The 57,671-nt window shown below is 39.5% G+C and carries 42 protein-coding genes, 1 other RNA gene and 7 pseudogenes (2 of these 50 cut by a window edge); 31 read left to right on the top strand and 19 right to left on the bottom strand.

Annotated elements, in window-relative coordinates; translation table 11 throughout:
- The 6 genes and pseudogenes from F985_RS17735 to F985_RS17710 all read left to right on the top strand — a co-directional run.
- On the top strand, positions 1–2,905 hold the 3' portion of the coding sequence (locus F985_RS17735; protein WP_004703274.1) for an ATP-binding protein. 182 nt of this gene lie to the left of the window's left edge; 2,905 of the gene's 3,087 nt are visible here — the last part of the coding sequence; the start codon falls outside the window, past its left edge; its stop codon occupies positions 2,903–2,905.
- A gap of 58 nt (positions 2,906–2,963) precedes the next feature.
- Positions 2,964–3,665 carry an IS1-like element ISPa14 family transposase gene (locus F985_RS17730; RefSeq protein WP_001223318.1) on the top strand — a complete coding sequence of 234 codons (702 nt, stop codon included), beginning with the start codon at positions 2,964–2,966 and terminating at the stop codon, positions 3,663–3,665.
- Between the two features lie 27 nt (positions 3,666–3,692).
- Positions 3,693–3,992, top strand: a pseudogene (locus tag F985_RS17725) (hypothetical protein); the annotation flags it as partial.
- A complete protein-coding gene (locus F985_RS17720; RefSeq protein ID WP_004703270.1) occupies positions 3,985–5,187 on the top strand; it encodes a Wadjet anti-phage system protein JetD domain-containing protein in 1,203 nt (400 codons plus the stop codon). The pseudogene F985_RS17725 and the gene F985_RS17720, both read left to right, overlap by 8 nt.
- Positions 5,188–5,480: 293 nt before the next feature.
- Positions 5,481–5,933 carry an ABZJ_00895 family protein gene (locus F985_RS17715; RefSeq protein WP_004703268.1) on the top strand — a complete coding sequence of 151 codons (453 nt, stop codon included), beginning with the start codon at positions 5,481–5,483 and terminating at the stop codon, positions 5,931–5,933.
- An 83-nt stretch (positions 5,934–6,016) separates the two neighbouring features.
- Positions 6,017–6,922: a TIGR01777 family oxidoreductase gene (locus F985_RS17710; RefSeq protein WP_004703267.1), complete on the top strand. Its 906-nt coding sequence runs from the start codon at positions 6,017–6,019 to the stop codon at positions 6,920–6,922.
- On the opposite strand, the gene F985_RS17705 is transcribed toward F985_RS17710, so the two are convergent.
- Together F985_RS17705 and hemB are read right to left on the bottom strand one after the other, a co-directional pair.
- On the bottom strand, positions 6,914–8,029 hold the full coding sequence (locus F985_RS17705; protein WP_004703264.1) for an NAD(P)/FAD-dependent oxidoreductase: 1,116 nt from the start codon (positions 8,027–8,029) through the stop codon (positions 6,914–6,916). The two genes, F985_RS17710 and F985_RS17705, sit on opposite strands and share 9 nt — an antisense overlap.
- A gap of 25 nt (positions 8,030–8,054) precedes the next feature.
- Positions 8,055–9,068, bottom strand: coding sequence for a porphobilinogen synthase (gene hemB, locus F985_RS17700; RefSeq protein ID WP_025469186.1), 1,014 nt, complete (start codon positions 9,066–9,068; stop codon positions 8,055–8,057).
- A 142-nt stretch (positions 9,069–9,210) separates the two neighbouring features.
- Here hemB and F985_RS17695 point away from each other — a divergent pair, with 142 nt between their 5' ends.
- The 6 genes and pseudogenes from F985_RS17695 to F985_RS17675 form a co-directional block, all read left to right on the top strand.
- Entirely contained in the window at positions 9,211–9,708 is a 498-nt protein-coding gene (locus F985_RS17695) for a thioesterase family protein (RefSeq protein WP_004703260.1), read from the top strand.
- A gap of 267 nt (positions 9,709–9,975) precedes the next feature.
- Positions 9,976–11,127: an EmrA/EmrK family multidrug efflux transporter periplasmic adaptor subunit gene (locus F985_RS17690; RefSeq protein WP_004703258.1), complete on the top strand. Its 1,152-nt coding sequence runs from the start codon at positions 9,976–9,978 to the stop codon at positions 11,125–11,127.
- A 6-nt stretch (positions 11,128–11,133) separates the two neighbouring features.
- Positions 11,134–12,657 (top strand): DHA2 family efflux MFS transporter permease subunit, encoded by a 1,524-nt coding sequence (locus tag F985_RS17685; protein WP_004703256.1) that lies wholly within the window; start codon positions 11,134–11,136, stop codon positions 12,655–12,657.
- A 304-nt stretch (positions 12,658–12,961) separates the two neighbouring features.
- Positions 12,962–14,947, top strand: a complete 1,986-nt coding sequence (gene ggt / locus F985_RS17680; protein ID WP_004703254.1) for a gamma-glutamyltransferase — start codon at positions 12,962–12,964, stop codon at positions 14,945–14,947.
- Positions 14,948–15,107: 160 nt separating this feature from the next.
- Positions 15,108–15,466: a transfer-messenger RNA gene (gene ssrA, locus F985_RS25335) on the top strand.
- Between the two features lie 196 nt (positions 15,467–15,662).
- Positions 15,663–16,385: pseudogene (locus tag F985_RS17675) on the top strand (DUF6035 family protein); the annotation flags it as partial.
- 43 nt (positions 16,386–16,428) lie between these two features.
- On the opposite strand, the gene F985_RS17670 reads toward F985_RS17675, so the two are convergent.
- Positions 16,429–17,594 (bottom strand): IS3-like element ISAba22 family transposase gene (locus F985_RS17670; RefSeq protein WP_085945708.1). Its coding sequence is split into 2 segments (ribosomal slippage): positions 16,429–17,336 and positions 17,336–17,594, totalling 1,167 coding nucleotides; the frame shifts between segments, so codons are not numbered across the junction.
- Positions 17,595–17,656: 62 nt separating this feature from the next.
- On the opposite strand from F985_RS17670, the pseudogene F985_RS0104570 reads away from it, so the two are divergent.
- The 5 genes and pseudogenes from F985_RS0104570 to qatD all read left to right on the top strand — a co-directional run.
- Positions 17,657–18,361 (top strand): annotated as a pseudogene (locus F985_RS0104570) (DUF6035 family protein); the annotation flags it as partial.
- A gap of 102 nt (positions 18,362–18,463) precedes the next feature.
- A complete protein-coding gene (locus tag F985_RS17660) occupies positions 18,464–20,257 on the top strand; it encodes a KAP family P-loop NTPase fold protein (protein WP_004703246.1) in 1,794 nt (597 codons plus the stop codon).
- 26 nt (positions 20,258–20,283) lie between these two features.
- The gene (locus F985_RS17655) at positions 20,284–21,048 is read left to right on the top strand and encodes a hypothetical protein (RefSeq protein WP_004703244.1); all 765 of its coding nucleotides are present in this window, start codon (positions 20,284–20,286) and stop codon (positions 21,046–21,048) included.
- Positions 21,041–22,369 carry a Qat anti-phage system QueC-like protein QatC gene (gene qatC / locus F985_RS17650; RefSeq protein WP_004703235.1) on the top strand — a complete coding sequence of 443 codons (1,329 nt, stop codon included), beginning with the start codon at positions 21,041–21,043 and terminating at the stop codon, positions 22,367–22,369. Before F985_RS17655 ends, qatC begins: the two co-directional genes overlap by 8 nt.
- Entirely contained in the window at positions 22,369–23,109 is a 741-nt protein-coding gene (qatD, locus tag F985_RS17645; RefSeq protein WP_004703234.1) for a Qat anti-phage system TatD family nuclease QatD, read from the top strand. Before qatC ends, qatD begins: the two co-directional genes overlap by 1 nt.
- 28 nt (positions 23,110–23,137) lie before the next feature.
- Here the strand turns inward: qatD and F985_RS17640 are convergent, their stop codons facing one another.
- From F985_RS17640 to F985_RS17615, 6 genes and pseudogenes are all read right to left on the bottom strand, one after another.
- Positions 23,138–23,416 (bottom strand): DUF6953 family protein, encoded by a 279-nt coding sequence (locus F985_RS17640; protein WP_004703233.1) that lies wholly within the window; start codon positions 23,414–23,416, stop codon positions 23,138–23,140.
- Positions 23,417–23,706: 290 nt separating this feature from the next.
- On the bottom strand, positions 23,707–24,141 hold the full coding sequence (locus F985_RS17635; RefSeq protein WP_081401321.1) for a hypothetical protein: 435 nt from the start codon (positions 24,139–24,141) through the stop codon (positions 23,707–23,709).
- Between the two features lie 189 nt (positions 24,142–24,330).
- Positions 24,331–24,516 (bottom strand): annotated as a pseudogene (locus F985_RS25925) (hypothetical protein); the annotation flags it as partial.
- A gap of 106 nt (positions 24,517–24,622) precedes the next feature.
- Complete coding sequence (locus F985_RS17625; protein ID WP_004703229.1) at positions 24,623–25,969, bottom strand: OprD family outer membrane porin; 1,347 nt, start codon at positions 25,967–25,969, stop codon at positions 24,623–24,625.
- A 78-nt stretch (positions 25,970–26,047) separates the two neighbouring features.
- Positions 26,048–27,433 (bottom strand): MFS transporter, encoded by a 1,386-nt coding sequence (locus tag F985_RS17620; protein ID WP_004703227.1) that lies wholly within the window; start codon positions 27,431–27,433, stop codon positions 26,048–26,050.
- Positions 27,434–27,606: 173 nt separating this feature from the next.
- Complete coding sequence (locus F985_RS17615) at positions 27,607–28,551, bottom strand: dihydrodipicolinate synthase family protein (RefSeq protein ID WP_004703225.1); 945 nt, start codon at positions 28,549–28,551, stop codon at positions 27,607–27,609.
- Between the two features lie 185 nt (positions 28,552–28,736).
- Between F985_RS17615 and F985_RS17610 the strand changes: the two are divergent.
- The 5 genes and pseudogenes from F985_RS17610 to F985_RS17595 all read left to right on the top strand — a co-directional run.
- Positions 28,737–29,486: pseudogene (locus F985_RS17610) on the top strand (LysR family transcriptional regulator); the annotation flags it as partial.
- A 93-nt stretch (positions 29,487–29,579) separates the two neighbouring features.
- Positions 29,580–30,914, top strand: coding sequence for an ISNCY family transposase (locus tag F985_RS17605; RefSeq protein WP_004699130.1), 1,335 nt, complete (start codon positions 29,580–29,582; stop codon positions 30,912–30,914).
- A gap of 55 nt (positions 30,915–30,969) precedes the next feature.
- Positions 30,970–31,113, top strand: a pseudogene (locus F985_RS25780) (LysR family transcriptional regulator); the annotation flags it as partial.
- 203 nt (positions 31,114–31,316) lie between these two features.
- Positions 31,317–32,024: a YoaK family protein gene (locus F985_RS17600; protein WP_004703220.1), complete on the top strand. Its 708-nt coding sequence runs from the start codon at positions 31,317–31,319 to the stop codon at positions 32,022–32,024.
- 148 nt (positions 32,025–32,172) lie between these two features.
- Positions 32,173–34,086 (top strand): alpha/beta hydrolase, encoded by a 1,914-nt coding sequence (locus tag F985_RS17595; RefSeq protein WP_004703217.1) that lies wholly within the window; start codon positions 32,173–32,175, stop codon positions 34,084–34,086.
- A 52-nt stretch (positions 34,087–34,138) separates the two neighbouring features.
- Here the strand turns inward: F985_RS17595 and F985_RS17590 are convergent, their stop codons facing one another.
- The 7 genes from F985_RS17590 to betI all read right to left on the bottom strand — a co-directional run bounded on the left by F985_RS17590 (position 34,139) and on the right by betI (position 43,128).
- Positions 34,139–35,473: a basic amino acid/polyamine antiporter gene (locus F985_RS17590; protein ID WP_004703216.1), complete on the bottom strand. Its 1,335-nt coding sequence runs from the start codon at positions 35,471–35,473 to the stop codon at positions 34,139–34,141.
- A 5-nt stretch (positions 35,474–35,478) separates the two neighbouring features.
- Positions 35,479–36,357: a homocysteine S-methyltransferase family protein gene (locus F985_RS17585; protein WP_004703215.1), complete on the bottom strand. Its 879-nt coding sequence runs from the start codon at positions 36,355–36,357 to the stop codon at positions 35,479–35,481.
- 216 nt (positions 36,358–36,573) lie between these two features.
- On the bottom strand, positions 36,574–37,044 hold the full coding sequence (locus F985_RS17580) for a hypothetical protein (RefSeq protein WP_004703214.1): 471 nt from the start codon (positions 37,042–37,044) through the stop codon (positions 36,574–36,576).
- A 90-nt stretch (positions 37,045–37,134) separates the two neighbouring features.
- On the bottom strand, positions 37,135–38,775 hold the full coding sequence (gene mqo, locus F985_RS17575; protein ID WP_004703213.1) for a malate dehydrogenase (quinone): 1,641 nt from the start codon (positions 38,773–38,775) through the stop codon (positions 37,135–37,137).
- Between the two features lie 510 nt (positions 38,776–39,285).
- Positions 39,286–40,944 carry a choline dehydrogenase gene (gene betA, locus F985_RS17570; protein ID WP_004703206.1) on the bottom strand — a complete coding sequence of 553 codons (1,659 nt, stop codon included), beginning with the start codon at positions 40,942–40,944 and terminating at the stop codon, positions 39,286–39,288.
- 95 nt (positions 40,945–41,039) lie between these two features.
- On the bottom strand, positions 41,040–42,512 hold the full coding sequence (gene betB, locus F985_RS17565) for a betaine-aldehyde dehydrogenase (RefSeq protein WP_004703205.1): 1,473 nt from the start codon (positions 42,510–42,512) through the stop codon (positions 41,040–41,042).
- Positions 42,505–43,128, bottom strand: a complete 624-nt coding sequence (gene betI, locus F985_RS17560; protein WP_004703204.1) for a transcriptional regulator BetI — start codon at positions 43,126–43,128, stop codon at positions 42,505–42,507. The genes betB and betI overlap by 8 nt, the downstream gene beginning before the upstream one ends.
- Before the next feature lie 265 nt (positions 43,129–43,393).
- On the opposite strand from betI, the gene F985_RS17555 reads away from it, so the two are divergent.
- The 4 genes from F985_RS17555 (at position 43,394) to F985_RS17540 (ending at position 48,600) form a co-directional block, all read left to right on the top strand.
- The gene (locus F985_RS17555; protein WP_004703203.1) at positions 43,394–45,016 is read left to right on the top strand and encodes a BCCT family transporter; all 1,623 of its coding nucleotides are present in this window, start codon (positions 43,394–43,396) and stop codon (positions 45,014–45,016) included.
- Between the two features lie 116 nt (positions 45,017–45,132).
- On the top strand, positions 45,133–47,199 hold the full coding sequence (locus F985_RS17550; protein WP_004703202.1) for a choline transporter: 2,067 nt from the start codon (positions 45,133–45,135) through the stop codon (positions 47,197–47,199).
- 11 nt (positions 47,200–47,210) lie between these two features.
- Positions 47,211–47,825, top strand: a complete 615-nt coding sequence (locus F985_RS17545) for a MarC family protein (RefSeq protein ID WP_004703201.1) — start codon at positions 47,211–47,213, stop codon at positions 47,823–47,825.
- Positions 47,826–48,084: 259 nt separating this feature from the next.
- Complete coding sequence (locus tag F985_RS17540) at positions 48,085–48,600, top strand: acyl-CoA thioesterase (protein WP_004703199.1); 516 nt, start codon at positions 48,085–48,087, stop codon at positions 48,598–48,600.
- Positions 48,601–48,728: 128 nt separating this feature from the next.
- Here F985_RS17540 and F985_RS17535 read toward each other — a convergent pair whose 3' ends face one another.
- The gene (locus F985_RS17535) at positions 48,729–48,923 is read right to left on the bottom strand and encodes a hypothetical protein (RefSeq protein ID WP_004703197.1); all 195 of its coding nucleotides are present in this window, start codon (positions 48,921–48,923) and stop codon (positions 48,729–48,731) included.
- Positions 48,924–49,423: 500 nt separating this feature from the next.
- Here F985_RS17535 and F985_RS17530 point away from each other — a divergent pair, with 500 nt between their 5' ends.
- The gene (locus tag F985_RS17530; RefSeq protein ID WP_004703195.1) at positions 49,424–50,422 is read left to right on the top strand and encodes a CobW family GTP-binding protein; all 999 of its coding nucleotides are present in this window, start codon (positions 49,424–49,426) and stop codon (positions 50,420–50,422) included.
- A 52-nt stretch (positions 50,423–50,474) separates the two neighbouring features.
- Here F985_RS17530 and F985_RS17525 read toward each other — a convergent pair whose 3' ends face one another.
- Together F985_RS17525 and dctA are read right to left on the bottom strand one after the other, a co-directional pair.
- The gene (locus tag F985_RS17525; protein ID WP_000343018.1) at positions 50,475–51,683 is read right to left on the bottom strand and encodes an IS256-like element ISAba26 family transposase; all 1,209 of its coding nucleotides are present in this window, start codon (positions 51,681–51,683) and stop codon (positions 50,475–50,477) included.
- Between the two features lie 107 nt (positions 51,684–51,790).
- A pseudogene (dctA, locus tag F985_RS0104565) lies at positions 51,791–53,053 on the bottom strand (C4-dicarboxylate transporter DctA).
- 190 nt (positions 53,054–53,243) lie between these two features.
- Here dctA and F985_RS17520 point away from each other — a divergent pair.
- From F985_RS17520 to pgaC, 4 genes are all read left to right on the top strand, one after another.
- Positions 53,244–53,774 carry a YaeQ family protein gene (locus F985_RS17520; protein ID WP_004703190.1) on the top strand — a complete coding sequence of 177 codons (531 nt, stop codon included), beginning with the start codon at positions 53,244–53,246 and terminating at the stop codon, positions 53,772–53,774.
- 87 nt (positions 53,775–53,861) lie between these two features.
- On the top strand, positions 53,862–54,203 hold the full coding sequence (locus F985_RS17515; RefSeq protein WP_004703189.1) for an FKBP-type peptidyl-prolyl cis-trans isomerase: 342 nt from the start codon (positions 53,862–53,864) through the stop codon (positions 54,201–54,203).
- Between the two features lie 236 nt (positions 54,204–54,439).
- Positions 54,440–56,434, top strand: coding sequence for a poly-beta-1,6-N-acetyl-D-glucosamine N-deacetylase PgaB (gene pgaB, locus F985_RS17510; protein ID WP_004703187.1), 1,995 nt, complete (start codon positions 54,440–54,442; stop codon positions 56,432–56,434).
- 13 nt (positions 56,435–56,447) lie between these two features.
- Positions 56,448–57,671: the 5' portion of a poly-beta-1,6-N-acetyl-D-glucosamine synthase gene (pgaC, locus tag F985_RS17505; RefSeq protein WP_004703185.1), read on the top strand. 33 nt of this gene lie beyond the right edge of the window; 1,224 of the gene's 1,257 nt are visible here — the first part of the coding sequence; it begins with the start codon at positions 56,448–56,450; the stop codon falls past the right edge of the window.

Raw genomic sequence — 57,671 nt, 5'->3', positions numbered from 1 at the left:
ATTACAACCTGCCAACAAAGCCAGTTTTAACGTGGCAGCAGCACAGGGCGACAGTTCTGATCGTTCACTTGTGACTTATATGCGAGGCAGTTACGGCTCTGAGCATGATGGTTCAAGTACTAAAGTCAAAAGCAAGCGGGAAAAAGCCGTGACTACGGCACTTCGAGCCTTGTATACCGCAGAGGATGGTTCGCAGATTACCCTGATTGGACTCTTCTGGATTGGACAGGGCAAAAATTCGCTCAGTGATGTCAATCGTTTATATATGATTGCCAGTCGCAATGTGTTGCTTACTGAAGTATTGGATATTTTTGCCGATGGTAATACTCGCCAACTGAAACAGCATTTTAATCCGAAAACTGATCAACGCATTCATTATTTTGATAATGATTTTAAAAGCTATCAGGACATGTATCGTAAATATTTATTTATGGATAATCAGAATGCACCTGCATTGCTTGCTCGGGCATTAGGGTTAAAGAAAATTGATGATTTGACCAAGCTGATTCGGGAACTGGTGTTGGAACCCAGCAATTTAAGGGAAACTGCTCAGACGGCTGTCAATGAATTTGCTGATTTAGAGGCAAATTATAAGCATCTGGTAGATACTCGGGAACAAGTCGAACATCTACAACGTTTGCCACAATGTGCTGAACAGATTGCCGAATTGACACAGCATTTGGCGCAGCTTCATCTGGAAAAACAATCTATTAATGCTTATTTGGGTGAATTGTTTGCTGCATTATGGACAGAGAAATTACAGCAACTTGAGCAGGAATTGCTACAGCTCAATCAACAGTTTCAGCAGATTGAACAGCAGGAACAGGATGCAGAAACACGGCAAGAACGTTGTCATGAAGAATATTTGCAACTCGGGGGAAACCAGATTGAAAACTTGCGTAAAGAGCTAGGCTTTATCGCCGATAAGCTCAAAAGTTTGGTCTTGGAGGCATCTCGGTATCAGGATGATGCCCGACAATTACAGCTTTCTGATGATTTAACTGAACATCGTTTGCTGGAAAACCATGAGATAGCGACTGAAAAACTGGTCAATATTGAACAGAATACCAAGCAACGCCAAGATGAATTTGCCGAAGTCAGTGGTAAATACGCACAAACTCAGCAACAACTCAAGGATATTCAGGAAGATATTCAGGAAATAGAAGCCAGACCTGACAGTAATATCCATGATGTGCATTTACTGCGTTTACGTGATGAATTAAAACAGCATCTATCTTTTGATGAACATGAACTGATGTTTATTGGAGAGTTGATTGATGTTAAAGATTGCGAAAAAGCATGGCAGGGAGCCATTGAACGAGCACTAGGCGGACTCAAAACCACTTTACTTGTGCCACAGGACCGCTATTCCATGGTGACTAAATGGGTCAATGCTCGTAATAATAAAACCCATGTGCGTTTACAAGTGGTCAATACAGAGCAATTAGGGCATGTCCCTTTTAAGGACAATGGTTTTCTGGGTAAATTACTTTGGCGAGAACACGCCTATCGTGACTGGTTAAAACAGCATTTACAGCGTTTCGATTTAAATTGTGTGAGTGATACCCAAACACTGGATCATACACCATTTTCCATGACCCAACAGGGCTTGATTCATTTGGAAAGAGGGCGCTTCGAGAAAAAAGATCAACAACGTATTGATGAGCGTAAAGCATGGTGTCTGGGTTTTTCTAATACTTCTCGTCTAAACTTACTCAAACATGAATATAGTCAGTTAGAACAACAGCTTAAACAGCAATACCAACAGATTGAACAGGCTCGGCAGTTACTCAATAATATTAATCAGCAAAAAGGCTTATGGGAAAGGTTGCAGCGTTATCAATGGGATGCCATTAATTTACCATATTGGCAACAGCGCCAGCAGCAGACGCACCAGGATTTGCAGCGTTTACAACAGACAGATTCCGATGCTGAACAGGCTCACCAGCGTTGGGAAGCGGCAAAAAATGAATTAAAACAGATTCGCTTACAAAAAGGTGAGTTGCAAAAAATCCGAGGTCAATTAGAACAGCAACATGGTGATATCCAGTTAAAACAGCAAAAAGCTCAACAAGCAGCCGAGCAGGTAATGAATGATGATGCGCGACAGTTATTGAAACAACGGATCGGTGAAGTCAAACAACTGGATGATGCGTTGCAGGCAGAAATCGAACGAAAACTTGAGCGTTTAATTGGGCAGACAAATGACCAAAAAACGACGATCAGCAATACCGCCAATGGTATTATGGTGTCATTCCGCAGTAAAGATAAATGGACACATATCCCATTACAACGAGAATGGGCAACAGGTTTGGTAGCGCTGGATGACTATGTCGCTTATTTACAGGAGTTACAGCAGGAGGGTTTGCCGAATTTGGTTGAACAATTTCAACAACGTCTACATAAACATACTACCCAATCTTTAAGTGTGATTCAGGATAAATTGAATGTCAATCGGGAAGAAATTATTGACCGAATTGACATGATTAATCAGGTATTACAACGCACGGAGTTTAAGCTCGGTAGCTATTTAAGACTTGGCTATAAGAAAGAAAAATATCCACATGTACAGGATTTCGAACAACGTTTAAAACAGGTTCTGTCTGGTGTAAATAGTGAAGAATATGAACGTCGTTTTAAACAGTTGGCGGAGTTGATGGCGATTTTGGACAAGGCCAGCAGCTCGGCAACCGCCAATAATCAGGAAAGTCTACGTTTGCTTGATCCTCGTTATCAAATGTCATTTCATGCAGAAGAAGTGGATGCACAAACAGGGGTAATACGAGATGTGCTTGAGTCTTCCAGCGGTAAATCGGGAGGTGAAAAAGAATCCTTTGCAGGCACGATTGTCGCAGCAAGTCTAGCTTATGTACTGACACCTGATGGCTATGATTATCCAATTTAGGTGGTGTTTCAAAAAGTATGCTGAAACAAAGCAGGTTGAATTTTGATAAAATAGAGAAATGCGAATAACTCTAGAAATCAAATGTCCAACCTGCCTCAGTGACAGTATAAAGAAAAATGGCATCAAAGTAGATGGGAAACAAAACTATCAGTGCAAAGACTGTAAACGTCAGTTTATTGGTGACCATGCTCTGAGCTATCTAGGATGTAATTCAGGCATTACTCGAAAAATATTACAGTTGATGGTCAGAGGTAGTGGTATACGAGATATCGCTGAAGTTGAGCGAATCAGTATCGGTAAAGTTTTACGTACTTTAACCGAATCGACCTACCAAATTCAGCCTAAACAAAGTCATTATGAGTCTCTTGAAGTTGATGAGTTTTGGACTTTTGTGGGAAATAAAAATAATAAACAATGGCTTATTTACGCCTACCATCGAGAAACAGGTGAGATTGTTGCTTATGTTTGGGGTAAAAGAGACTTAGCTACAGTTCAACGATTGAAAACAAAGCTTAAACAATTAGGTATTCACTACACCCGAATTGCAAGTGATCATTGGGACAGTTTCATAACTGCTTTTAAAAACTGCAAGCAAAGTATTGGTAAATTTTTTACTGTAGGTATTGAAGGTAATAATTGCAAAATAAGGCATCGAATTAGGCGTGGTTTTAGAAGGAGTTGTAATTTTTCAAAAAAGATTGAAAACCATTTTAAAGCTTTCGACTTAACCTTTTTTTACATCAATAATGGCTTCATTTAATGTCAGCATACTTTTTGAAACACCACCCCAATTTATAGTACTGTGTTTTTAGATGAGGCCTTTTCCAACACTGCCGAAGCGGTCAGCCGCCGTGTACTAAAGGTATTTAAGGCACTCAAAATTCATGTCAATCTAATTACGCCTTATAAAAACCTGAATCTGGCGCGTGAATCAGCTCGATCATTATTAATTGCTGAGCGTGATATTGATCAACATGAAAGTCATTTATGTGAAGTCACATGGCAAGAGATTGATGAACGGATGCAGCAACACAAACAGACAGTAGCAGCAGAAGCTGAACAACTTGGAATTCAGCTTTATGGCTAGAACAGCAGCATGGGGACTTTTGCCTGATGATGCCATTGCCCAATTACGCAAGAAAGAATGGGATCATCAAAGGCATTTAAAACAACGCTTGCGTCATCAACGTCCATTCCCGATTGTACTTTCACTCAAAGCCCCGACAGGCCAGCAGGCAATGAGCAATCTGGATCATTTCCATACATTTTTTAAGGCATGGAAAAATTTTGTCTATCCTGATCTGGTGGAATGGCAACAACGTCAATTCAAACAGTTGGCAACACAACAAGTCCCTGTTAAGTTGATAATTCCTACATTGGAGGTCATGGTGGATGTGCTAGGACAGCAACAGCGATTTAAAAAAATTTCAGATAAAATTTCCTATTTGTTACTGCAGCCATTTGTACAGCCACAAGTGGAATATGCTTTGTTCTGTACATTAATTGAATATTTGGAACTGCTTGAACAATATCGTGAGGCAGACTGGCAATTGCTGATCCAGTTGATCTCTCAGCTTAAAGCAAATATGGGGGCAGGAAATTATTTAAGAGCATTACCTTTGCAGCATGTTGATACCAAGTTTTTAGAAAGAAATGTGCTGTTGGTCGAAGCCATTTGTGATGTCTTATACCATGGAGAAGTACAGGCAGCAGGTGGATTACTAAATTGGCTCAATTGCCTGGATCATCCGAAAGGCTGGCTGATGATCAAACCTTTATGTACCCTGGTGCAACAGTCATTGGGAGGACTGCCAGTTTTTCAGCTTTCTACCGATGTATTGATACAATTTGAATTGCCTGCTCAACATATTATTGTGATTGAAAATGTTCAGTCAGGTTTAGCTTTACCTGTGATCGAAAATACGATTGTTGTCTGTGGCGGTGGTAAAAATATTAAATGGCTAGATGCACTTTGGCTACAAAATAAACAAGTATATTACTGGGGTGATATTGATTCCGAAGGATTAAATATCCTGAGCATGGTACGACACAAAGTTCCGGATGTTATTCCTTTGATGATGAATGAAGCCACTCTATTACAATTTCAGGATAAAATGGTGGATGAGCCTGATTCAGTTTTTCTTGAACCTAAATATTTAACAGACGAAGAATTAATATTATTTCATCAATTAAGAAGTAAGGCTTATATCCATAAACGTCTAGAACAAGAAAGAATCACTAATGATTGGATCAGAGAAAATTTAAAAAGACAAATTAAATAATACTATTATATTTGATTAAAAAATAAAAACCGACGATTCGAGTGATGAGAGAATCGTCGGTCAAAGACTTCATCAAGGGTTTGGCTGCTAACAAAACCTAATCCGAAGGAAGAAAGAGTCGTAATGAAAGGTCACCGAAACAATTTTGCGGATGCCGTGCAAAGGAAGTATTCGGTTGCTGCGACCTTGTTACTCTATATAACGTCAAGAGATTCGGATTGGTTGACAGAAAAATGAAAAAAAAATGAAAAAAATTTATAATTATTTTTTGAACCCATAAATTAGGCAAAAATATGACCAAATTACGTTCTTACTTTCTCTGGTTTTTTGCTATATGCATCATACTTACCTTAATTGTAGGCGTTGTTGCAGCACTATTGCCAGCGAGTGTAGGTGGTATTTTAACAGCCGTTCCATATTTAGGTGCAATGATTTTTGTCTTATTCAGATTTTTAAAGAAAGAACGCCGTGCTCCGACTGTACCAGAAAAAAAGAAATTTACTTTAGGGTTTACCCTCATATTCTGGGGCTATAACTTATGCGGTGTTTTATTTGGTTTGTTTTTATTTTCAAGACAAGACCCTGAAATTTTGCAAAACTTTATGCTTTACCTCAAGCAGCCTCAGTTCTTAAGTATTATGGTCATTATGATTTTAATGCTGGCTATTCCGCTTTATTTAATTACCTACTGGTTTTATGGCAAACAGGCACAACGCATGGCTGACAAAATGTTGAATGTACAATAGATCACTACAAAAACAGCTACGATTAAATATAAATGAGTTTTATATAATGAAATAAAACAATTGTCCTCAGCTTAGGAGGAAATATGAATAAGAATGTATTAATCACGGGTGCTAGTGGTTTTATCGGAACGCACTTAATTAAGTTCCTATTACAAAAAAATTATAATGTGATTGCTGTTACACGGCAGGCTGGAAAGGAATCTGACCATCCTGCCTTACAGTGGGTACAAAAGTTTGAAGATATTACGACCCGTCAAATTGACTATGTGGTGAATTTGGCTGGTGCAAATATTGGTGAGAAACGCTGGACCGAGTCACGTAAAAAACAACTAATCGAAAGCCGTGTAAATACGACCCGAAAATTGTATGCGTGGCTCAAACAATCTGAAATTTTTCCAGAAGTGATTGTTTCTGGCTCGGCCATTGGCTATTACGGTATAGACGATCAAGAAAAGTGGGTAGAGGCGTGCACTGAACAAAGCTCGCCACAGCCTATTTTTATGTCTCTACTTTGCCAAGAGTGGGAACAAGCAGCTTTAGCAGATACTCAGCAAAACACTAAAATTATTCGTTTAGGTGTGGTGTTTGGGAAGGGCGGTGGCATTTTGCCTAAAATGTTATTTCCTATTCGACTCAATTTAGTCGGTCAAATTGGTCATGGTCGTCAGCCTGTGGTGTGGGTGCACATTGAAGACGTATTAAACGCCATCGAGTTTATATTTAAACATCCTCAATCTGCTCAAATTCATAATGTGGTGGCACCAGAAAACGTGACTCAAAAGGTATTTGTTGAGCAAGCTGCTGCGGTACTTAATAAGAAACCAATGTTGTCAGCACCAAGCACGGTTTTTCGCTGTTTGTTAGCAGAACAGTCGCAATTGATTTTAAATGGTCAATACGTTAAACCTGCTGCCTTACAAGCTGAAGGATTTGAGTTTACTTATCCTCAGTTAAAAATGGCTTTAGAGAATATATTGGCGTCAGGCTAAGATTTTATTTTGCAAACGCTCTGGTGAATATGCTTTGGCATCAACTAAGGTCGGTTGATTCAGCATAAGCTGACGGAGCAATTGCGCAGAACCTGCGCCCATACATAAACCATTTCTAAAATGACCAAAGTTTGCCCATAGGTTATCCATTTCAGGCATTTTGCCAATATAGGGAACGCCATTTGGTGAACTTGGTCTTAGGCCTGCCCAGCGCTGTACGACCGGGAAATCGGCCAGTTCAGGCACCATTTCTAAACACGCTTCTAAAATATTGTGCTGAGTCGTTTCGTCGGTAGAAGTGTCAAAGCCACGATGTGCCATGCTAGACCCACACACAATATGCCCGTCCATACGTGGAATCAAATACATGACTCGATTCATACACATGGTCGGTAGCCAGTGAGCAGGGGTTTTAAATAGCAGCATTTGACCTTGAACAGGTTCGACTGGAATGTCGAGTTGCAATTGAGAGTTCCAGTAATGGCTCCAAGCGCCCGAAGTTATTACAAAATGGTCTGCTGTATGTTTGCGACCATCTTCGGTTTGGAGCGCTTGTATAACATCGCCATGTTGAATCAGTTTTTTAACAGCAGTGTGTTCAAAAAACTCAACTTTTGGATGTTGTTTTAAATAACTAATCAGGGACTGTAATACGCGAGGGTTACGAATATTAGACAGTTCAGGAAAATAAATCGCTTCTTGAAACTGAACGGAAATATGCGGATTGACTTGCTCTAGCGCATCTCGCTGTAAATATTCACAGCGCTGCATCGGTTCTTGATGTTGCTCGGCATAGGATAGTCCAACGTCAAAATCTTCTTCATCAAAAATCAGCATGCCTGTGTCATGTATTTCAAAATCAATCCCTGTAATAGGGTAGAGCTTTTGGTTCCATGCTTGATAAGAGGCTTTACCAAATTGGGCAAGTTGGTTCACTGCATGCACATAGCGCCACGGGTACATCGCAGAGAGAATGCCTCCGCCAGCCCAAGAGGCTGCTTGTCCCGCTTGTTGTTGATCAAAAATGCTGACTTTACAGCCTTGTTCAACCAACTCCAGCGCAGACATTAATCCACTTATGCCCGCGCCAATGATTGCAATATGCATGCAGTGTTATCCTTTCTCTGCGAACTTAGTTCATTTCCTTGAGTTTTTCAGCAGCGGTTTCTGCAAAGTAAGTCCAGATTCCGTCTGCACCAGCGCGGCGGCAGCACATGAGTGATTCTAAAATCACTGAATCTGATAACCAGCCATTTTGAATTGCACCAGCTAACATTGCGTATTCGCCACTCACTTGATAAATGAATGTCGGAACACCAAAGGTATCTTTCACTTCACGTACCACATCCAGATATGGCATGCCCGGTTTTACAATCACCATGTCTGCGCCTTCTTGAATATCAAGCGCGATTTCATGTAACGCTTCGGCACGGTTGGCAAAGTCCATCTGGTAGTTATACTTATTACCACCTTTTAGGTTGGATGCAGAGCCAACAGCATCACGGAATGGACCATAGAAGCTAGATGCATATTTTGCAGAGTAGGCCATGATGTTGGTGTAGATATGGCCATTGGCTTCTAAAGCCTGACGAATTGCGCCAATACGGCCATCCATCATGTCACTTGGTGCAACGACATCAGCACCTGCTTCTGCGTGACTTAAGGCTTGTTTAATCAAGCATTCTACAGTCTCGTCATTGAGCACATAGCCTGTTTCATCAATAATGCCGTCTTGACCATGCGTGGTGTATGGGTCGAGCGCACCATCAGTAATTAGTACCATTTCTGGTAATTCTTTTTTAAGCAAACGGCAAGTAGTTTGTACTAAACCATCTTCATGCCATGCAGCTTCTGCGGTGAGGCTTTTATCTTCTTGTGGGGTAACTGGAAAAAGAGCCAGTTTTGATACGCCTAATTCCAGAAGTCTTTCAGCTTTTTTCAGTAACAAATCTGCCGATAAACGCTGAATGTTTGGCATACTTGGAATATCTTGGGTCTGATTTTGTCCTGGTAATACAAATACTGGATAAATCAAGTGATTGGTAGTGAGCTGTGTTTCGCTGACCATCGCACGCAACTGCTCATTTTTACGGATACGGCGCATGCGAGTGGCTGGAAATGCAGGACGATTGAACGTATAAGTCATAACAATCTCGATGTTCGGTATTACACTAGGATAGGTTGGCGGATATTCCATTACTGTCAACCGACTGCTGTATTGTAGCCCCATAATGCTAGATTTGTACAAAATTATGGGTGTTTATCATGCTTTTAAATTTAGGCAATGTATGAGTGATGAAAAGAAAAATTGGACTGGGAACATCCATTTAGGTGCAAAAACTGATCTGACTGTGGTGCTCAACCAATTATGTAAGGCGTTTAATAGCTCTCCTTTTTTTAAGCATAGTGGAATGATTATGCGTGTGGTGGACGGGCACATTGAAGGCTATATCGAGATGCAACCCAACCTGATTGGTAATCTGGCATTTCAGATTTTGCATGGCGGCGTTGCTGCAACTTTGCTCGATAGTATTGGTGGAATTGTGGCCATGGAACATCTCTATCGCCGTTCGACCCCAGAAACTTTAACTGAAACCATTAAGCAAGTGTCGCGTTTGGCAACTGTCGATATGCGGGTAGATTATTTGGCTCCGGGACGTGGTAAGTATTTTATTGCACGTGCGGAAGTGTTACGTTTAGGTCGTAAGGGCTGCACTATGCGCATGACGATGGTAAATGATGAAGATAAAGCCATCGCAGCAGGGATTGCTTCATATGCTTATTAGGCAATGAATTGAACCATTTTAAAGCGCCATGTGCGCTTTTTTTAGTGCTTAAAAAGCTGGAATTTTCATAAAAACTTTGAGATAAACATTAATTTAATTAGAACGAACGCATGAGTTATATTTTTTTATTCTCATATTGTGAGGTTTTAGCGTTAAAATTGACTGCTTTGACAATGCGATATGTCTTGTTTATAGAAAAATAAAAACTCTATAACAAGGTGTAGTGCGAGATTGATGGCAAAGCCAACTCATCTTTAGGAACATACCATGACTGATGCACAAAGCAATGTACAAGAAACAGTGCCAACAACATCTGCCTCGGATGACAACAACCAAAACAAGCGCAAAAAATTTCTTGGTTTTTTTGCGCTCATTTTATTGATCGCCGCTATTTTGTATGCAATTTGGGCATTATTTTTAAATCACTCTGTAAGTACAGATAATGCCTATGTCGGTGCAGAAACCGCGCAAATTACCTCAATGGTGAGCGGTCAGGTCGCTCAGGTTTTGGTAAATGATACTCAAACAGTTCATCGGGGTGATGTGCTGGTTCGTATTGATGAACGTGATGCCAAAATTGCATTGGCTCAAGCTGAGGCAGAACTTGCTAAAGCAAAACGCCAATACAAACAGACTGCGGCAAACAGTAGCTCTTTAAACTCCCAAGTTGTGGTTCGTGCCGACGAAATTAACAGTGCCAAAGCACAAGTTGCACAAGCACAGGCCGACTACGACAAAGCTGCTTTAGAACTCAACCGCCGTACGCAGCTTGCTGCCTCTGGTGCGGTATCTAAAGAAGAACTCACCAAGGCACAAAGTGCAGTGGAAACAGCTAAAGCAGGGCTAGAGCTTGCTAAAGCTGGTTTAGCGCAAGCGTCTTCGAGCCGTAAAGCTGCTGAAAGTACTTTAGCTGCTAACGAAGCCTTAATTCAGGGTGTAAGCGAAACATCGACTCCGGATGTACAAGTTGCGCAGGCTCATGTTGAACAAGCACAGCTTGATTTGGAGCGTACCGTGATTCGTGCGCCAGTTGATGGTGTTATTACGCGCCGCAATATTCAAGTTGGTCAACGTGTTGCACCGGGTACGAGCATGATGATGATTGTGCCGCTGAACGAGTTATATGTAGATGCGAACTTTAAAGAAAGTCAGTTGAAAAAAGTCCGTCCGGGTCAACCAGTGACACTGACTTCAGATTTATACGGTGATGATATTGAATATCACGGCAAAGTGGTAGGCTTCTCTGGTGGTACAGGCTCTGCCTTTGCCTTAATTCCGGCTCAAAACGCAACAGGTAACTGGATTAAAGTGGTTCAACGCTTACCGGTTCGTATTGCACTTGACCCGAAAGAACTTGCTGAACACCCACTACGTGTTGGCTTGTCGATGGAAGCAAAAGTCGACTTATCTGCGAAGTAAACGCTTATGAAAACGCAAACACCTTTTGCCGAGTTAAGCGGTGGCCGTTTACTACTGGCAGCGTTTGTTATTGCCTTGTCGAACTTTATGGTCGTACTTGATACGACCATTGCCAACGTCTCTGTACCACATATTACCGGGAACCTTGCTGTTTCAAGTACACAAGGGACATGGGTTGTTACGTCCTATGCAGTTGCAGAAGCGATTTGTGTACCTTTAACAGGCTGGCTTGCGGGCCGTTTTGGAACGGTTCGGGTCTTTATATTTGGTTTAATTGGCTTTACGGTCTTTTCTTTCCTGTGCGGTTTGGCAACATCGCTAGAGATGTTGGTATTTTTCCGTATTGGACAAGGTCTGTGTGGCGGCCCGCTCATGCCACTCAGTCAAACCTTGCTTATGCGTATTTTCCCTCAGGAAAAACATGCACAGGCCATGGGTCTATGGGCAATGACGACCGTCGTTGGGCCAATTTTAGGACCAATTTTAGGCGGTCTGATTAGTGACAACTTGTCTTGGCATTGGATCTTCTTTATTAACTTACCTGTCGGTATTGTCTGTGTATTAGCAGCAATGCGCTTGTTAAGAGTGGCTGAAACAGAAACCATTTCTTTAAAAATTGATACCGTTGGTTTAGGACTGTTGGTACTTTGGATTGGTGCGCTACAACTCATGCTCGACTTAGGGCACGAACGCGACTGGTTTAATAGTACCAGCATTGTGGTATTAGGCTTAACTGCTGCCATTGGCTTTGTGGTGTTCCTGATATGGGAGCTGACCGACAAGCACCCCGTCGTGGATGTCAAAGTCTTTAGGCATAGGGGCTTTGCCATATCGGTACTGGCCTTATCACTTGGCTTTGGCGCGTTCTTCGGCAGTATTGTACTGATACCGCAGTGGCTGCAAATGAACCTTTCCTACACTGCGACGTGGGCTGGTTATTTAACTGCAACCATGGGCTTTGGTAGTTTGACCATGTCACCGATTGTGGCAAAGCTTTCGACCAAACATGACCCACGCGCACTTGCAAGTTTCGGTTTGATTTTACTGGGTATAGTGACCTTAATGCGGGCATTCTGGACCACAGATGCCGACTTTATGTCACTGGCTTGGCCGCAAATTTTGCAAGGTTTTGCTGTACCGTTCTTCTTTATTCCACTGTCCAACATTGCGCTTGGTTCAGTACTCCAGCAAGAAATTGCATCTGCTGCGGGCCTCATGAACTTCTTAAGAACCATGGCAGGGGCGATTGGTGCTTCAATTGCAGTCACAGTATGGGACGACCACGCTAAAGTTGCCCGTAGTGAAATGGTATCAAACCTGAACCCAACTGAAGTACAAAACAACCTTTTGCAAAATGGTTTTACGACTGACTCGACGCTTGGAATCATTTCTAACCTTGTCGATAAAGAAGCCATTACCATGTCGGCAAACCATGTATTTTTGCTGTTTGCGATCGTGTTTGTCTTTGCGGGATTAGTGATTTGGCTGTGTCCAAAACCTAAACAGGTCAGCGGCATGCCTTCTCACTAAACATAAAAAAAGCATCTCTTCGGAGGTGCTTTTTTTAGGCTTACTAAAAAATGAGTGAATTTATAAATAGCAGATTTTGCCTACATTAAAAGAAATAAAACATGCCAGAATTGGGCAAATCAGTTATAAAAGAATGTGATATCAAGCAAGGAGGCACAACACAGGGCACAGCGTAAATAGCCTAAATCATTTAATATTATTAAAACTTTATTTTTATCAAAGATTAAAAAACTGAAGACCTGAAAACAAAGAAGCTTGCATGGCAATTGCATGGATAGGCAGGCGTATATATTGGAGTTATCACGTGAATAAAAGATATTCATTTTTGTTCAGTAGTTTATTAGCAGTCGGTTTATTACAAGGATGTGGAGATGACTCCTCGTCAGATCAGCCCAAGGATGATTCAAATACAACCCCGCCCAATTTAATTGTAGATAATGACACAACCAGTTGTAGCAAACTGGCACAAGACGGTTCCAACGTGGTGGTCGGTTCAAACCAAAATGGTGACCCCGCCGCGCCAGAAGGTGCATCGGGTTATAGACTCGGTAACACTGTTAAATACGCAGATAAATATATGGTGGTGGCAAATACACCACTCGCGGTAAAAGCAGGTTGTGATGTTTTAAGAGCAGGTGGTAGTGCAGTCGATGCAGCCGTAGCGGTACAAGCGGTATTGGGTTTAGTCGAGCCACAGTCGAGTACCATTGCTGGTAGTGGTTTTATGATGTATTACGACGCTAAAACCAAAAAAGTCACGGCTTATGATGGCCGTGAAACTGCACCAGCCGCAGCCAATGAATATTATTTAATTCGCCAAGATATATATGATCCAAATTCACCAGCACCTGTACCAAGTGCGCGCCGTAGTGGTCGCTCGATTGGTGTGCCGGGGGTGATGCGTTTGCTTGAACAAGCACAAAAAGAACATGGCAAACTCAAGTGGAACCAGCTTTTTGGTGAAGCGATTGGTTTGGCTGACAACGGTTTCCGTATTCCAGGGCGTTTGGCAGATGCCATTGCAAGTAATGCAAGCAATTTAGCACTCGATGCAAATGCAATGGCAACTTATTTCTACCCAGATGGATCACCGCGGAAAGTCGGCGAGACCATGACCAATAAAGCCTATGCAAAAACGCTTGAAGCACTCGCCACGCAAGGCGCAAATGCGTTGCACATTGGTCCGATTGCACAAGCGATTGTGGCAAAAGCAGGCCAAACACTAGGGGATGACCCAGCAAGAACTCCAATTACTCCAAGCTTGATGACCTTGCAGGATTTATCGAACTATCAGGTTAAAAAACGTGACCCGATTTGTACGACGTACCGTGACCGTTACTATGTGTGTACCATGCCGCCTCCATCTTCGGGAGGGATTGCAGTTGCGCAAACGCTGGGTATTTTAGAAAACTTTGATATGTCGCTTTATCCACCTAAAAACCCTGAAAATGAAGGTGGCGTACCTGATGTGATGGGTGTGCATTTAGTGTCTGAGGCAGAGCGTTTGGCCTACGCCGACCGTGATAAATATGTGGCAGACACTGACTTTGTCGCTTTACCAGCACAAGGCATTCCAAGCTTTATTGATAAAAATTACTTAAAGCAACGTGCAGCATTAATTAACCCGAACCAAAGTATGGGTGTTGCACCAGCAGGTAATTTCAACCCAGCTTCGGGTGTCGACACGACTGTTGAACACGGTACAACTCAGTTCACGATTGTAGATGCCTATGGCAATGTAGTTTCAATGACATCGACGGTTGAATCGAGCATGGGTTCATTCCACATGGTGGATGGTTTCTTGCTATCGAATCAATTAACTGACTTTAGCGCTAACCCGCTAGACAGCACTGGGGCACTGGTTGCCAACCGTGTAGAAGGCGGCAAACGTCCACGGAGTACCATGGCGCCAACCTTAGTGTTTAAAGGCACTACGCCAGATGAGTTTTATATGGCAACGGGTTCACCAGGTGGCGGTACCATCATTCAATATGTGGTTAAAACTTTGGTCGGTGCGCTGGACTGGAACTTAAATGCACAGCAGGCCACTTCGCTTGTAAACTTTGGAGCGACCAATAGCAAAAACACCAATGTGGATAGCTCGAATGTGCAGCTTTCCTTACTTGATTTGATTGAAGGCTTAAAAGCAAAAGGGCATGGCGTTGCCAACACTGCGCAAACCAGCGGTATTTCAACGATTATGAAAGTAAACATTAATAATCAGAGTAAATACGCAGGTGGGGTAGACCCACGCCGTGAAGGTATCGTGTTAGGCAATGGTGCTTTATAGACCAACCTTTAAAAAAAGCTGTCATTTTTGGCAGCTTTTTTATGTAGCCCTTGAAAAAAACAAAAGGCTCTCCATTATGTAAATATGTTCATCATTAGCGGACTGTTGATAAAATGCACAGTATTTTATTTTAGTTATGCTATGATGTTCAGACATTCATGGGGATGTTATTGGCTTCGACGCTGGTGATGAAACTCATAGATGCATGCCGAGAGCGCATTTTCTCTCGTAAATCAAATTTGCATATTTTAGTCGCAAACGACGAAACTTACGCTCTAGCTGCCTAAGGGCAGTTTGTCCGCTTCCTAGAATACTTGTGGTTTAGGAACCCGACCGTAGCGCACGCACACAAGTCCGTATAGAGTCAAGCCTCGGGGCTTTATACCAAACTTAGAGGATCGCACTTTGTACCCTGTTCGTCGGGTCACTTAGTGTTAAAACAATAGACGATATCTAAGCATGTAGTATTCTCGAGCGTAATGCTGGCGGACGCGGGTTCAACTCCCGCCATCTCCACCAAGATTCGTGAAAAGCCCTGAAACGTAAGTTTCGGGGTTTTTCTTTTTTAATAATTAAATTAATTAATAAAAATCTAATTCTTTAGTATAGAAGTTAATAAAAATCTAAATTTTTCTATATTATAAATAGAAGAAATATAATTTAAAGAAACTTATTTTTTAATTAAAGACGTAATAAATTACTTATGGGGGATGCAATGAAGTTGGAATATATTTTTGATAATGTTAAAAAAATAAGGATTGATATAGATCTCTTTTTTCAACAGTCAGAGATGGAACTAACCAAATGGAGAACCCAAATTAGAGAGGTATATAAACGTGATAAAAATAATCCTCGTTTTACTTGCTCGTTTTGTGAATCTCCAGTAACTCTTGCTCGTCGTACGGATCATATGAGTTTGCAGAACTCACCAACATTTTTCTTTAAACATTTTCCAGAATTTGAGAATAATCCACAATTTTCTTGTCCAGTTAAAGATATAAATAAGTTATCAATACAAGAAAAAAATATTTTAAAGTATAAAGTAGCTAAGGAGAGCCAAGAACATAAATTTCTTAAATACAATATTGAAAAGAGTCTTAAAGTTGATAAAGATTTTGATAATATCAGAGTTGAAGGTATATGTAAGAGTATTGACTTATCTGAATGGCGTAAACCTGATGTATCTGCTTTTTATCTAAATAAATTAATAGTATTTGAAGGGCAGCTTTCAACTACATTTTTAAATATTATAATAGATAGGAAAGTTTTTTATCAAGATAATAATGCTTGTCTGATATGGATTTTTGATCGGTTTAAACCTACTGAAAAAGTTATGAAACAATCTATTCAAGATATCTATTATAATAATAATGGTAATGCATTTGTTGTAGATAATTTTACATTATCAGAGTCAATTAAAGAAAAGAAATTTATATTAGTGATATACGCTGAATTATCAGGAGACTTTCCCTTGGGAGATTCTAGGCAGCCAACTTATAAAAGTCTTCGGCCATTTGATTTGGTGTCTTAAAACCCAAACCCTTTTGAATTCTTCGATGATTATAAAATAATTCAATGTATTTTATAATATCTGCTTTGGCTTCTTCTCTGGTTTGATAGTTGTAATGATGCACTAACTCATTTTTCAGTATTCCCCAAAAGCTTTCAATCGGTGCATTATCGTAACAGTCTCCGCGCTTGCTCATTGAACCTTGAAAACCATATTGCTCAAGTATATTTCGATATTCATGGCTGCAATATTGACTTCCTCTGTCTGAATGCACAATCAGTTCTTTGGTTGGTTTTTGATTGTGAATAGCCATATTTAGCGCATTACAAACAAGCTGTGTTGTCATGCGCTCATTTAAGCTATAGCCAACCACTTGCTTCGTGTAAAGGTCTTTTACCGCTGCTAAGTACAGCCATCCTTCAACAGTCCATATGTACGTAATATCACTTGACCATGCTTGATTTGGTCTAGTCATTGAGAATTGTTGCTCCAGCAGGTTTTCATAGATCGCTCGATTATGGTCACTATTCGTAGTCCTTTTAAAACGCTTGTGTCGCTTACAATACAGGTGGTTCAGCGCTTTTATCTGACGTACAGCGTACATACTCATTTTTATGCCCTGAGCTTGTAAGTATTTGGTTAATCGAATATAACCATAGCTCTGCTTTGTCTCCTCATGGGCTATTTTCACCAATATCGTCTGTTGATTTCGTTGAATCGTTCTTTTGCTCACGCCTCTCTTGGGCCAATCATAAAAACATGAAACTGAAACATGAAGTAATCGAGCCATTAAGGTAATTGGAAAAGAATATCTTTTTTGTTTCATATAGGCGTACCTTACTGACTTTCTTTGGCAAAGTACGCTGCTGCCTTTTTTAAAAATTCACGTTCCATTTCAGCTATTTTGAGCTGTTGTTTGAGTTTTTTATTTTCTTCGAGTAGAGCGTTTAGATCAGGTGAATACTGTTTTGTACCTGCTAAAGTTCCAGCCTTTGCTTTGGTATTCCAATTTGAAAGAGTTTGCATTGAAATGCTAAGTTGTCTGGCTGTTTCCGAGACATTGCCTTGATTGGCTTCAATTAATTTGATGGCTTCAGCTTTAAATTCTGTGGTGTAAGTCTTGTGTTTCTTGCTCATGGTAAACTCCTGATGAGTGTGTTTAGTTTACCAAGTTAAAACCTCCTGTTTTTTCAGCACACATCATAGAATGTAATTACTTAAAACCAGCAATAAAAAATAATAAAATAGTAAATAAATGGGAGAAGAAATTTGTTAGTTTTAGAGATTTAATTTTAAATAAGGAAACTAATCAAATCTATTACTTTGACTATGAGTCAGAATACTTTGCTCTCAAGAAAAAATTAGGTTTACGGATAGATTATTTAGAAGAAGATAGAAAAGTAAATTTAAAAGATAAAAATGAATTGCTTAGAGAGTTTATTGATTTATGGCATAATACTCGATATCTTTCAGAAGCGCAATTTAATACTAAATGGTTTTTAATTTATAGTGACTTGGAAAAGTTAAATATTAGTGTGCCAAAAAATATCTTAAGGTCTCCTTTTAAAACAGTGATTAACTCGATTTTAAGTGCAAAATTAGGATATGTCATAGGTTATCAAATAACGGATTTGGTTGGTGTTGCTCAAAATTTAATGGAACATCACCCTGAATATATAAAGCACTTTTTACTTACTTTGAAAGTAACCAAAAAAAATAATTTACTTAAAAATGATTTAGTTAAATATGAAAGATGGAGTAGAAGATATTCAGAATATATTCGACAGCCTGATAGTTTGAAGATATATAAACATGACTTAAATGATTTCATAGAGTTTTTAGTTCCTGAGTTTGAAGGTAGGTTAAGAGAATGGGGTATGAATATTATAGAAGTTAAAAAATAGGATAATTCTCTATTGTAGTTTAATATTTTTTTAAGTATGTTTGTTGGATTAAATTAAAAATAAATCTTTTTAAATATTTTTGTTTATTTTTAGGGTGAGAGAATGTGGTCTGATATTGAGTCAAAACAGGATTTTTTAAATTATTCTGAAGCTTCTGAAATTGTTGTTAATGTTTTAAAAAAACCTAATATGCTACCTATCTCGATAGGGGTTTTTGGGTCTTGGGGAACCGGAAAATCTACAATTCTGAATTTGATTGAGCAAAAATTAGCGCCTGAAAAAAATGATGATTATATTATTATTAAATTTGATGCATGGCTTTATCAAGGATTTGATGATGCGAGAGCATCATTGTTAGAAGTTATAATTTTAGAAATTGCAAAATTAGTTAAGAATAATCAGACACTTTTAGATAAAACAGTAAAAATTAGTAAAAGAATAAATAAGTTACGACTTTTAGGTTTAATGGCAGAAGGAGCTGCTTGGTTATCAGGAGTCCCGACGTTTGGCGCTACCTATAAGGCGATAGAAGCAATTGGAGACGGTATTAAATGTCATGCAGATGATAAGGATGCAGAAGCAATTTCTAAAATAATTAAAGATGGAGAAACGAATTTAAAAGAAATTTTAAATAAAGAAGCAGTATCAGCTCCTAAAGAAATATCTGCTTTAAAATTAGAATTTGAAGAGTTACTTTTGGAATTTGATAAGAAAATTATTGTATTTGTTGATAACTTAGATAGATGTTTGCCAAAGCAAACTATACAGACGTTAGAATCATTAAGATTATTTCTATTTATGAAAAATACAGCATTTATAATTGCTGCTGATGAGGATATGGTTAGGCATGCTGTTAAAGAACATTTTAATGGTATAGATGAAAAGCATATTACAGATTATTTAGATAAATTAATTCAGTTCCCAGTTAAAGTTCCTAAAATTAGTACACGTGAAGTTAGAGCCTATTTATTTTTACTATATGCCTCTATTCATGAACTCTATGGAAACGAACCTGAAAAATTAGAACGTTTAAGAGTTGGGTTAGAAAAAAATTTACGTCTTGCTTGGAAAGAAGAACCTATCAAAGTTGAGCAAGCTTTAGCACTATTGGATTCAAAAGCTTGTACAACATTAAATCTTTTAACAGATTTTACTGTAGCGGACCGTATTGCACCTTTATTAGCTTCTTCGAAAAATGTGGAAGGAAATCCACGAATAGTAAAACGTATGCTGAATGTGATTAGTATGCGTAATATGATTGCTAGTGCACGTCAAATGCCTATTGATCTTAAGCTTATTGCAAAAATGGCATTATTTGAGAGATGTTGTAAATCTACAGCTATATCAGTGCTTTATAATGAAATAAACTCTACAGCGGATGGTAAGCCAGATTTATTCAAGCAGCTAGAAACTATTAAAGATGATATTGAAACATTTGAAGAAAAACTACCAAAGGATTGGAAAGAATATAAAGACTTTCTTTTTGATTGGATTAATTTAGAACCACCAATCGGTGATAAAGATTTAAGACCTTTAGTCTATTTAAGTAAAGAAACTGTACCACTTCGAATAGTTTCTAAAGGATTATCTGAAATTGCTGATAGTGCTTATAGATTATTAATAAGAACATCAAAGGTATCTTCGCCATCTGCTATTAAAGCAATTGGAACAATTCCTCAAGGTGAGGAAAAGGATGTGATGCGTTTAATTTTAGAAGAGCTAAATCAGCATACAAATTGGAGTGCAATACCTTCAGGTTTTGCTGGTGCTCTTTTATTAGCTAAAGAGTTAGAAGAAACAAGAACCCAGTTTAAAGGCTTTATTTCACAGGTTATGCCGAAACCTAGGCCTTGGTTTCTAAGTTATGTAAAAGAAGAAAAGTGGTTTCATAACTAATTAAGAGTTAATCAATAGGAGGAAATATGGGGACATCAACTTCAAGTAAAGGGCCAAATGGAAAGACGCCCCTAGTACCATCTTGGGCAAATGAACAAGGAGGGGCAATTGTATGTGGAATAGACAATAATTTAGGTGATTTTAGAGCATATTTAGGTAAAGCAGCTAATAAACCATCTGGTCCAAACGGTACAAACTTAAGAAAGGCTATCGGTCATTATGCAAAGAATGCTACAGGTGGAAAATCGATAGCTCCTAAACGTTATCAAAAGCTTATTGCTACTGGTGGAAGCTTATTTGATTTATTCAAAAGTATTCAAGTTGGTAATGATTATTTAGATCTTAAGATATCCGATCTTAATGGTCAGTCCATAGATATTGTAATTGATAAAATCATAGAACATCTTTTAGTTATCGATGGTGATTCTGAACGTATCAGGGCAAGTTTGAATCAATCTTTGGCCGAATGTTTAAATGGTGAGGAAGATTTTGATTTCAATAAAATTTCTAGTGATACAATTATTGATTTAATGTTGAGATATACGCAAGAGTATTTATTTCAACAAATTATATTAGATTCTAGAGCTGCTTTTGATAAAGCTGACACGCCTGAAAATATTGCTAGTCTTGAAGAGGATCTTCATTCTTTAATTAAGTCTTCAGTTGATAAACATATGAGTACACAATTAAAGGATGGTACAAATTCATTAACAAGAAAAGATATTGAAAGGATTCAGATGAAAGCATTAGAAGATATTTGGGGTGAGTGGGAGAGTTATTTAAATGATTGAGCTTTATTTTGATACAGACAATACAAAATTACCACTAATGACGGATAAGCTTTTGCCAGTTTATATGTTTGGCAGATCAGCAGTTTCTGGAAAATATAATAGTATTGGTGGCGCTGCTTTATTAGAATTTAGACGTTTACAAGAAGAAGCTGATGAGACAGCTTTTGATTTAATGATGTTATCATTAGCCGTAACAGCCGCAGATACTTTTGTAGAGAGAGATAGTAGAGCTGAAGATGCCTGGTGCCGACAGTTCAAGATAAATCTTCCTCTGTTAAATCCAACTTTATGGGATGGACAGAAAAATTTGTTAAAAGAAGTTTTACATTTTCTGAGTGGTGATTTATGGGATTTCGAATTTAGACAAAGTGATTTTGTAATACCAAGAATGATGAATGGAGGCATTCGAACGAAGAAAATATACATAAAAGGGCATGATTCAGTTTGTTTATTTTCCGGAGGATTGGATAGTACAATTGGTGCAATAGATTTAAAAGCTCAAGGCAAAAAATCAGTTTTAGTTAGCCATGCATATCCAAAAGATCGACAAAAACAAGATCATGTATATCATGATCTAAAACTTAATAATGCTAGATTTCAAGTAGTGGCAAATCCTCGGAAAGTTAAAGAAATTCCTGCCGATGTTCAAATGCGAACACGTAGCTTCAATTTTATTGCTTTTGGTGCTCTAATTGCTACGGCTCTAAGTAAAAATCATTTTTCTAATAAAATAATTAAACTTTATATTCCAGAAAATGGTCTTATTTCGATTAATCCACCACTCACTCCTCGACGTATCGGAGCATTAAGCACAAGAACGACACATCCTTATTTTCTTCAAAAGTTGAATATACTTTTTAAGAATGTAGGATTACCAGTGGAAATAGAAAATCCATATCAATATAAAACTAAAGGTGAGATGATGCTTGAATGCAAAGATCAATCATCTTTGAAAAAAATTGCTGCAACTACTGTATCATGTGGTAAATGGAAGCGATTTGGAATGCAATGTGGCAAATGTTTACCGTGTTTAATTAGACGAGCTTCATTTGATAAGTTCCAATATAAAGATTTAACTCAATATCAGTATTCTCATTTAAGTGATGTAGTAAAACATGCTAATAAGAGAGATGATGTAATGTCTATGGTGATGGCTATTCATAAGATTAGAGGCTCTTCTAATACCAATCTTTGGGTTGCAAAATCTGGGTTTTTACCAACAGAGCCGAACGAAAGACAGCTAATTATTGATACTGTTTTGAGAGGGTTTAAAGAGGTTGAACAATACCTAAAGAAAGAAAATTTAGGTATAAATATTTAATGCTGCCACTTATCGATTTTCATTGTCATCTAGATTTGTATGACAATCCACAAGCTGTAGTTACAGCTTGTGGAAAATCAAATTATATTTTATCAGTTACTACAACGCCTAAAGCTTGGTTTGGTACAAAAAAGCTTGCTGAAAATCATAAGCGAATTCAAACTGCACTTGGATTACATCCTCAAATTGCTCATGAGCGTTATGAAGAGTTAGATTTATTTGACTTATTAATAAATGAAACAAAGTATATTGGTGAGATTGGTTTAGATGGTTCTACATCTTTAAAGCCTCACCAAAATATACAAAGTAAAGTATTCAAGCATATTTTGCAAAAAGCTAATAACTCTTCTACTAAGATATTGACTATTCATAGCCTTAACGCTGTAGAAGCTACTTTAGAAGCCCTAGATAATTATTTTTATAACGGTATTCCAGTTCTACACTGGTATACGGGTAAAGAAAATGATCTAAGAAAAGCTATTGATAGAGGTTATTGGTTTTCGATCAATCAGAGAATGTTAACAAGCGATAGAGGTAGGCTGCTTGTAAATCAAATTCCTAGAAATCGTATATTAACTGAAACAGATGGACCCTTTATAGCTAGTAAAAATCGTCCGATTCAACCGGCTGAAGTTATGCCTGTTATTATTAGACTGAGTGAGATTTGGAAAGAACCTCAAGAAGTTGTGATAGCTCGGATTTTCGAAAACTTAAAAAATCTTTTACAGACTATTCATTAAAAAAAATTATGAAATTTTGAAAAAGATTTTAGTATGTTTGTTGACGGCCTTCATATTTTTCATCTTCGTATAATCTACGCCACGCCTTTTCTGATCGCATCCATATCACTTCTCCTTCGGTCAATTTTCGAAATTCTTTTAAAATATTTTTGGCAATTGTTAAATTTCCATTCTCACTTTCAGAAACAAAATCATCTCCAAATAACTCTTGGATTTCCCATACAGCATATTCAGGGTAGAGGAACTCTTGTTCATCTAATTCGTTAACCATCCATTTTGCTACATCGATAGCAGTTATATTAATCATGATTGGGTTTTATTCCTTCTTCTTAAATATTGATTATATCAATATAAAATCTAATTTTAAGAAATAGATTTTGAATTGATTCATTAATTTTTTTAATACTGTGTCTATATAAGAAATAATGAAATCCTCCGAATCAAAATACACTTGTCACAACAGAACCTTAAGTTTTTTCATCGACTTGGGGTAGAACCCTATTACAACTACTCTTACTTTATTTTTAGAAGGGCAACCATCCCACCAAAATTATCAATTAAAAAGCCACTTATGATAAGTGGCTTTTTAATGACTCATTATTTACGGCAATCGTCAGGTCCTAACTCATCTTTGGTATAAGAAGAATTTATTTTTCTCACCCATGTTTGTTCTTTGTTATTTAACCAAGCATAAATATCTTTATAGATATCTTGTTCTTCGGGAGAAATTACATCTTTAGTTTCACGTACGAATTTCGCCATCCAGCAGATTTCATTCAACTTACGAGTATTCAAACTTTCTTCAATAACATAACCATTTCCAGCTTCTTCTTCAAAAGCCTTTAATATATTTGCATTTGTTAATGTTGCATAAACAAATGATTTTGTGACATCACTATTTTTTTCTTGAAGGGCATATCTGTACACTCGGTAATTTGTAATTATTACATTGACGGCGCCACGCCCTGCATTAACTAAAGCTTCTCTATCGCTATTTATTTTGGAATTTGCACAACCATTCATGAAAAGCATAAACAGAAGGACACAGATAAATTTAATATAAGTCCTGTTCGCCGACATTATTTGGATCTCTATTGTAATCTCTGTTTTTCATATCGAAAGGCCCTGAAAAATTTAGGGCCATTTTATGGAATAATTATTTACGACAATCATCCTTACCTAATTTATTTTTACCACTAGACTCATTTCATCAATATCAAATTACTTTAAATTGACACACTGTAATTGGCTTAAGTAATCTTTGTCTGAGCTGAGTCTTTTAAGATAAATTGGTTGATAAGATAAAGCACGCTTAGTGTCTTCTTGCAGGCTGGGTGGAGCTTTTTTCATATCAACAAGTGTCGAATATTTTTGAATAAATTTATTCATAATACAAAGTCCATCTACGAGATTTGCTTATAAAACATTTTTTGACTGCCACAAAAGCATATCTAGCTTAATTCCATAAGCGGAAAGGCGGTTTTTAAAGCTAAGCGTTGAGCTTAGCTTGAACTTAAAATGTATATCGGTAATTAATTAATACTCGGTGCTGGTCCCAATCTTTACGGGTCATACCATTTATTTTTTCACCTAGGTTTGCATTTTCAAACTTTGACTCATAATGCAAAAATGAATAACGTACATCTAAGTTTTTCACCCACGGCAAGGCATAACTCACCGTAAAGTCAAAGTAACGCTCTTTACCTTCAATATCACTGCTAATGTTACTTTGGTGAGCGCCAAAGCCATAAATATACTTCGCTTCGGTTTTTAAACCTTTGACGTAGTCTTTCCAGTTATATTTCAGCCGAAGCGCAACGGCGGTTTCATCGTTATTGGTAAAGTCGGGGCCAATGGTCGAAGAAGTCGGAAACGGGTTGGTGCCGTGGTCTTGCGTCAAAACTGAGTTGCGGTCAGAGTGCACGGCAAAGTTATCTTCAATCCAAAACCCATCAAACTTTGAAACGGCAATGCCGCCTTCGAGATTATTCTTGGCCACATTTACATCGACAAAATAACCATTCCCGCGGTTGTTAATGTCTTGGCCTTTGACACAGTCTAGCTCGGTTTCGGCACCACATTTAAACAGCTTGCCATCGTCACGCGTGAAAAAAGCACCTGTATTGAATGTCCACACCAAGCCATGAAAGGGCAATTTATATTGAGCAATTGCCCCGTACTTTTTTAAATAATCTTTGCTATTTAAATACTCGGCATTCAAGCTCCAGTTTTTGTACTGATATTTGGCACCGAGCAAACCGACATAATCAATGCGTTCGTCATTTTCAGTGATCAGTTTTTCAAAACTGTCCATGCTGCGCGGTTTCCAGCGGTCATAGTAAGCAATGTAAGTCTGTAGCTGATCATTCAGTTGAAACTGACCACTCGCTCCCGAAAAAGTGTCGGGCACCGCGCGGTTATTGGTGCTTTTAAGCAACAGCGAATCTTGCAACTGACGGCCTAATTTAATTTCGCCTTTGTCGCCGAGTTTTGCCTTGATGTAGAGCTGCCCCAAAGTCGCAAAGTTTTGATCGAGCTTGCCGTTATTTTCGACCTCTAAAAGCTGAGCGCTCGGCTTGCCAGAGTCAAATAACTTGGTGACTGCATAGAGTGAGCCATCTACTCCAAGCCAGTCCCACATGTACGGTGATTGATAATTTAACTCAAGCCCTAAGGCACTTTGTTCATATTCACTCGACGAAGGCGAAGGGTTGGCAAGCGTGGGGTGGGCGGTGCCTTCATCGTTCCAGTAACGGGTGTTGAGTTTTAATTCTAACTTGCCAAATTGTTGAGGAAGCTCTGCATACGCATTGCTCACACTGCCTAGACCAATACAGCCCCATAGCAAATATTTATTCATTTTAAATTCCTTTTTTTAAGCATGAATAAGCCCTTTGCCTAACGCTGGGTTAGGCAAGCTTTTTATGAAATGGATGAATTAAGGAGAGAGTTTTTCGAGCACTTGGCCTTTGGTTTCAATGGCAAACAGGAAGGTCACAAGGCCACCAATGAGTGCCACAACGGCTAGCACACTAAACACATATTGAATGCCGTAACCACCAACCACGAGTCCCACCATAACCGGTCCAATTGCAGAGCCGGCACGTAACCAAGCGGTACTAAACCCGATGCCCATCGCACGTAGGCGAGTTGGGTAAAGTTCGGCAGCGTAGAGGTATAAAGAGAATGAAATGGTCTGCAAAATGGCATAGCTAATCGTTGCGAAAATTACAACTTCCATCGCCGATTTTGCGCCTAAAACCGAGAGGCTCATGAGTGGAATAATCGCCAAGAAAAACGCTGCACTGTACCAAGGACGGCGGCCGACTTTATCAATCATTAACGCACAGATAATAGAGGCAATCACACCCACGCCCGAAGTAATCCAGCCATAACCCAAACTGGTTTGCAGCGACAGACCAAAGTGTTGTTTGTAGAGGGATGGCAGCCAAGTCACCATGGCGTTGTTCACCATGTACACACAAAACCACATGCCCCATAGGGTAAAGGTCCGTTTACGGTAAATGCCACGGAACAGCTCGCGCCAATCGGTTTTTGCCATGCCTTGCGGGTTAATTTCTTTAACCACAGGTTCAGGCAAAGTTTTACCGCTTTTAATGGCACCGTCTTCAAAGCTTTTGACGACTTGATCTGCTTCTTTAAAACGACCTTTTGAAGCCAACCAGCGTGGTGACTCAGGCAAGAAAAATCGTAAAGGAATGACCAGTAAAGATGGAACTAGGCCCACAATAAACATGACTTTCCAGCCATAAATTGGCATCAGGAAAAATGCTGCCATGCCTGCAAACATAAGACCTAGTGGGAATAAAACTTCGTAGAGCAAGAAAAACTTACCGCGCTTTTCTGCACCAATAAACTCATTAATATAGGCACTCGCAACAGGCACTTCGCCCCCTGTTCCAACACCTTGTAAGAAACGGAAAATTAACAGCGACATTCCGCTCCATGCAAACAAACAAGAAATGTCCATTGCCACAAACAGTAAAATGGTAAAAGACAGTACTTTTAAACGACCGACTTTTTCGGCAAGAGAACCAAAAAAGATCGCACCGACCAGTTGCCCGACATAGCCCGCGGCAATGATCGCACCGACATAGGCAGGCGTCAGGTGCCATTCGGTAATGAGCTGAGGTAAAGCAAAGGCAATTGCTAGCACAGTATAAGCGTCAAAAAAGGTCGCTATACCGATGGTAATTCGCATAAATTGCATTCGACCAGTGACGGGTAGCCGTTCAAGTCTTGCAATAATTTCCGCATTTTTTTGATGATGACTAATTTGTTCTACATCCGCTAGATTTGTCATCTTCTATCTCCTTATCTACTACATTCCTCGTAGTTTTTTTGTTCTATTTCGCACTACCTGTTCACCACAGTTTGCATGCTTTTTATTATTGTTTTTAAGAGACATGCCCGATGTTTGGCCTCAGGCAGCGTACAGGAAAAAAAGGCTAGCGTACATGCTAGCCCGAATAGAATTTAAGCAACGGCTTGGGTTAAATCGACCTTGCCAATTCCGGCTTGACGCATTGCATCATGAATTTCTTGCTCAGCACCATCTGCCAGTGGAAGCAGTGGCGAACGCACAGTGGCATGGTCCAAAATTCCGCGAGCAACCAATGCATGTTTAAGCGCAACCGTACCTTCCATGTGTGAACCGCGGTGATAGACATTACGAGTCACTGGTAATAATTGGTCGTGAATAGCACGTGCTTTAGCATAATCTTTAGCTTTACCTGCTTTAATCATTTCAATTAACAGTTCAGGAGCAATGTTGCCGTAGCCAACTAAAGCGCCGTCTACATCAAACATGGTGTGAAGCAAATATTCATCGTGGCAAGTCAAAATCTGTAAGTCTGGACGTTCACGGCGAATAATTGGAATTTCAACATCCCAGCGGCGCATGTTACGTACACCATTTTTCATGGCAAACACACCCGGCTGTGCAGAAATGTCGAGTAGGGTCTCTAAGTCGTAAGTGGCTTTAGTCGCATCTGGATATTGGAATAAAATAGATGGCAAACCACTTTCTTCATAAATTGCTTTATAGCGGTCTTGTGGTGCGCCTTTTTGATAACCAAAACGCAACCAGCCATGTGAAGGGTAAATCAAACCTGCCGAAGCACCCGCGCTCACTGCACGTTTTGCTTCTTCTGCTGCAACCGAAGTACCTTCGAGTGTAATACCTGCGATTACCGGAATTTTGTCATCTACCGATTTAACAAAGCTTTCGATGACCTGCATTTGTTCTTTTTGCGACAAGAATGTTCCTTCACCTGCATGCCCAAGAACAACCAAACCTTTCACACCATCAATGCTGCCTAACCATGAACCTAAACGTTGAATTGCATTATGGTCTACTTGTCCGTCACGGGTAAAAGGAGTCACAGGTGCTGGGGTTAATCCACGTAAATCTAAACTCATAATCGTACTTCCTATACAGTGTAATTAAATATTCTCTGGTTCTTAATCTGACTTAAATCGTGTTGTAGAGAACATGATTGGAGTATAGAAATAGGTGAGCTATGTAGGAATTACCAATTCTTGAATTTCAGTTATACTGAAAATGTATGGCTCAAAAGTGCAAGTTTACGGTTTAGGAAGAATCGATGAATTATGATTTATGGAAAATATTTTTAGACGCGGTGGAGCTCGGTAGCTTAAGTAAAGTCGCCATGCTACATAACACTAACCAACCGCAAATCAGTCGGCAAATGAATGAGCTTGAAGCCCAATGTGGTGGTCGTTTGTTTAACCGAACTGGACGGGGCGTAGAACTCACCGATTTAGGCCAGCATTTACTTCCTAAAATTCGTTCATGGCTAAACGTAACCGATCAACTCAATAATGAAATTTTGCACTCGACCGATACTCCGATTGGTACGGTTCGTATTGCCAGTTTGCCGTCTACTGCACATCCCTTGTTATCGACTCTCTATAAAGTCCTTCAAGAGAAATATCCCTTAATTAAACTGTCAGTGCGTGAAGGGCAAGGGGTACATTTAGAAAAATGGCTGGAAGATGGCAGCGTCGATTTAGCCATTCTCTATCGGTTTAATCCGACACCTAAACAGGGCGATGTTTACCTTACCGAAGCCGATACCTATTTGGTCGGCTGTGAAGGAGATGAGTTAACTCGTGAAAGTGAAGTCGACTTTAAAAAAGTAAGTGAGTTACCGCTGGTCACGTTTTGCAGGCCAAGTAACTGGCGTAATTTTTTAGACCACATGGCTTATGAAAATGGGGTAGAGCTGAATATTGTGTTTGAAGCCGACTCGATTAGTTTGCAAACCCATTTGGTTTCCGAGTCTCGCATGTATACCATGCTGGGGCCGCAAGCTTTAAAAAAAGCTAGCCAATTGTTAGAACCCATTTAAAGTGTCTATATTCTCACCAATAAAAATGTCTAGTTTATGATGGCTTAAACATCATGGACTGGATATGAAATATAGATGCTGATCACTATGTCTGACAAAGAAATTCAACGTCTTGCTGTTCTGCAAGACGTTCGAGATCATCGTATTACACAAGTCCGTGCTGCTGAAATCCTTAATCTTTCAACCCGTCAAATTACCCGGTTATTACAGAAGCTCAATCAAGATGGTGTTTCAGGTATGGCGCATGCCAGTCGTGGTCAACCTGGCCATCGTCGCCATGATGATTTATTAAAATCAAAATGTCTTTCCATTATTTCTGAACATCTGCTGGGATTTGGACCTACCTTGGCCCATGAGAAGCTCAGCAGCATGTTTGACCTGAATATCCCGGTAGAAACGCTTCGGCGCTGGATGACTGCAAATGACCTCTGGATTCCACGATCCAAGCGCCTTAAACGTCCATATCAGCCACGTTATAACCGGGATTGCTTCGGTGAGCTAATCCAGATTGATGGCTCATATCATGACTGGTTCGAAGGACGCGCTGCTAAGTGCTGCTTGCTGGTTTATATCGATGATGCCACTGGAAAGCTGTTGCATCTGCGCTTCTGTGAGGCGGAAACGACCTTCGACTATATGCTTTCAACCCGAGCCTACATTGAACAATACGGTAAGCCTCTGGCCTTTTATAGCGATAAACATTCGGTCTTCCGAGTGAACCAGAAATCGAGCCAGGACAGCCAGATCACGCAATTTGGGCGGATTCTGAATGAGTTAAATATTGATATTATCTTCGCCAACTCACCCCAGGCCAAAGGCCGTGTGGAACGTGCCAATAGAACACTCCAGGATCGCCTGATCAAGGAAATGCGCCTAGAAGGTATCTGTTCAATTGCCGAGGCAAATGCCTGGCTGCCCTGCTTTATTGAGCATTTCAATCAGAAGTTTGCCAAGTGTGCGCGAAACTCAAAGAATTTACATCGGCCATTAACCGAATCTCATCTTGAACTGGATGATATTTTTACCTGGCAGGAACCGCGTAAGGTCACCAAGAATCTGACCCTGACCTATGACAAATGTATTTATCTGCTTGAACCGACAGAGCTGAATCATAAGCTTGTTGGGCAATATATTTCATTTCTGGAGTACCCAGATGGCACTGTGGCCCTCATGTACGAGGGACGAAAGCTCAACTACAGCATTTTCAATAAATTAGCTGGGCTACAGCAGAATGAGATCGTTGAGAATAAACGGTTAGGTACAGTTCTGGCACATATTCAGCAACAGCATGAAGAGTTGGAAAAACAGAATAAACGTTCCCGTCTCAAGAAAAGTATGCCGAGTCGTAAAGCTCAGAAAGCTGTTATTGAACAAAGAAAGTTAAATCCTGTGCTTGACTCTTGTGGTTAAAAACAGGACATTTTAAATGGTTTATCGCATAGACATTTTAATTGGTGAATAACACCAATACACCTCAATTCAAGCCGCAAAAATTATTAACCCTGCGCTCAAGCGCTATATTTCTTTGTCTATTTCTAAGCACGGCTATTTAACGCCTGCGTGTAAGGCGGTGATGGAAGAAATTAGAAATTTGGCCGATTTGCTTTAATTAAACCGTAACTTTATGACTGATACTGCTGCATGGCGCGCATCATAATTGTTGCTATTTTGAAGACAGTGTTGCGACATTAAACAGTCTATGTTTTTACATGCTTTTTTGTTTTTATAAATGCTTTAGCTTTGATTTGTTTTTAAATATTTAAAACATCTTTTTAGTGAATTTAATGACTTTAAAATAACAGGATGCTGCTTATGCCAGAGACCTCAATTCAACAAGAGACACAAAGTACATGGGCACTATGTCGAGATCCTGTTTTACTGACTATGGTCGGTGGAGCAATTGATACTATTGGCTTTATTGCGTTATTTGGTTTTTTTACCGCGCATGTAACGGGTAACTTGGTGCTTGCAGGAGCAGCCTTGGTGAAGGGCGGTACAGGGGTCTGGATTAAGCTTGCTGCTATTCCATTGTTTATTTTGACAGTGGTGATTACCAAACTGTTAATTGACCGTAGTCAGGCCAAACACAAAACGCTGTCTTATTTATTTTTGTTTGAAGCTATTTTTCTGTTTGCCTTTATGGTGTCAGGACTGTACTTCGAGCCATTTAAAAATGCCGATGCGATTACCGTTGCTATCACGGGTGGCCTCGGTTTAATTGCCTTAGCTATTCGTAATACTTCAAGTAAAACCCTCATTAAAAATATTAGCCCAAGTACCATGATGACAGGCAACACCACCCAGCTTGGGATTGATATTGCCAACTTGCTAAAAAACAATAATGAGGCCAATCGGGCAAGTCTGCTTAAAAGTGCCAGTATTGTCATTGGTTTTGTGATTGGTGCTTTTATGGGGGCTGTGCTTTATGTCTATTTTGACTTTTGGAGTGTAGCACCGTTTATTTTACCTATCCTTTATTTTTCTTATTTGGCTTCACAGCAGAAGTTTAAACAAGCTTAAACAGAGCTGTTGAAAGAGCCTGAATTTTAAGAAATTCGGGCTTTTATTTTTTTAATAAAGCACCATTGAAGTTGAGCTGAAATTGTTCGTTCACAGCTTTACAGGCATAATGACGAGTGGGGAAATACATTCGATAAAGGAATGCACAATGACAAAATCCGGCCATTATTTAGTGCTTGCAATAATGGGACTGCTTAGCGGTTGTCAGGTCATTCATTTAAAAGAAAGTAACTTAAGCAGCGCTTTAAAAAGTAAAAATGAAAGCATTTTGACTGACAATACGTTAAGCCATCAAACCCAAAACCTACTGTATTTGGTCAAAGAAAATGAGAAGTCTTGTCTGCAAAATTTTGAAGATTGTTTAAAGAAAATTCAGGGACTGTCTGAAAATAGCAGCAGAGAAGAGCGTTATGCTGCGCTGAGTGAAATTTACTTGGCAAAAGCTTTAGATGTGGGACGTAGTAGCCAGTGTAATGTGGGTAGTAAAAATAATCGTTGTGTCGAGCAAGAGTTAGCACTGTTTGATAAAAGCTTGCGTTATAGCTATGTTTATTTGTTTGACTCTGAGGAGTCGCCGTTCGATCGGGTATTTGACCATCGGCAAAATCAGGTGCGTATTTTTTATAACGTGGCTTTGTCAAAGCTTATGACCACGTATTTTAATCATTTAAATACGCTTCATTTTCCACCTTTACTAAAAGCAGATGGGCATGAGTACCAAGTCAACTTTGATCATGCAGTAGATGTACAAAACATTGAAGTCGATACTTTTCGCTCTAGCTATAATATGAACTTTTCAGGGTTTAATACTGTCAACCGTAAGGATGGTTTAGGAGCCGAGTTTATTGTTGGGCGTAAGGAGCATGATGTAAATCATGGTTTCATTTTAGACCCCGACGCTTTTTACGCTCACCAGAGTAATCCCAACATACATTTACCACGCTTCTTTCCAGTTACTGCGATTGCCTACCCAAAACAAAAGGCCACAGCCGATCAAGTCATTGCTGGGGCAGATTTGGAAATTTCCATGTTCGACCCTTATCGGCAGGACCGTGTAAAAGTTGAAGGTGTGGACTATCCGCTCACTGCAAACTATTCGGCGCCTTATGGATTGTGGCTGTCGAAATATAATTTAGGGGCAGCGGGTTATTGGTCTTTAATTAATAAAGAAGCCAATTTGATCATGCCGCATTTATATATGCTGGAACCTTTTAACCCGAATAAAAAAATCATTGTGTTTATTCATGGCTTAGCAAGTAGCCCAGAGGCTTGGGTGAGCCTAACCAATGACATTATGGGAGATGCCGAATTAAGAAAAAATTATCAAGTTTGGCAGGTTTTTTATTCAACCAATATGCCGATTTTTGAAAGTCGTTTTCAGATTTATTCATTGCTGAATCAGGCTTTTCAAAATGTTGCCAAAGACAGTTACGCTGCGCACGATGCAGTGTTGGTTGGGCATAGTATGGGCGGAGTAATTAGCCGTTTATTGGTAAGCGATGCTGATGTTTCAGAGCAAGCCATGCAAAAAATGAATGAAGCTCAGCTCAATCGTTTAAAGCAAAATCCTGTTATTCGAGAGCGCTTTCAGTTCAAGACTTTGCCCTATTTTAAGCGGGTTGTTTTTGTTTCGGCGCCGCATCATGGTACAGATTACGCTGATCGATGGTTTACTCAAATTGCTCGTCGTGTCATTCGTTTGCCTGCTGACTTTTTTATTGCGGTCGAAATGAGAGATGAGAAAAATACAAAACTCAGAAAAGGTTTAATTGAAAATGGAGCGAGTAATTTAAGTCGTTCATCTAACTTTATGAAGCTTACGCAAGCCATTCAGCCATCGTCCAATGTGGTCTATCACTCGATTATGGGTAATATAAATGGTACGACGGATAAGTTAAAAAGCAGTGACGGGATTGTACCGTATCAAAGTTCACATTTAGGTGGGGAGCAGTCGGAGCTGATTATTAAAGGTGGGCATTCAATACAAACCTCACCAGAGGCAATTTTAGAATTACGTCGTATTTTAAGGTTGCATTTAAAGCAGTCGCAGCTTTCAAAATAGAATTTTTGTTTTAGAAAACCACTGCTGACAGACTCAACAGTGGTTGAAGTGATTAATTAAGCTGGTTTTGTTTGAGCGATTTTTTATGCTCAAAGTAGCTGATTGAAAAAATAACCAAGCCAACCAAATACAACACGCCAGACAACAGCAGCAAGTCTAAACCTGCTGCATAGAGCAACCAAAGTGCATAGATTGAAGCGACACTTGCAATAGCGATATGCGGCGTGCGTTTATGGCGAATGGATTCTTTAAGATAAAAAGCCGACACCAGAAAATAAGGCAGCAAAATCATGACCGATGAAATCAGTAAAAGCTGAGTGTAGTTTTTATTGAAAAAATACACGGCAATCAGGGAGCCTTGTACCACAATAGTAGTGAGCCAAAGTGATGAAATCGGTACATTGTTCTGATTATTCTTTAAAAATAGTTTCGGGAATGCACCATTTTTTGCGGCTAGATATGGAATTTCGGTCGCAAATAACGTCCAGCTTAAATAAGAAGATGAAACTGAAATAATCAGGCCGATGGTAATAATGATGGTACCCGGTAAGCCGATCAATTGCTGCAAAATGGTCGCCATAGATGGGTTATGCATGCCTGCAAGGGCTTCACGACTTGCCACACCATAAGCCAGTACTGTCACCATGACGTAAAAACTTAACGCCAGTAACACACCTAAAATGGTCGCTTTACCAATGTCATTACGGTTCTTTGCACGCGATGATAAAACTACCGCACCTTCAATACCCGTAAATACCCAAAGGGTAATCAGCATCAGGTCTTTGACTTGCTGCCAAAGTGGAACTTTTAAAGAGAAGTCATTTAAGTTGAGTTTGAATAAATCAAACTTAAAGGCAATGAAGGTAAAGAAGATGAAAACCACCATTGGAATAATTTTGGCAATAGTCGCTAGCAAATTTACAACAGCGGCTTCTTTAATGCCTCGGCTCACTAACCAATGTACCAGCCATACAAAAATGCTTGAACCAATCAGAGAGTAGAGCGTGTTACCTTCACCAAAAATAATATGGTCTTTGCTGTCGGTAAACATACCAACGCCTGAAAAGGCAATGACCACATAGCCGACAATACCAATGGTGGTACATAACCAATAACCCCACGCCGAGCAAAACCCGATGAGGTCTCCAAATCCTTCCCGCGCATAGTTATAAATACCGCCGTCTAGATCTGGTCGTTGACGGGTTAAATGCAACAATGACAGGGCTAAGAAAATAATGCCGACCCCAGTAATGAGCCATGCAACAAGAAGGGCAGAGCCGTTGGCAACTTGAGCCATATTTTGGGGAAGGCTAAATACGCCAGACCCCACCATAGAGCTAAATACCAGCGCTGTAAGAGACAACAATCCGATTTTGGCAGCAGACATGGTATTTATTCTTTAAAAAATTGAGAAAGTTCAGCAATGTGTTCTGGTCCAATACCACAGCAACCGCCAACCAGACTTGCACCTGCTTGCTGCCACTGTTTAGCAAAACCAAGATAAGCTGGAGCATCTAAGTCTTTACGAATTTCATCTAAGCCATCGTTCGCAGTAGCGCTGTCATCTTGTGGTGGGAAAGCGTTGGCATAGGCGCCAATTTGTACAGACTCTGGAATAAGTCCTTTAATCTCATTAATCGCTTGCAAGATCACTTCAGGTTGGCAGCAGTTAAACAACACTGCTTTGGCATTGGATTGTTTGATGAAATCAGCCACTTGCTGCATGTTTTCGCCTGAACGAAGTAAAGCTTGTTCCTGTTTAATTTCATCTTGCAGTGTAAATGACACCCAATAGTCCTTACCATCTTGTGGCAATAACGCGTGTACTGTTTCAACTTCTTTTAAGCAAGACTGAGTTTCAGCGAGCCAGAAATCTACTTCTGGTGCCAATGTGTTAATGATAGGCTCAGCTAGGTTTTTAGCCTGTTCTGGTTGGAACAAGTCTGCACGGTAAGAACCAAATAACGGTGGTAAGCAGCCTGCGATTTTGACATTTTTACCGCTTTCTTTAACTGCATTTTTCGCTTGTTCGATGGCAACTTTAATTAAACGTACGCCGTCAGTTTCAAAGCGTTCCTGACCAATGTGAAATGGTACAACTGCGTAGTTGTTAGTCGTGATGACTTCTGCACCAGCATTAATAAAGTCGAGGTGAACTTCTTTTACTGTTTCAGGTGCTTCAATAAGTGCTAAAGCAGACCATTCTGGTTGACGAAATGGAGCGCCACGACGGGCCAATTCACGGCCTAAACCGCCATCTAAAATTTTCATAAATTACAACATAAAGGGAGAAAAATAATTCAGCTAATCTAACGTGTAGGTGAATTCTATTCAATCACTAATATGCTCTATATATTTCAAAAAAATGAGATGGTTATGAAAAATTTTTCTTAAAAGGAATTCTGTAAATGCTGTTCAGTTTTACTGATGAACTTCACGTGAAAATGAGCGTGTATTGGTTTGAAAACATAGTATGAAAAAACGATCTTACAAAGCGCCATATTGTTGCCAGCTTTCGCCTGTATGCTGCGTTTTATAATAGGCTTGAAGTTGAGCAAGTTGTGTAAAATGTACACCCGACCAAGCAAATAAACTAATGAATAATAAGACTTTATATAAGCTACGAACTTTATTGAAGCGAGCAAAAGCTAACATAACAAAGAACAATGCAGGTAAAAATATAAAGAACTGGAGAGGTGAGAAAAAGAAATGAGTACTACTGAAATATAACGCGACTGCACTTAGCAGCACATTTAAAACTGAACAGATTTTCTGGTACTTGCCGAGCTTAAACGTATAAGCAGTGATAATAAATAATACGGCTGAGCTGACGTAAATTGCTGTACCACCAATCATCCACATATAAAACCCGCTTAACAAAAGATAAGCCAGCAGCAAAATAAGTACGAGCTTAAAACAAAATGACAAGAGGCGAGGTGATACGTTTAAAGGCGTCATAGCGAATCTATATCTCAACTAAGGTCTTAAAAAAACAAAAGGACGAATCGAGATTCATCCTTTTGATATTTTACTTATACATCCTCAAACTTAGTTTGCTTTTGCCACAGGGGCAGTAGCAGTTTCATCGTTTGCAGCTTTGAATGGAGATGTATAGTTCAAGCCAAGTGTAGAACTTGTGTACTGACGAACTTTGTCGAGTAACACAGGGTCTTTGCTCAAGTCTTGCTTATAAGAAACTACAATTTCATGAAGTTTTTGGTTCCACTTACCTTCAGTTTGCTGAGGGAAAGCTTTTTCAAGTAAGTTAAGCATGATGTATGGAGAAGTCGAAGCACCCGGAGACGCACCTAACAATGCAGTTACAGCGCCGTCTTTAGAAGCAAAGATTTCTGTACCGAATTGAAGTGTCGCAGGTTTACCCGGTTCTTTCTTGATGATTTGAACACGTTGACCACCTTGGCTTAAACGCCAGTCTTCAGCTTTCGCATCTGGGTAGTATTTACGAAGTTCATTTAGACGGTCTTGGTCTGACATCATCACTTGGCTCACCAAGTATTTAACAAGATCAAGGTTTTCCAGGCCAACAGTCGTCATTGGTAAAATGTTGTTTTTGTTGGTTGATGCAAGCAAATCAAGCTGTGAACCATTTTTCAGGAACTTGTTTGAATAGGTTGCAAATGGGCCAAACAATACATATTTTTTACCGTCGATATAACGTGTATCAATATGTGGTACAGACATTGGAGGCGCACCAAGTTCAGCACGACCATATACTTTTGCGGTATGTTGAGCAGTAATTGCTGGGTTATCAGTAATTAAGAACTCACCACCTACAGGGAAGCCAGCATATTGTTTCGCCTCTGGTAAACCAGTAAGTTGCAATAATTTAACCGCTGCACCACCTGCACCGATAAACACAAAACGTGTTTTAACGTGATCTGTTTTACCAGTTTTCAAATCTTTGAAAGTTACAGTCCAAGTTTTGTCATCATTTTGGCTGATGCCAGAAACTTCAGTTGAAGTCTGTAATTTGAAATTTGGGTTTTGGCTTAAGTGTTTCACTAACTGATTCGTGATTGAACCGTAGTTAACGTCTGAACCAACTTCCATACGCGTCGCTGCAACTTTTTGAGTTGGGTCACGATCGTTCATCACCAAAGGTGCCCATTGCTTAATTACAGCTGGGTCTTCAGTAAATTTCATACCTTTGAACAACGGGCTTTGAATCATGGCAGCATAACGTTTTTCTAAGAACTGAACGTTATCGCCCCAAACGAAAGCAATGTGCGGAACAGGGTTAATGAATGATTTTGGTTCAGCTAAAACGCCTTGTTTTACCTGATATGACCAGAACTGTTTTGCTACTTCAAACTGAGAAGCAACTTTTTCAGCTTTGGCAATTTCCATCTTACCGTTTTTCTCTTCGGTATAGTTCATTTCCATAAAGCCAGAGTGGCCTGTTCCGGCATTGTTAAAGCCGTTTGAACTTTCTTGAGCAACTTGGTCAAGACGCTCATACATACGAATTTGCCAATTCGGTTCAAGCTCAGTGAAGTAAGTACCGAGAGTGGCACTCATGATGCCGCCGCCAACAAGAACGGCATCAACAACTGGCTCATCTTTTGCAGTTTGCACTTGTTTTGACGCAATCGGTCTAAACAAGAAAACAATACCTGCAATTAAAATAATAATGATTAATACCAGAAGGTATTTCAAAAACTTTTTCATGCAAGGGGAACCTTAAAATAAGTTATTTGAGTCACTTAAGGTGTGAGGAAACCTAGACAGCGTATCCAGACAAAACGGATATAAATGCGAAAGTAAAATTCTCCAAAACAGAGAACTTTAAAAAAAGAAAAATTACTTGGGATTATCGCAAACACTCTATATTTTAGACTAATTTTGCATTGACAAGACAATTTTTATAATAAATGGGTTCTATCAAAATCATAAATATGATTTATATTTAATCAAATTAAGCTTTTATAAGATTATTTTTTGCTGATATTTTTGTATAAGCATTTGAAAATTATTAATTAAAATAATTATGGTTAAAATTAAACCACTTGATGGTAATTTGCCTATAAAAATAGATTAATTTTTATTTCATGCCATATTTGTGTAAATGTTTAGCTTATAGCCGCTTATTTTTTGTCATACATAGTTCTTATTAATGTTTATGCAGTACCTATTAAATTCAGGGCATATTTCTGTATAAGAAATATGCCCTTAACGGTTTTATGACGCGACATAGAACGGTGCAGTTGAACGTGGTAATGCTTCACGTCCACGAATTTGGTCTGCAATTTTCTCGGCAATCATAATAGTGGTTGCATTTAAGTTACCCGTAATAATGAGCGGCATAATTGAGGCATCAACTACACGTAAACCATTCATACCGTGTACACGGCCTTGACCATCTACAACAGCCATCTCATCTTCACCCATCTTACAGCTACAAGACGGGTGGTAAGCCGTTTCTGCGTGGTTACGAACAAAGTCATCAAGCTCTGCATCACTTTGCAAATGTTTACCCGGACTAATTTCTTCACCACGATATGGATCAAGCGCAGGTTGCTGCATGATTTCACGTGTGATACGAATTGCATCACGGAATTCACGCCAGTCTTGTTCAGTCGACATGTAGTTAAACAAGATACTTGGATGTTCAAATGGATCTTTCGATTTAAGTTTGATACGACCACGTGAAGGGGAACGCATTGAACCCACGTGAGCTTGGAAGCCGTGTTCTTTTACTGCATTACTACCGTTGTAGTTAATCGCAACTGGCAAGAAATGGTACTGAATGTTTGGCCACTTGAACTCATCGGAACTACGGATAAACCCACCTGCTTCAAACTGGTTACTTGCGCCAATACCTGTACCGTTAAATAACCACTCGGCACCAATGGCAGGTTGGTTATACCATTTTAAAGCAGGGTATAAGGAAACGGGTTGCTTACATTTATACTGTAAGTACATTTCCAAATGGTCTTGCAGGTTTTCACCTACACCCGGCAAATCATGAACCACATCAATGTCCATTGATTTTAAGAAGGTACTTTGACCTACGCCTGAGCGCTGTAAAATTTGTGGAGAAGCAATTGCGCCTGCACACAGTAGCACTTCTCGTTTAACTAAGGCGCGTTGCAAGTTGTTTTGATCAGCGCCAATAATGTATTCAACACCAATCGCTTGTTTTTGATTAAACAAGATTTTATTGGTCGTCGCGTGAGTCAAAATAGTCAGGTTTGGACGACCTTTTGCCATATCTAAATAACCACGTGCAGTACTTGAGCGACGGCCTTTAGGCGTAACTGTACGGTCCATTGGACCAAAGCCTTCTTGCTGGTAACCATTTAAGTCATCAGTACGTGGGTAACCTGCTTGTACACCTGCTTCAACCATGGCATGGAACAGCACATTGTTGCCATTTTTTGGCGTAGCAACGGACACAGGGCCATTGCCGCCATGATAGTCATTTTCACCAATGTCACGAGTTTCGGCTTTTTTGTAGTAAGGCAAGCAATCGGCATAAGTCCAGTTTTCAAGGCCTTTATGGGTTGACCATTGCTCTAAATCCATTGCGTTACCGCGGATATAGCACATGCCGTTAATTAAAGATGAGCCACCTAAACCTTTACCACGACCACATTCCATACGGCGGTTATTCATGTGTGGTTCAGGGTCAGTTAAATAAGCCCAGTTATAGCGACGACCTTGAAGAGGGTAGGCCAAAGCTGCTGGCATTTGTGTACGGAAATCTAAGCGATAATCTGGTCCGCCCGCTTCTAAGAGTAAAACGGTGGTATCTTTGTCTTCGGTAAGACGCGCAGCGAGTACATTTCCGGCAGATCCTGCGCCAATAATAATGTAATCATATTCTTTAATATTCATAACTATCCTTTTTTTACTAACAGTTTGCCTGAGCAATCTATAAAGACTGCTCGGCATATGTGATTTAGGTTGAAGGTTTTAGAGCGATTGCGGCATTAAAAAATGCTTTGATAATCGCCAAGTTCAACTTGAATAGATTTGATACGGGTATAGTGCCCAAGCGTGGTTAAGCCATTTTCGCGGCCTACACCAGATTGCTTGTAGCCGCCGACTGGCATTTCGGCAGGTGATTCACCCCAAGTGTTAATCCAGCAAATACCAGCTTCAATTTGGTGAATAATGCGATGAGCGCGGCTAATATCTTGAGTGACCACACCGGCAGCTAAACCAAAGGTTGTGTCGTTGGCACGTTGAATCACTTCTTCTTCGGTTTCATAGCTTAAGATGCTCATGACAGGTCCAAAAATTTCTTCTTGAACAATGGACATCTGGTCAGTGCAGTCGCTAAATACTGTCGGTAGTACATAAGCGCCTTTGGCAAGCTCGCCTTCGGTCGCACGACCACCACCGATTAATACTTTAGCGCCTTGTTGTTTGCCCGACTCAATGAAAGACAACACTTTTTCCATATGCGGGAAGCTGGTGAGCGGACCGAAATTTATTTCTTCAGCCATTGGGTCGCCAATGCGAATACGTTTTACGCGCTCTACAACGGCTTTTTCAAAGTCGGCTAAACGTGATTTTGGAACAAATACACGGGTGCCGTTGGTACATACTTGACCTGAACTAAAGAAGTTTGCCATGACTGCAATATCTGCAGCACGGTTAAGGTCAGCATCTTCACAAATAATCAGTGGTGATTTACCACCAAGTTCCATAGTCACTTCTTTAAGTGTAGAGCCAGCAGCGCTTGCCATGACTTTTTTGCCAGTTTCCACACCACCAGTAAATGAGATTTTTTCAATCACAGGATGTTCAGTGAGCCATTGACCAATTTCACGGCCAGCACCTTGCACCACGTTAAACACGCCGTCTGGTAAGCCAGCTTCTGTATAGATTTCTGCAAGTTTAAATGCAGTGAGTGGAGTGGTTTCACTTGGCTTGAAAATCATAGCATTGCCAGCAGCAAGGGCAGGGGCAGATTTCCATAAAGCGATTTGAATTGGATAGTTCCAGGCACCAATACCGGCAACCACGCCTAAAGGTTCGCGGCGTGTATAAAAGAAACTTGACTCGCGAAGTGGAACTTGTTCGCCTTGAATAGCGGTTGCAAGTCCTGCGTAATATTCGAGTACATCGGCACCAGTCACAATATCGACGGTAGATGTTTCGCTGTAGGCTTTACCAGTGTCGAGTGTTTCAAGACGGGCAAGCTCATCATTACGTTCACGGAGAATATCGACAGCACGACGTAAAATACGTGAACGCTCCATAGCGGTCATGGCTGCCCAGATTTTTTGTCCTTGTTGGGCACTTTTTACAGCAGCTTCAATATCTTGTTCAGATGCCTGTTGAAGAGTCGCGATTGTCTCACCGTTGGCAGGGTTAATACTATTAAATGTTTTACCACTGGTTGCTTCAACGTAGCGTCCATGGATATACAGTTGATAAACTTGTACATCACTCATTTTGTCTCTCCTGCAAAGGCTTGTTCGCAAATTGCAATTGCGTTTTTACATAATCGTAAGCAATGGAACGGGCCAGTTCGCTGTCAAATTCGTTATGACGGCTTAAACTGCCACGTAGCCATAATCCATCAATCAATGCTGCCAAACCTCTTGCGGCAACACTGGCCTGTTGTTCATCTATTAACTTGAGAAAATAAAACTTCAAGTTGGAATACAGGCGTTGATCATTAATCTTTTGCAAACGGCTCAGGTCTGGTACATGCATACTTGCAGACCAAAAGTCTAACCAGACCCGCATTGCTTTTTCATTTACCTGACTAATGTCAAAGTTAGAGTCAATAATTGCCTTAATCTGGCTTTCCGGATGCGAATCTGCTTCTGCTCTGTATTGTTCGGTTTTCCGACGCAAAACATTCAGCATTTCTTGCATACAGGTATTTATTAACCCTTGTTTGTCGCCAAAATAATGGCTAACAATGCCGGTCGACAGCTCGGCTTTTTTTGCAATTTGTGCAATGGTGGTATTGGATAACCCCACTTCATAAATTACGTCGAGTGCAGCGTTCATAATCTCTTCACGGCGCACATGCTCTGGTTTTACTCTGCGTTTTGTCATGATTGTCCACATCAGCACTTTTATGGGTGCTTTAAATTCAGCATGTTAACTTGCAGAGCATCATAGCACTTTTTTTATCATACTTGTTATTGATTGAACGTTCAATCAATAACAAGTATGATGTGTAAAAATCAATGAATTTTTGAATCTTACTTCGGGGTAGAAGAGATAGAATCAGAAGTTCTTACGGATAGGATGATGCGCATAAGTCCGGTACTTATCACGTTATTTTGGAAAAAATACACCGATTGCAAGGAGCAATAAGATGGTGTTGAAAAGTGATGGATATTCTTCAGACCATATTCGGTTAAATCGTTTCGTATTTTGGAGTTCGGCAGTCAGTATCGGCATTTTTGGCCTATTGTTTGTGCTGTTTCCAGAAAAAAGTCAGTTTTGGCTGACCTATGTGCAAGAGCAGGTAAACCACTTTTTCGGGTGGTATTACATGTTGGTGATTGTGCTGTGTTTAGGCTTTGTGGCTTGGCTTGCCTTCTCAAAAGTTGGGCAAATTCCGTTAGGTAAAGATGACGACAAACCCGAGTTTGGCTATTTGGCTTGGACCTCAATGCTATTTTCAGCAGGGATTGGTATCGCGCTACTTTATTACGGCGTGGCAGAACCTGTTGACCATTTTCTAAGACCACCTGAAGGTGAGGCAGGTACTATTCAGGCCGCCCGAAATGCCATGACCTATAGCTTTTTGCATTGGGGTATTCATGGCTGGGTGCTTTATGCCTTGCTCGGTGTGACCTTAGGTTACTTTGCTTTTAGACAAGATTTACCGCTTGCATTGCGCTCGGCTCTCTATCCAATTTTCGGAGAGCGGGTTCATGGCTTAGTGGGTGATTTTGTCGATGGCTTTGGTATTTTAGCGACAGTCATTTCGCTCGTGACCAACTTAGGTATTGGTGCTTTAGTGTTGGTTTCAGGTATTTGTTATTTAATTCCTGAAATACCGCATAGCTCTGCAACCTTAATTACAGCTGTTCTCGTCATGATGAGTGTTGCGACCATCACCACAGTAGTGGGTATTGAAAAAGGTCTGGCATGGTTATCGCGTATTAATTTGCGTTTGCTCTATGCTTTACTTTTATTTGTATTTTTAACAGGACCGACGAACCATTTGTTAAATGGTCTTGTTCAAAATGTCGGTGATTACCTCAACAATTTTATGGGTAAAAGTTTTGATATGTATTTATACAATCAAAAAGCCAGTGGCTGGTTGGGTTCATGGACTGTGTTTTATTGGGCATGGTGGATTGCTTGGGCACCTTTTGTAGGGATGTTTATTGCCCGAATTTCCAAAGGTCGAACCATTCGTGAAGTGGTTTTGGGTGTATGTCTCATTCCACTCGGCTTTACACTGGCTTGGATTTCTATTTTTGGAAACACCGCAATTCATTTTATTCTCAACCAAAAGCAGAAAGCTTTAGGTGATATGGTTTTAAGTGATCCAGCGTTGTCATTATTCAAATTACTCGAATATCTCCCGTTTAATCCGTATATTGCCGGGATTGTTGTTGTAATTTGTTTCGTTTTATTTTTGACCCCTGTTGGGTCTGGTACACTAATGATCGCCAATTTGTCCTCGAAAGGGGGCACCAGTGATAGTGATTCACCGATCTGGTTACGCATCTTTTGGTCTGTGGTCATTACCATTGTAAGTATCGGCTTATTATTAGCAGGTAGTTTTAACTCCATGCAAAGTGCAGTGGTGTTATGTGGTTTACCATTTTCTGTGATTATTTTGCTTTATATGTTTGGTTTAGCCAAAGCCTTAAAGCAAGATGATTTTGACCCGAATGTTGCGAAAAAGCAGTTAGCTATTTCAAAAGACATTTCTATTCCATCGAATTGTGACCAGAACAAAGTAACCGAGGTTTTATAATCTTGGTTCATCACATTTATTTATTTTTTTGCGTTCAAAGCAGTCTTTTCATTATGGTTAAATAGTGAAAAGACTAAATTGAATATTTTATTTTTCTTCTATTCCTTGAGGATTGTATGGCAACAGATAATCCAAGAGCAGTTGATGATTTAACATTATCTAAATCTAAAAAAGACCCGCTTAATCGTGTGGTTTTTTATATTTCAGCTCTAATCATTTTAATCTTTTCTCTCGTTACTTTTTTATTTAACGATTTCGCAAATCGAACCATTAACACCGTCCTTGCGTGGGTAACGTCAACCTTTGGCTGGTATTATTTACTGGCTGCAACGCTATATATGGTGTTTGTCATTTTCATTGCCTGTTCAAGATATGGTGAAATTAAGCTTGGTCCTAAACACTCAAAGCCTGAGTTTAGTCTACTGAGTTGGTCTGCCATGCTGTTTTCGGCAGGTATTGGTATCGATTTAATGTTCTTCTCAGTGGCCGAGCCATTATCTCATTATATGCAGCCGCCTGTTGGCGTAGGCCAGACCTATGAAGCTGCACGCCAGAGTATGGTGTGGACGCTGTTTCACTATGGTTTGACCGGATGGTGTATGTATGCCTTGATTGGTATGGCACTTGGCTATTTCAGTTATCGCTATAACTTGCCGCTTACCATTCGTTCTGCACTTTACCCAATTTTTGGGAATAGGATTAATGGGGCCATTGGCCATAGTGTGGATACTGCCGCCGTCATCGGGACAATTTTTGGTATTGCGACCACCTGCGGGATTGGCGTAGTACAGCTGAACTATGGTTTGCATGTTTTATTAGGACTGCCAGAGAATATCTGGATGCAGTTTGCACTGATTGCCATTGCAGTGGGTATTAGTATTATTTCAGTGACATCTGGGGTGAATAAGGGCCTTCGGATTTTGTCTGAAATCAATATTTATGTATCAATTGGTCTTTTGCTGTTTATTTTGTTTTTAGGTAATACCGAGTTTTTACTCAATGCGCTGGTACAAAATATTGGCGACTATCTAACTCGATTCCCGACCTTGGCTCTTCAAAGTTTTGCTTTTGAGCAACCTAAAGATTGGATGAGCAGTTGGACCTTGTTCTTCTGGGCATGGTGGATTGCTTGGTCTCCATTTGTAGGACTCTTTTTGGCACGTATCTCAAGAGGACGTACTATCCGTGAGTTCGTGTGCGGGACTTTAATTATTCCCTTGTTATTTACCTTAACGTGGTTATCTATTTTTGGTAATAGCGCATTGCACAGCGTGATTTTTGAAGGCAACCAAACTTTGGCTGCAACGGTATTATCCAATCCGGCACATGGTTTTTATGACCTGTTAGCGCAGTACCCAGGTTTTACCTTCATTGCTTCAATTGCGACGGTGACGGGTCTTTTATTTTATGTGACTTCTGCTGACTCGGGTGCATTAGTTTTAGGTAACTTCACGACCAAGCTTACGCATATTGATAATGATGCACCACGTTGGTTAAGTGTGTTCTGGGCAATTGCCATTGGGTTATTAACGCTCGCTATGCTGATGACCAACGGGATTACTGCTTTGCAAAATGCCACCATTATTATGGGACTACCGTTTAGTTTCGTAATGTTCCTTGTGATGGCAGGGCTTTATAAGTCACTCAGACTTGAAGACTACAGGCACGCTAGTCGAAGTATGAATGCAGCACCCGTGGTAGGTAACGTCGACATCCTTAACTGGAAAAAGCGGTTGACCCGAGTGATGCACCATCCGGGAACAACTGAAACCAGACGTATGCTCGACACAGTTTGTCAGCCTGCTGTGCAAGCCGTTGCCGATGAGCTTATTAAGCAAGGCGTGAATGTAGATGTACAGCAGACCCCACTTGAAGACGAAGAGGCGTTATATCACCTCGATATCACTATTCATTTGGAAGAAGAGCAAAACTTTGTTTATCAGATTTGGCCTGTCCGTTATAGCGCGCCTAACTTTAGTCAGCGTGTAAAACGAGGCAAACAGTTCTATTACCGTCTCGAAACTTATCTTTATGAAGGTTCTCAAGACAACGACCTTGTTGGTTACAGTAAAGAACAGGTCATTAATGACATTTTAGATAAATATGAAAGACATATGACCTTCTTACATATCAATCGTATTAGCCCTGGAAACCGACCATTGTTCCCAGATCCACAAGCTTAAGAGGAAAATGCATGGCTTCTCCTTATCTACATTCTTTTGCTTTATTTTTCTCATTGCTCAATCCATTTTTAATGAGCATTTATATGATTGGCCTAATCCGCCATTCAGAAGCTAAGGTATTTAATAAAGCGCTGATTCAGGGAAGTTTGATTGCTTTTATTGTGTTCATGCTGTTTGCATGGGGCGGTGAAACAATTTTTAGTAAATATCTGAATGTACGTTTTGAAGCCTTTCAGATTTTTGGTGGCCTGATCTTTTTGGTGATTGGCTATCGTTATGTGTTTCAGGGTGCCGATACCATTGGTGAAATGCGCGGTGCTCCTGAGCATTTAGCTGGAACCATCGCTATGCCATTTATGATTGGGCCAGGTACTATTAGTGCTGCTGTAGTCACAGGCATAGAAATGTCAATTGGTGAAGCAGCCCTAGTGATTGCCTTTACGTTATTTTTAACCTGTAGTATTTTGATTTTGATGAAATTTTCACATGATCATTTACGCTATAAACATGCCAAACATATTGACCGATATTTTGATATTGTTGGGCGTTTATCAGCGTTATTAATCGGTACGATCGCTATTGATATGATTATCAATGGTGTGACAGGTGTGATTAATAAAGTTTAGCAAGTATCGGTCAACATCGTGCTATGCCATTTAATATTGAAAAATGGCATAGCACTTTTTTTATTATTTTTAATTTCTCAATCAATTTTTATTTAAGAAAAACTAAAAAATAATTAAAAATAATAGATTAAAAAAGCTTCGTTCAAAAAAAGAATAAACAATATTAAAAAATACGATGCTATGTTGTGGATTTAAGCATGTTTTTTTTGTGAATTATCAACCATAATGTTTCTGAGCTTGTTTGAGACAGAGTTGAGTCATGCCTACATTAGATGAAATGACAACCGTAACTGATGATCAGTCAGAATTAACCATGTCAGTTTTAATGACCCCTGATATGGCAAATTTTTCAGGTAATGTTCATGGTGGAACAATTCTTAAGCTGTTAGACCAAGTCGCCTATGCTTGTGCAAGCCGTTATTCGGGCAGCTATGTGGTCACTTTGTCTGTAGATAAAGTGAATTTTAAAGAACCCATTTATGTAGGTGAGTTAGTCACCTTCTTGGCAAGTGTGAACCATGTAGGCCGTACTTCAATGGAAGTTGGTATTCGTGTTGAAGCACAAAATATTCAAAAGCGCACCGTTCGCCATACCAATAGCTGTTATTTCACAATGGTTTCTGTTGATGAGCATGGTAAACCACGCGAAGTTCCTCAATTGAAGCTAGATACCGAGTGGAAACGCTGTCGATTTGAAGCGGCAGAGCACCGTAAGGTGTTGCGCCTACAAGAAAATCATAATCCTTCTTGTAGCATGTATAAGAAAACGTCTTAATCAGATCGAATTAAAAAAAGATCGAACCGCAGCATGGTTCGATCTTTTTTTTCATCACTGAAATTTAACGTCCTGTTTCATTTCAGTAAAATTATCTCTGAGCTTGGAGGAGAGTACAGAGATAATAATTATTGAGCAGCAGGAGCGGCTTCAGAAGCTGAACCTACAGCGTCAGATGCAGCATTTGCAGTGTTGGCTTGTTCTTGAGTTGAAACTACAACTTTATCTTCTGGAGCATGAACCTTGTCATGTTTAGAAGCAGCAAAAGTTGAAGCAGCAGTTAAAGCTAGAGTAGTAGCAAGTAAAGTTTTAGCTAATTTCATTTTATGGCATCCTTAAAATTCATTAAACAATAAATTAAACCTAATCGTTCTTACCAACATGAAACCTGTATGGCTGAATGATTAAGCTAGGACACATGCTAAGCCGAGCTTTGGATTGCATCAATTAACTTAACAATCTATTACGGCTATCTTAACAATATGAAATATACGGGCCGTTTATGTGCGTCTACTGTAAAATTACCGCGCTGGTTGAACGTTTAAAATGTGAAAAAATATTTCATGTTGAATAAAAAAAAGTCAGGTTGGTTACGTAAACAAAACACTCTGGTATGAATTATGAATGCCTTAAAATAGAATATTCCGTTTGACAATAAGTTATTTAAAGTAAATTTAGATAAGCAATGAGACTTACTTCTCAAATTTAATATTTTCACCCACTTTTTAAAAAAATGACGTCAAAAAGAAAAATCATTTTCATGCTACTTAAACAGTGATATACCTTTCCTAGTTTTTTTGAACCTTGTTGATTTGAGTTGCTTGTGAAACTGATTCCCCAAAAAACTGTTCCTACCCATATTATTTCAGGATTTTTAGGGGCAGGGAAAACCACATTATTACAGCATTTATTAAGTCAGAAACCCAAAGATGAAGTGTGGGCGGTCTTAATGAATGAGTTTGGTCAAATTGGGGTAGATCAACAACTTTTACCGCAAGAACAAGGCTATGCCGTAAAAGAATTATTAGGTGGGTGTTTATGTTGTAGTAGCCAACTCCCCATGCATATTGCTTTGGCTCGTTTGCTAAGTGAACAAAAACCAGATCGACTCTTTATTGAACCTACAGGGCTTGGACATCCTTCACAACTGTTTGATCAGTTAACTGAACCTCATTGGCAAAACAGCCTGGCTATGCGTGCATTAGTCACGGTTGTCGATGGTAGCCGCTTGCATGACAACAATTGGGTTAAGCAAAATCTTTATGAAGATCAGTTAAAAGCCGCGCAAATTGTTGTGGTTTCTCATGCTGATACGATGTCTTTTGAAGATGAACAAGCATTAGACCAATTGAAACAAGAGTATCAACCTTATCAACAACAATGGTTAACGACAGAGCATGGTCAACTCGAACTAGCACAAATTGATGTCGCTGCTCGTTTAACCGCACGCTCTATACAACCTTTACTTAAGCTTCAAAAGCAGATGAGTGAAGCTGAAGTAGCAAAAGAAATTCGTCAATTGCCTTATCACTATGTTGAGTCAGCGCAGGGATATACTGTTGCAGGCTGGAAATTACCTAAGCGTTGGAAATTCGAATTTTATGCTTTGCTCGATTTACTCTGCGCACAGCAAGACTGGCTGCGTATTAAGGGAGTTTTTCATACAGATCAGGGGTGGAAGACCTTTAACTTTAATCCTGAACAGTTTAATTATAAGTCTGGTGAAGAGGGTATTGATAACCGTATTGAAATCATTAGCCAACATGAACATGACTGGCTGGCATTTGAAACTGAGTTATTAACTTGCAGAATTGATGAATAGAGAACATTGAAAAGATAGGAGCCTGTAAATTATTTTGTGTAAGTTCCATTTTTTATAAATGATCTTTTAATCGATCATCGAACTGAATCGTAAACCAATTCATTGCTAAACGCCAATTTTGAATTGGCATCGTCCATTTCTTCGCAGCATTTGATGTTGCTAAGTAAATGACCTTCTTTACTGAGTCATCAGATGAAAAGATTTTCCTTTTCTTCGTTGAATGGCGTATTACGCTATTCAACGACTCAATCGCATTTGTTGTATAAATTGCATGACGTATTTCGGCTGGATAGCTAAAGATCGTTCGGATATTTTCCCAATTGGCCCGCCAGGATTCTCCAATTTTGGGATACTGGTGATTCCATTGATCACAGAAGATGTCTAGGGATTTTAAAGCATTTTCCTCTGTACTTGCCTGATAAATCGCTTTCAGACCCGACGTAACAGCTTTGTAGTCTTTCCAGCTTACAAATCTCAGGCTATTGCGTACAACATGCACGATACACAGTTGAATATCAGTATGAGGGTAAACAGAGGCTATCGCGTCAGGGAAGCCTTTTAATCCATCTACACAGGCAACAAGAATGTCCTGTACTCCTCGATTTTTTAGCTCTGTCATGACTGACAGCCAGAATTTGGCACCTTCTGTCTGAGCAATCCACATACCCAGTAATTCTTTTTGCCCATCCATATTGATGCCTAAAGCAAGGTATACGGACTTGTTAATCACATTGGAGTGCTGACGGACTTTGACAACAATACAGTCAAGATAGACAACAGGATAAAGGCTATCTAAGGCTCTATTTTGCCACTCAGTCACTTGCTCAATCACAGCATCGGTAACTTTGCTGATGAGAGATGCTGACACATCGGCATCGTACATTTCTTTGAAGAAGGCTACAATTTCCCTATTAGTCATTCCTTTTGCATACAGTGAGAGGATTTGGTCATCCATACTGGTGATGCGTGTTTGGTGCTTTTTGATAATTTGTGGCTCAAATGAACCTTCTCGATCACGGGGAATATCTAAAGCCAGTTGTCCATCTTGAGTTGTAATGGTTTTAGAACTAAACCCATTACGGCTATTTGAGCCTTTCTTGGGCTGATGCTTTTCATAACCGAGATGGTCTGAAAGTTCAGTATTGAGTGCAGTTTCAATCATGAATTTTTTAAAGACTGCTGTCATTTGGTTTAAGTCTTCTGGTGTTTTTAGACCTTTAGCCAATTCGGCAGCCATACTTTTGATTGTTGCTTCATCCATGTGAAGTACCTTTTGTAATTATCCTCTGAAGGATAAATGAAAATTAAGTACTTACACAAAATTTAGAACAGTCCCAAAGATAGCTCAATGTTCTCAGAAATCTTCATCTATTTTTTTATGTCGAGTACAGCTTTAGCTTGGGCATGATCAATATCTTTTTCCCAATGGGCAATGACTACGGTCGCAACACAGTTACCAATTAAGTTGGTACAAGCACGGATAATCCCGATAAACCAATCTACAGACAGTAAAAGTACTAGGCCAATTGCAGGTAAGCTTGGAATAACTGAAAGTGTAGCCGCAAGAATAACTAAAGCTGACCCCGGAATACCATGCGCACCTTTAGAGGTAATCAGTGAAACCAGCAAAATAGCTAATAAGTCATGCATAGAGAGATCGATATTGCAGGCCTGCGCAATAAAAATCACTCCTAATGTTAAATAAATGGAAAAGCCATCTAAGTTAAAAGAATAACCGGTTGGAATGACTAGACCGACTGTTGAGTCTTTTATGCCTAGGTTTTTAAGCTTTTTCATGACTTGAGGAAGAACTGAGTCGGAAGAGGCAGTACCTAAAACAATGGCAAGTTCATCTTTAAAATAGCCTACAAACTTGAAAATGTTCAGGCCAGCAAGCTTTAGAATTAAACCTAGAACAATCACAACAAATAAAATGCAGGTTGCATAAAAGAGTAAAACTAAATAACCGAGTTGTAGAAGTGAGTCTGATCCGAATTTTGCAGTGGTATATGCGACTGAACCGAATACACCAATTGGAGCTAAACGGATAATCAGTCCCATAATTTTAAAGAAGACTTCAGAGAAAGCTTCAAGTGCCTGACGTACCAGCTCGGCTAAATGTTTAGGAATTAAAAGTAGCGAGACACCAAATAAAATCGCGATGAGTAAAACTTGTAAAATATCGCCGTTCGCAAAAGCGCTAGTAAATGTTTTTGGAATAATATTAAGAAGAAAATCTGAACCTGTATGCATGTCGTGAGCACGTTCGGTATAGGTACTTAAATCTTTAGCATCTAAATGGCTAATATCAATATTCATACCGACGCCCGGTTTAAAGACATAAGCAACAATAATTCCCTAAATTAAAGCAATACTTGTGACTACTTCAAAATAGAGAATCGTTTTTGCACCGACTTTGCCCATTTTTTTAATATCGTTTGCACCATAAATTCCCAGTACTACGACACAAAATACAATTGGTGCAATCAACATTTTAATCAGTGAAATAAAACCATCACCAAGGGGTTTTAAAGCTAGAGAGAAGTCATGAAAAGCAAGTCCTACTGCAATACCTAGGAAGAGAGCGCAGAGAACTTGTAGGAATAAACTACGTTTAAGTTTTTGCCACATAAGTCATCAAATCAAAAGAGAGGAATACAAACCCTTTAAAGCAAAAAGCCCGCCAACTTGGAAAGCGCTTGGATGTTTTGGAAGAAGATGCAAATTTAGAGTGAAAGAAGTTTTGTGTTACTGCGTTTTTTCTATAATTTTTTAATTGAAATCGAGTATTCTTAGCGCCAAATTTTTGGACATATTAACCATGGCGCTTAAAGCAACAATTTATAAGGCAGACTTGAATATTGCCAATATGGATGACCATATCTATGGCGATTATCAATTGACGCTTGCATTGCATCCTTCAGAAACTTTAGAACGGTTAATGGTTCGTGTTATGGCATTTGCACGTTTTGCAAGTGACAGTCTTGAATTTACTAAAGACCTTTTTGAAACTGATGAGCCTGCACTTTGGCAAAAAGACTTAACAGGTCAGTTAGAAAATTGGATTGAAGTCGGTTTACCTTCTGAAGATAAAGTGAAAAAAGCCAGTGCACGTTGTAAAGCTGTAGCAATTGTTGCGTATGGTTCACAGGTCGAAGACTGGTGGAAGAGAAACAGTAAAATTAAAACATTAAGTAATGTCCAAGTTTGGCAAATTGCTCCTGAAAGTACAGCAGAGTTAGAACAGCTTTGTGAGCGTACGATGCAGTTACAGTTAAACGTTATGGACAATGAGTGGACTTTACTAGGCGAGAATGGCCAAGCAAATGTAGTGTGGACTCAATTACAGTAAAATTGGAAAGCACAACAAAATTTACAAAACTAGTTGCTAGACTAAAGATTGAGTCTGGGCTGTGAATTTAAATGAAACGGAAATGTTATGATCACTGAATTAGAAATTATTGATTTAAAAGTAGGCGAAGGTAAGGAAGCGGTTAAAGGTGCCTTAATTACCACTCACTATACAGGTTGGTTAGAGGACGGTACCAAATTCGACTCTTCAATTGATCGCGGAAATTATTTCGAATGTGTTATTGGTACAGGCCGTGTGATTAAAGGTTGGGACCAAGGCATCATGGGAATGAAAGTGGGCGGAAAACGTAAACTTATTGTTCCTGCGCATTTAGCTTATGGGGAACGCAAAATGGGCAAAGTTATTCCGGCGAACTCAAATTTGATTTTTGAAATTGAGTTATTTGACGTAAAAACTCGCGATGAATGAAATCAAAATTTTACCGTTTGATTTTTTTATATAAGCTTTAAATATGAATATATTCGTTATTTATATTTTAGCTTTTTGAATATTTAAGATTATTTTCAGTTTATTTGATTATAAAGGTGAACTGAAAAACTGCTCATTTTGGGCAGTTTAAACTTAAGGGCTAAATAGACGTCGGTTTTAGTTCTTAAGTTTAAATTTCACATAAATAATCTATATTGCTATTGAGACGCTATTTCATGATTACCCGCTTTGCATCTCCTTTGTTGAATCTAACGCTTGGCTTGGCTTTAGCAGGCTTGTCAGGTATGGCATTAGCTGCTCCTCCTAAAATAGATGCTTCAGAACTTACTGTTATTGGCTATCATGAAATTACCGATACTAAGAATGCCTTAATTCCTCAATATGCGGTGACTACGAAACAATTTAGTGAGCATATCGATTGGCTGCAAAAAAACGGTTTCCATTTTATTACTGTAGATCAGCTAATTCGCGCTCATCAGGGTAAAGTTGCACTGCCAAGCAAACCGGTTTTATTAACTGTAGATGATGGTTATCAGACTTTTTATCAAAATGCTTATCCAGTGATTAAGGCTAAGAAAATACCAGTAGTACTTGCTGTTGTTGGTTCATGGTTGGAGCCAAAAGAAAATCAGAAGGTAGATTTTTCTGGTGAAGAAATTCCACGTGATAAAATCTTAAGCTGGCCTGAACTTAAAGAGATGCAAGATAGCGGTTTTGTTGAAATTGCAAGCCATAGCTATCACTTACACCGTGGTATTAATGGTAATCCACAAGGAAACTCTGAACCTGCGGCAACCACACGTTTTTATGATGATAAAACTAAAACATATGAAAACGACAGCCAGTATCAGGCTCGAATCTATAATGATTTGAAAAAGAATAATCAGTTGCTCAAACAACATGGTATACGTTCGCCACGTATTATGGTTTGGCCATACGGTCGCTACAATATGCAAACGGTTCAGATTGCTAAAAAGCTTGGTATGCCAATTACCATCACACTTGATGATGGAGCAGATCATGCTAAACAATCTCTACAGAATATGAGCCGTATTTTGGTAGAAGGCGGAATGAGTACCAATGATTTGGCTCAAGAGATTAAAAACCGTGAATTAAACTTAACGGATAACAATCGCCCGCAAAAAATTATGCATGTTGATCTGGACTATATTTATGATCCAGATCCGAAACAACAAGAGCGTAATTTAGGTAATCTACTCGACCGTATTAATGCGATGGGCGTAAACACGGTTTATTTACAAGCTTTCTCTGATGCAGATGCTAATGGTTCTGCCGATATGGTATACTTCCCAAATCGACATATTCCTATGCGTGCTGATTTATTCAACCGTGTTGCATGGCAAATTCAAACACGTACGCCTGTAAGCCGTATTTATGCGTGGATGCCTTTATTGGCATGGGAACTACCAAAAACTGATCCTGTATCAAAAGATTTGGTTGTAACCCAGCAGGATAAAACGAGTGAGCATCTCAATATGGGATACATTCGTTTAAGCCCTTTTTCACCTGAAGCGCGTCAAACTATCCGTGAAATATATGAAGATTTAGCGAAGTCATCGTCTTTCAATGGAATTTTATTCCATGACGATGTGACTCTGTCTGATTATGAAGATGCAAGCCCAGATGCCTTAAAAGCTTATGCGAAACAAGGTTTACCAACAGACTTGGCAAAAATTCGTGGAAATGACGAAGATTTGCAGAAGTGGACTGCATACAAAACAAGATATTTAGATGATTTTGCGATGGAGCTTGTTGGTGAGGTTCGTCAGTATGAGCCATTCCTGCTTACAGCACGTAATTTATATGCACAAGTGGCTTTAAAACCATATGCGGAAAATTGGTACTCTCAGTCACTTGAAGAGTCATTAAACCGTTATGATTTTACTGCTATTATGGCGATGCCTTATATGGAGCAAGTGAAGAACCAAGATCAATTCTATAAAGATATGGTTGATCGTGTGAAACAGTATCCAAATGGCATTAAGAAAACAGTTTTTGAGCTACAAGCAACGAACTGGCGTAATAACGAAAAGGTACCTTCAACTGAAATGGCTGCGACAATTCACTCTCTCTATGAACAAGGTGCAATGCATGTTGCATATTATCCAGATGACCCAATTAAAGATCATCCGGACGTGAACGTGATGCATAAAGCATTTGCTGAAAAGTCATCTCGTCTTGTGCCGTAGACGAGGCTGAAACATGACAATCTTTGCTGCAATATGGTCGCAGGCTCTAAAGTTCGTTTTTTATTATCCATTGTTTATGTCATATCTATGGATGATTGGTGCGATCATTTTCTATTGGAAAGAACGTAAGGCTCCACCTTACGATCAACCAGCTCCATTAGAAAGCTATCCGAAAGTTGCTGTACTTATTCCTTGCTTTAACGAAGGCGATAATGCAGAGGAAACCATTAGTCACGCTTTAAAATTGGATTACCCTAATTTTGAAGTGATTGCAATTAACGATGGTAGTTCGGATAATACGGGTGAAGTCCTAGATCGTTTAGCTGAACAATACGAAAAACTTCGTGTTGTTCACCTTGCACAAAACCAAGGTAAAGCAATGGGCCTACAGGCTGGTAGCCTCATGACCGATGCCGAGTTTTTAATTGGTATCGATGGGGATGCTTTGCTTGACCCGCATGCAGCAAAATGGATGATTCGTCATTTTCTTCAGAATCCAACAGTTGCAGCCGTAACTGGAAACCCACGTATTCGTACGCGTTCAACTTTGTTAGGACGTATTCAAGTCGGTGAGTTTTCTTCGATTGTGGGAATGATTAAACGTGCTCAGCGTACATTTGGTCGTTTGTTTACGGTGTCTGGTGTAATTACGGCTTTCCGTAAAAGTGCTGTTCACCAAGTCGATTATTGGTCACCAAATATGTTGACCGAAGACATTGATATTACTTGGAAATTGCAACGTGCAGGCTGGGACATTCGTTTTGAACCGAATGCCTTGGTCTGGATTTTAATGCCTGAAACATTAAACGGATTGTGGAAACAGCGTTTACGTTGGGCAATGGGTGGGGCACAGGTATTAATTAAAAATATTGATGTGTTCACCAAACCAAAATTGAATTTTTTATGGCCTTTAATGTTTGAGCTTTGCTTAACTTTAGTCTGGTCATATTTAATGCTGGCAATGGCTTTATTGTGGTTGGTACATTTTATTTTCCCAGTCCCTGCATTGGCCGTTGTGAGTTCCCCATTTTTACCGTATGGTACAGGTATTTTATTGGGGGCAACCTGTCTAATTCAGTTTGCTTTAAGCAAATGGATGGATAGTCGTTATGAACCGAATCTAGGAAAAAACTATTTCTGGATGATTTGGTATCCATTGGTCTTTTGGCTAATCACCATTTCGGCAACCATTGTGGCATTTCCAAAAGTCTTACGACGTGGAGATGAGAAACGAGCA

Source organism: Acinetobacter seifertii (assembly GCF_000368065.1).
GTDB lineage: Bacteria > Pseudomonadota > Gammaproteobacteria > Pseudomonadales > Moraxellaceae > Acinetobacter > Acinetobacter seifertii.
This window is presented reverse-complemented; position numbering and strand designations above follow the sequence as displayed.

Coding starts and splice junctions, on each gene's coding strand:
- F985_RS17730 (WP_001223318.1), top strand. CDS start 2,964: ATGCGAATAACTCTAGAAATCAAATGTCCAACCTGCCTCAGTGACAGT.
- F985_RS17720 (WP_004703270.1), top strand. CDS start 3,985: ATGGCTAGAACAGCAGCATGGGGACTTTTGCCTGATGATGCCATTGCC.
- F985_RS17715 (WP_004703268.1), top strand. CDS start 5,481: ATGACCAAATTACGTTCTTACTTTCTCTGGTTTTTTGCTATATGCATC.
- F985_RS17710 (WP_004703267.1), top strand. CDS start 6,017: ATGAATAAGAATGTATTAATCACGGGTGCTAGTGGTTTTATCGGAACG.
- F985_RS17705 (WP_004703264.1), bottom strand. CDS start 8,029: ATGCATATTGCAATCATTGGCGCGGGCATAAGTGGATTAATGTCTGCG.
- hemB (WP_025469186.1), bottom strand. CDS start 9,068: ATGACTTATACGTTCAATCGTCCTGCATTTCCAGCCACTCGCATGCGC.
- F985_RS17695 (WP_004703260.1), top strand. CDS start 9,211: ATGAGTGATGAAAAGAAAAATTGGACTGGGAACATCCATTTAGGTGCA.
- F985_RS17690 (WP_004703258.1), top strand. CDS start 9,976: ATGACTGATGCACAAAGCAATGTACAAGAAACAGTGCCAACAACATCT.
- F985_RS17685 (WP_004703256.1), top strand. CDS start 11,134: ATGAAAACGCAAACACCTTTTGCCGAGTTAAGCGGTGGCCGTTTACTA.
- F985_RS17660 (WP_004703246.1), top strand. CDS start 18,464: ATGTGGTCTGATATTGAGTCAAAACAGGATTTTTTAAATTATTCTGAA.
- F985_RS17655 (WP_004703244.1), top strand. CDS start 20,284: ATGGGGACATCAACTTCAAGTAAAGGGCCAAATGGAAAGACGCCCCTA.
- qatC (WP_004703235.1), top strand. CDS start 21,041: ATGATTGAGCTTTATTTTGATACAGACAATACAAAATTACCACTAATG.
- qatD (WP_004703234.1), top strand. CDS start 22,369: ATGCTGCCACTTATCGATTTTCATTGTCATCTAGATTTGTATGACAAT.
- F985_RS17640 (WP_004703233.1), bottom strand. CDS start 23,416: ATGATTAATATAACTGCTATCGATGTAGCAAAATGGATGGTTAACGAA.
- F985_RS17635 (WP_081401321.1), bottom strand. CDS start 24,141: ATGCTTTTCATGAATGGTTGTGCAAATTCCAAAATAAATAGCGATAGA.
- F985_RS17625 (WP_004703229.1), bottom strand. CDS start 25,969: ATGAATAAATATTTGCTATGGGGCTGTATTGGTCTAGGCAGTGTGAGC.
- F985_RS17620 (WP_004703227.1), bottom strand. CDS start 27,433: ATGACAAATCTAGCGGATGTAGAACAAATTAGTCATCATCAAAAAAAT.
- F985_RS17615 (WP_004703225.1), bottom strand. CDS start 28,551: ATGAGTTTAGATTTACGTGGATTAACCCCAGCACCTGTGACTCCTTTT.
- F985_RS17605 (WP_004699130.1), top strand. CDS start 29,580: ATGCTGATCACTATGTCTGACAAAGAAATTCAACGTCTTGCTGTTCTG.
- F985_RS17600 (WP_004703220.1), top strand. CDS start 31,317: ATGCCAGAGACCTCAATTCAACAAGAGACACAAAGTACATGGGCACTA.
- F985_RS17595 (WP_004703217.1), top strand. CDS start 32,173: ATGACAAAATCCGGCCATTATTTAGTGCTTGCAATAATGGGACTGCTT.
- F985_RS17590 (WP_004703216.1), bottom strand. CDS start 35,473: ATGTCTGCTGCCAAAATCGGATTGTTGTCTCTTACAGCGCTGGTATTT.
- F985_RS17585 (WP_004703215.1), bottom strand. CDS start 36,357: ATGAAAATTTTAGATGGCGGTTTAGGCCGTGAATTGGCCCGTCGTGGC.
- F985_RS17580 (WP_004703214.1), bottom strand. CDS start 37,044: ATGACGCCTTTAAACGTATCACCTCGCCTCTTGTCATTTTGTTTTAAG.
- mqo (WP_004703213.1), bottom strand. CDS start 38,775: ATGAAAAAGTTTTTGAAATACCTTCTGGTATTAATCATTATTATTTTA.
- betA (WP_004703206.1), bottom strand. CDS start 40,944: ATGAATATTAAAGAATATGATTACATTATTATTGGCGCAGGATCTGCC.
- betB (WP_004703205.1), bottom strand. CDS start 42,512: ATGAGTGATGTACAAGTTTATCAACTGTATATCCATGGACGCTACGTT.
- betI (WP_004703204.1), bottom strand. CDS start 43,128: ATGACAAAACGCAGAGTAAAACCAGAGCATGTGCGCCGTGAAGAGATT.
- F985_RS17555 (WP_004703203.1), top strand. CDS start 43,394: ATGGTGTTGAAAAGTGATGGATATTCTTCAGACCATATTCGGTTAAAT.
- F985_RS17550 (WP_004703202.1), top strand. CDS start 45,133: ATGGCAACAGATAATCCAAGAGCAGTTGATGATTTAACATTATCTAAA.
- F985_RS17545 (WP_004703201.1), top strand. CDS start 47,211: ATGGCTTCTCCTTATCTACATTCTTTTGCTTTATTTTTCTCATTGCTC.
- F985_RS17540 (WP_004703199.1), top strand. CDS start 48,085: ATGCCTACATTAGATGAAATGACAACCGTAACTGATGATCAGTCAGAA.
- F985_RS17535 (WP_004703197.1), bottom strand. CDS start 48,923: ATGAAATTAGCTAAAACTTTACTTGCTACTACTCTAGCTTTAACTGCT.
- F985_RS17525 (WP_000343018.1), bottom strand. CDS start 51,683: ATGGATGAAGCAACAATCAAAAGTATGGCTGCCGAATTGGCTAAAGGT.
- F985_RS17520 (WP_004703190.1), top strand. CDS start 53,244: ATGGCGCTTAAAGCAACAATTTATAAGGCAGACTTGAATATTGCCAAT.
- F985_RS17515 (WP_004703189.1), top strand. CDS start 53,862: ATGATCACTGAATTAGAAATTATTGATTTAAAAGTAGGCGAAGGTAAG.
- pgaB (WP_004703187.1), top strand. CDS start 54,440: ATGATTACCCGCTTTGCATCTCCTTTGTTGAATCTAACGCTTGGCTTG.